This window comes from Chloroflexota bacterium, assembly GCA_013152435.1.
Taxonomy (GTDB): domain Bacteria; phylum Chloroflexota; class Anaerolineae; order DUEN01; family DUEN01; genus DUEN01.
Genome location: JAADGJ010000015.1, coordinates 1 through 51,700, shown reverse-complemented (window position 1 = coordinate 51,700; position 51,700 = coordinate 1). Strand labels below are relative to the sequence as shown.

Genomic DNA, 51,700 nt, shown 5'->3' with positions numbered 1-51,700 from the left:
GCTTCTCCGGTGTCGCTATTGGGGACAAGGGCTTTATCGATGCCTTCCGCCACGAACAACTGGCTCGTAAGCGGGGCGTAGAAGTGATCGCTCCTCCTCGCAAGAATATGAAAGCCACGCTTCCCCCTGCGATCTTACGTCCTGCTCAACGATGGCGCAAACGGATTGAGACCGTCATCTCCCAATTGACCGAACGTTTCGACATCGAGCACCCGAGCCCGTGACTTATGGCATTATCAGCATCGACTGATACGGAAGATCTTGGCGCATACCATTTGTGTGTTTATCAACTTACAACTTAGTCGTCCTCCCTTGGACTTGGCTGGCTTGGTCACCTTGTAGAAAGTTGCACATCGGGTGGAATTATTGAAATTCGTAAGGTACAAAGGAGATGTATCATGGGTACCTACCACCTCATGGGCCCGGGCCGTTCACCCGACGCCATCACCAGCCTCGTCTCCGGTTCACCGCTATCAGCGTTGGAACGACGACGTATCACCAAGAGCCCACAGAGATCTCGAGGGCCTATGAGGAACAGCAGATGAACGATGGCGGGTGGCCGAGGACAATGCCCTCGGCCACCCTACCCGCCCCCCAAAAAAGTGCAACGATGATATCGATGCATACGCGCTTGCCTAAATACAACATTGGCGCTCACTTCTTGACGGCGAAAACGTTCAAGAACTTCCCCTACTTGAGGTACGCTGCTTGCGCTCGCATCTTTTGCGAAGAACTGGAAGCCACCCGCGTCCGTTATGGTTTTCATATACTGGCCTTCGTAGTGATGCCCGACCATGCACATCTGCTCCTGTGGTGGGATGCCGAAGCTCTGCCGGAGTTGACCATCTCTAAAGTGGCTTGGGCAGTGAAAGGAAAGTCCGCACGGCGGATGGTGAATCATCTCAAAAGGGTGGACGAGGGCAATGCCCTCGCCCACCCCGAGAGTGCACCAAGCGGGCATCCGCTTCCAACCCTACGGCCTACACGGAAGCCTGAGAACAAACCTCGCCGTCGCAACTGGCGATATCAGATCTGGCAACCCGGAGCAGGATACGACTTCAACATCTATACCAAGTATAAACTGCTAGAGAAGATCGCTTATATCCACGCCAACCCAGTGCGAGCCGGTTTAGCAGCAACACCGGAAGATTATGCCTAGTCCAGTGCAGCCAACTATGCTGAAAGACCAGTACCTCACCCGGTGACGATCACTCTCCACGAGGAGTTGCTCTCATGATCCTTCTCAACTTCGCTCACCCATTGACTCCGGAGCATCTCGAACAGATCGAAGCCCTCACGGACCAGAAGATCGAGCGCGTTATCGCCATCAACAGCCAGATCGACCCCCAACAGCCGCTGGTCCCTCAGGTCGTCGCCATGGCCGACCAGGCCGGCCTCACCCCAACGGAATGGCAGACGACGCCTCTGCTCATCAACCCGCCATCGCTCAACTACATCGCCGTCGTCCTGCTCGCTGAGCTCCACGGCCGCATGGGCTACTTTCCACCGGCCATACGTCTGCGTCCCGTGGTGGACGCCCAGGGCAATCGCGTCGTCCCGCCCCGCTTCGAGATCGCCGAGATCCTGAACCTGCAGGAGGTGCGGGACACCGCGCGGCGTAGGCGCGGATAGCCATCAAATCGGAAAAACCTCTGACGCGGATCGGCATTTCCTCCGTCGTGACGCCCCTAGAGGCCTGGTAAAGTAAAGCTCGTGAGCCACAAAGCAGCAGGAGACAACAGATATGCTGGAATACACGGGCCATCCCCTGGTAGACGTGGGCATAGCGACCATCGCCGCCTTTGCCCACAAGCGAGACCCTACACAGCTCACCGAGGCGGACCTCGATGCGATCGCGGTGTACATGAGGGAGAACTACGTCGTCGATCCGCTGAAATCATTTCTGACGGTGGCGTTTCCCAACTCCGGCTTCACGCAGCCCGCCTACAACAAGGCCCCGGAAAAGCGAGAGATCTACGCCGAGCGAGTCTTGGGAGCCTACCGTCCCGATGCACCGAAACTGAACATACCCGGCATCTTCACGGGCAAACCGGCCGCGGGCATTCCCCTGGACGTCAAAGGCAAGCTCCCACCGGGTAGAACCTATCGTCAGCACATTCCCCTCATCACCGGCGAAGGCGTCATCAATTTCTTTCCCTACGGCGATGCAGGACTGCCCGTATCGGGCGAAGCACTCCTGGCGCTACAAGCTCTGCCCCTGGGATGCGCCAAGTCCCAGGGCAGGCTACTGGCCGTGCATTCCGATGATCCGGAGATCACTTACCGCTTCGCTTGGGAGTTCTTGCAACACAATTTACGAGCCATTCAACTCGCCCGCGACGCGGGCGAGAAGAAACTGCCCGAGGCGCCTCACCGCACCGCCACGCTCTTCATCGAGACCCTGATCAAGCTGGAAAGAGAACGAGCTCAAGCAGCGAGGGAAGATACCCCGGCATCCGTAACCGCTTATCATTTCTCCAACAGCGGCCAGGGCGTTGACCTCGACATCTACCATCTGCCCATGGAAACCCTGGACTTCATCCGGACGGCCACGGCTACCAACTACCGAGAAACATGGAACAGGCTCGTACATCGCGGGTGGGAGATCACTCAAGCCAGGCGTAGACGAAAAGGAGAGTCGCCCGTCACGCCGGAGCCACGCTACAACGTCTTCTACGAAGACCTTCTCCGTCTACCGGAGAACGCCCGATTCTTCATTCGAACTTACTTCCTCCGCATCCCGCAGCGAAACGTGCGCAAGGGAGATCCACGATCTGGGTACTCTCTGCGAGAAGAAGCCGACCTGGTATCTTGGAGCATGCTCGATCTCTTCCTGAGAAAGGTGATGCACATGGACAGAGAGCGGATTGAACGGATTCGAGAGCTCGGCGATACGCTGGCCGAGTACGTCGATCAGGAGAACGACCGACGGTTCTTCCGAGCCTTCCTCACTGTCGGGCGATACGAATACCTGCGAACGGCGCTTATCAAAGCGAGCGCCGCTCAGGTCAAGCAGGGCAAGCCGCCCCTCATCACCTTCGATCAATTCATCACGATCTTCGAAGAGGGGGAGGACCTGCCCTACAGCGACTGGAGCCTGGCCCGGGACCTGGTACTCATCCGCATGATCGAACAGCTGTACAATCGCGGATGGCTCAAGGCCCACGCGGATGTGCTGCCGGAAGAGACGTCGGAACCGGAAGCTGAATAGGACAAACACCTTCATCGTGGATTCACCAACGCACAACCCATTGACTCGCTGATTCACTCTTCGAGGAGGTCACCGATGGCTTTCCTGACCGGCATGTTTCTGATCGACGCGCCTGCGTCCGCATTGAACAACCTGGGACAGATCCCTGGAGCGCGCACGGACAATACCGTCGGCGTCAAGATGATTCGAACCCGGGAGGGCGCCTATCCCTATGTCTCCGCGCAAGCTTTCCGCTACTGGCTGCGCCGAACGCTGGAGAACGGCCCCTGGGGCTGGCGAGCGGCCCCCATCTTCCGGGAACAGAAGGTCGCCTATACCGATGGCAACCCTATCCTGTACTGGGACGACGACCTCTTCGGCTACATGCGCGCGCCCTCCAAGAAAGCGTCCGCTGTGGCAGCACGAGAGGCGGATGAGAGCCGAGCTATGGAGACTCCCACGGCGGAGACCATCACCCGTGTCTCTCCCTTTCGGGTGAGTACGCTGGTCTCCATCGCACCGGCTCCGGTGGTGGACGATTTCGGCGTCATGTCTCGACACGAAGGGGACCCCGTTCCCCACGAGCATCAGTTCTATCGGGCGACGCTAAAAGGGCTCTTCTCCCTGGACCTGCACGCCGCCGGGACTTTCACCTACCACAGCAAGACCGGCTTTCTGAATCTGGACGACGCGCGCAAGAAGATGGCCGAGGAAAAGGGTCTGGAGCACCTGAAGGACGAAAAGGCCTTCCGGCTTCCCGCCGAAGAGCGCGTTCAGCGCATCACCGCTCTGCTGGAGGGCTTAGCCCATCTGGAAGGCGGCGCTAAGCAGACGCTTCACTATACCGACGTGAGCCCGGTGCTCGCCTTTGCGGCCGTGACCCGGGGCGGCAACCACATCTTCGGGCACGTGATCGGCGCCGATGCCAAAAACCGCCCGATGGTGAAGATCGACGCCCTGAAACAGGCGTTGGGAGTCTTCCAGGACGATATCCTCTCCGACATCTACGTCGGCTGGGTGCGTGGATACCTGGACGAGGAGCGCGAGCGATTCGAGGAAGCCCTGGCAGAAGGTAGGGATCTTGCAGCCTGGGCCGATCGCATCCACATCATGCATCCGAGGGAGGCCTTCCTGGCCCTGGCGGAAAAGCTGAAAAGCGCCGAACACAAGTCGTGGCTAGCGTGACCTCCTCGCTACCTCAGACAGGAGGCTCACCATGCGGGTCTTGAAAATCACGGCGGAAGGGCTCATCACCTCCTTCCGCTATCCACACTTCATGCAAGAAGTTCAGCCGACCTTCGAGATGCCGCCGCCGGCCACCATCTACGGGCATATATGCAGCGTCCTGGGGAAATGGTTTGATCCGGACGGCGTCCAATTCGCCCTACACTTCACCTACCAGGCGAAGTTCGAGGACATCGAGCACACCCATGTCTTGACGCCCGCGGCTGGGAAGTTGCCCGGCACTAATCTGCCCAAAGTGAACGAGGGCAAAGTAGCCCCTTTCCGCCGGGGCCTGCTTTTCAAGCCCAAAATGATGCTTTATGTCAACAAACCCGAATGGGCTGAGGCCTTTCGTCACCCTCGTTACCCGGTGGCCCTGGGGCGATCCCAGGATCTGTTCACGTACACGGATGTCGAGATCGTGGAGCTGGAGCGGGCTGACCACGCTTACTTCGAGCATACACTGGCACCCTACTCCTTCGCCAGGCGGACGGCATCGGGTTTCGTGGTGTTGATGCCCCGATTCCTGGACTACTCCCGGAATCGGTTTCCCACATTCGGTCGCTACGTGGTCATCCACCGACGTGTCCACAGCCACGATTTCCTCCGCTTCGCCGGCGAGGACCCTCTTTCCTTCTGGGTCGATCCCACGTCGGAGGAAGTGAAAGGAGACAAGCTGGGACTGGCGTTTCACTCGTGGGTGGGAGAAGATGAGAGCATCGTCCGCATGGCCTGACTGGCTGGACTCCATCTGGGCCAAGAGCCCGAAGTCAGGGGAAACTTCGGGAGAAACACTGGCGGAGCACACGTGGGAGATCCTCTCCAGATTGGCGGAGCTTGCCCGCCTACGCCCCGGCCTACCGGACGAGATCTCCCGGCCCAACCTGTGGCACCTGCTCTTCTGGACGGCCTTCCTGCACGATTGGGGGAAGGCCACCCACAGCTTCCAGGCCGTGCTCCGTGGGAAAGCAAGGAGATGGCCCCACCGGCATGAGGTCCTCTCTCTGGCTTTTGTGGACTGGATCTCCGCCGACTGGGAAGAGGAGGAGGCCATCTGGCTGGCGGCCAGCATCGCCTCACACCACAAAGACCTGGCGGAGATCGAATCGCTCTACCCCACAGATCTAGACGAGGAAGATGATCCCTTCGTCGGATTGGTCCAGGAACTGGACGAGACGACGGTATATGGTCTGTGGCTCTGGCTGACAGAGATCGCCCCGGCGTGGGTGGCGGAGTTAGGCATGGATCGATTCGGCGTGAGCCTTCCACACCCCCCGCCCGGTGACGAGGCCACAGCCCACGTGCTGGAATATGGCGCATCCATCACTTCCCGCTGGCTCGATCGATGCCTCCGTCTGGTGGATGATCTGAGCTGGGATCCCGACATCCCACGGCGGCTGATGGGCATTCTCCTGCGAGGGTATCTGGTGCAGGCCGATCACACGGCCTCAGCTCACGCCGGAACGTTCAAACCTGCCCCCATCGTCCGACAGAGCGTTCTCGCCGCCGCCGACATCGGCATGGAACAACTCTACGAGCACCAACGGAGGGCGGCATCCACAGAGGGCTCCGCCCTATTGGTCGCTCCCACAGGCAGCGGCAAAACGGAGGCAGCGCTCCTCTGGGCGGCCCGTCAGGCGGAATCCCGAGGCGAAATCCCTCGACTCTTCTATACGCTACCCTACCAGGCCAGCATGAACGCCATGTATGATCGCCTGCACCGTTCCTTCGCTGGTCATGTTGGCCTGCTGCACGGTCGGGCAATGCTGGCGTTATACCGTCGGTACATGGACCAGGGATACACGCCGCAAGAATCGACCCGGCTGGCGCGCACGACCAGGGACCTGGTGCGGCTTTACGTACCACCGATCCAGGTGTTCAGCCCGTACCAGATGCTCAAAGCCGCCTACCAGCTCAAGGGATACGAGACGATGTGGGCAAACTACGCCCAGGCGGCCTTCATCTTCGACGAGATTCACGCTTACGAGCCGAAACGCCTGGCGCTGATCTTGGAGACGGTAGCCTACCTGCGTGAGCATCTGGGCGCCCGATTCCTCGTGATGTCCGCCACGCTGCCCGCTCCGGTGCGTCAGCGGGTGGCCCAGGCGTTGGGGGATCCTATCCGGATCTCGGCGGCGCCCTCGCTCTTCCAGATGTTCACCCGACACCAGGTGCGCATCCTACCTGGTGAATTGCTGGACGACCACGGGCTGGATGCCATCGTGGAGACATTTCAGGCGGGACGATCCGTGCTAGTCACGTGCAACACGGTAGCTCGCGCCCAGGCTGCCCACCAGGCCCTGATCGACCGCCTTCCGCAAACACGACCGGAGGACATTATCCTGATCCACGGTCGCTTCAACGCTCGCGACCGACTGGTCAAGGAGCAAGGGATCCTGGAGGCAACGGCTCTTCATCAACACCCAAAACGTCCGGTGCTGGTGGTATCCACCCAAGTAGTCGAGGTCAGCCTGAACATCGACCTAGACACCATCTTCACCGATCCAGCCCCCCTGGAGGCACTGGTGCAACGATTCGGGCGCGTCAACCGGGGCCGCCGCATGCCCCTAGCTCCGGTGCACATCTTCGAGCTACCAGACGATGGGCAGCATATCTATGATCCGGCGATGGTACAGGCCGCGCTGGACATCCTGACGCGCGAAGCGGCGGGACGATCGCTGAACGAAGGGCTGGTCCAGACGTGGTTGGACGAGACGTACACCGGAGACGTCCTGCTTCAATGGGAACAGCAGTACGTCCAAGCGGCCGGGGAGTTCAGGCGAATATCCTTGGACCAGTTACATCCCTTCCGAAGCGATCCGGCCTTAGAGGATGCTTTCTACAAGCTCTTCGATGGGCTGGAAGTCCTGCCTCAAGGGCTCGTGGACGCCTACGAGGCGCACTTGGAGGACGACGATCCCCTGGCTGCCAGCCAACTGCTGGTTCCCATCAGCTGGGGACGCTACCACGCCTTGGCCAACGAAGGACGCATCCGCCCGGCTGGCGATGGACTTCCCCCCATCGTAGAGGCCTACTACGACTCAGAGATCGGCCTGGACCCAGAACGAGAACCCGAGAATGAGGAAGAGTGGTTATAAACAGCATTACTGTCACGCCTCATAAGATCCAGGACATGGAACACATAGCACACCAGATGCTCCACGCGCTACGCTTCACGCCACACACAACCCGATCCGACAGGAGGATACCATGACGACCTGTGGGCTTCCCCAGCTCACCAGCCACCATCTGTGCATCGAGGTGCGAGCGCAAACGCACATCGCCTTCGGCCGCCAGCCGGGCGGGCAACTGCGCGGCGCCCTTTTCGGCGTCCTGCGCCACCACTACTGCCCGGCGCCGGACGATCCCGATCCCGGCCACTCCGCCATATGCCCCGTCTGCTGGCTCCTGGCCCGCGAGGACGCAGGCTGGTGGCGCGGCAACACCCCTGTGCGCCCCTACACCATTGAGCCGCCATTGCCCGATCCCCACAACGGCCGCCCGCCCTTCCACTATCGGCCGGGCGAGACGTTCACCTTCGGCATCACCCTCTTCGGCACGGCCGTGAACCTGCTCCCCTACCTGATCCTGGCCATCCCGGAGATGGGACGCGTCGGCGCGGGACGACGACTGCCACAAAACAAGGGCCACCGGGGACGCTTCACCCTGGTCAACATCCGGTGCATCCACCCGCTCACCGGGGAAGAGCAGCTTCTCATGGGCGAGGGGGGATCCACCGTGCAGATCCCGACCCTCCCCGTGGCCACAGCCGATATCCAGGAGGCGGCGGACCGCATGCTCGCCCGAATCAACGGCAGAGTGCGCTTGCACTTCCTGACCCCCACCCGCATCATCGCACGAGGTCGCCAACGGATCCGCCGTCCGCTGTTCCGCCCCCTCTTCGGCCGGTTGGTGGACCGAATCGAGGGGCTGGCCCGTGAGTATGGCGACATCGGCGAGATCGACGTGAAGCCAACCCTGGAGGCAGCGGAGCACGTGGAGCTGATCTGCGAGGACACCGTGTGGGTCGACCTGTCTAGCCACTCCTCCCGCACAGGGCGATCCACCCCCATCGGCGGATTTATGGGATATGCCACCTACATGACGAAAGACTGGGCCCCCCTCCTCCCGTGGCTCATCTGGGGCACCCTGACCCACGTGGGAAAGAACGCGGTGAAGGGGGACGGGTGGTACGAGGTTAGCGGTTAGCGGTTAGCAGTTAGCTGCCAGCAGGTAGCAAGGAGAGGGGGGATCAATGCGCAACAGGAGGATTAGAAGTTATCGTGATCTAGAAGTGTGGCAGCGGGCGAAAGCTCTAGCTGTAGAGATCTATCGCATCACGGAGTCCTTCCCTCGGCGTGAGCAATATGGCCTAACTGGTCAGGTTCGGCGCGCTGCGATCTCAATCCCCTCTAACATCGCGGAAGGGCATGTAAGACGGTCGGATAAAGTGCTCGCCAATCACATCAATATAGCCCTTGGCTCAGCCGCAGAACTCAGTACGCAGCTCGATATCGCTCTGGATGTGGGATATCTCCAACCCGAAGATTATCAGCCCCTTCAGGATGAGCTACAAGAGATTACGAAAATGCTTTTCGGCCTCCTGGCCACGATCACCGGCAAGCGCTAACCGCTACCTGCTGCCGGCTATCGGCTACCTGCTGTCCGGAGGACACCATGCCCATCATCCGACATCTGATCGTTGACGAGTTTGGCACTTTCATCCGCAAGCACTCCGGCCGCCTTCAGGTCGAGCGACTGAAGACGGGGGAGAAACTGACGCAGGCGCCGCTCATCCACCTGGAGCAGGTCCTCATCGGCTCCAACGGGGTGAGCATCAGCGCGGATGCCGTACGCGCCTGTGCCGAGGCCGGCATCCCCATCCACTTCATGAGCAGCCGGGGAACCCCCTACGCCTCCCTGGTCTCCGTCGGGCTGGTGGGAACCGTGCAAACTCGCCGCTCCCAGATGCTGGCCTACCACGACGCTCGCGGCCTGCACCTCGCCCGGGCGTTCGCCACCGGTAAGATCGAGAATCAAGCCCGCTTGATCCGCTACGCCGCCAAATATCGAAAGGAAAAGGATCCCGATCTCTACCAGGAGCTCCAACTGCTGGCCAGCGAAACGCTGGATCATCTGGCAGAGGTGGAGCAAGCCCAAGGCAGCCGTGTGGACGACGTGCGCTTCCAGTTGCTGTCGGCCGAGGGGCGGGCCGCGCAGAAATATTGGGCCGCCATCCGCCTACTCCTCCGAGATCAGATGGACTGGCCCGGACGTCGGGGGCGAGGCGCCAAAGATCCGATCAACATGGCGTTGAACTACGGATATGGCGTGCTCTACGGCCAGGTCGAGCGGGCGATCCTGCTGGCCGGTCTGGAGCCATACGCCGGGTTCCTCCATGTCGATCGGCCGGGCAAACCCAGCCTGGTGCTGGACCTGATCGAGGAATTCCGAGCACCGGTCGTAGACCGGACCATATTGAGCATCGTCAACCGGGGCATGGGCATTGAGACGGACGACCAAGGATTCCTCACACAAGAGACGCGCCGGATGATCGCCGAGCGGGTATTGGACCGCCTGGACCGCCCCGAGCGGTACGAAGGGAAACGCCACAAGCTGGGGGCCATTCTGCAAACCCAAGCCCGTCACCTGGCTACCTATCTGCGAGGTGAGCGGGAGACATACACGCCGTACCTGGCGAGCTGGTAAGCGGGGTGGTGAGTCAACGAATCGGCGAGTCAGCGAATCAGCGAGTCAGCGAGTCAGCGAAATCGACGAGGCGCCCCGCATCCGGCGCCCGTCCGTGACTCGCCATCTGCCCTTCTCGGAGGTCTCCATGCCCTGCCTGCTGGTATACGACATCCCTGACGATCGGATACGCACGAAGGTCTCCGATTTGTGTCTGGATTATGGCCTGGATCGCATCCAATATTCCGCCTTTGTCGGTCAGTTGAACAAGACATATCGGAAAGAGCTCATGGCCCGGATCCGGAGGCAGGTTGGCCGAAAGGCGGCGAAAGTACAATTGATCTACGTCTGCAACGAGGATTGGGCGCAGCGGATCATCATCGAGCAAGAGGAGAAGCGCAAATAGCAGGAGATCATTTCATGAACGAGTCCTGGATGTTGCAGGCAGTCGATTTGAAGCAGTGGACGTACTGCCCTCGAATCGTCTACTACGCCTACTTCATGCCCTCCATCCGCCCGGAGACTTATCTGATGATCGAAGGGAAGATCGCACACGAGGAGGAAGAGCTACGCGAGGTAAGGCGAAGCCTGCGTCGGTACAGGCTGGACAAAGCGCGGCGACATCTACGAGTAGAGGTACAAGATGCAGACCTGGGCGTAAGCGGCCGAATCGACCTGGTACTGCAGTTGACAGGTGAAATAATTCCTGTAGAATACAAATTGGATACGAACCGATTCCAACAGCATCATCGTGTTCAGCTCGCAGTATATGCGCTTCTATTGGAGGCCAATGGCTGGACTCCCATCCGGCGAGGCTTCCTATATTCCATCCGGACCAAGCGGGCGGAGGAGGTCCGGATGACCACGCGACTGAAGTCTCGGGCGCGGACGATGGTCTCGGAAGTGCGGGAAATGATCGCTTCCGAGCGTATGCCAGATCCACCCCGCTCGAGAGGGAAATGCGTGAACTGTGAGTTCCGGCGATTCTGCAACGATGTGATATAGGTTCGCAAATCCCCCGGGGGTTCGGGACAAAAAAGGATTTGCGAAGAATCAGGTTCGATTGGACTGCACCTTAACATACACGGAGTGATAAAAACGCTCGTAGAGGCTCTGAGAGCCGTTTTTCAGAGGGAAAGAGGCATTTTCATACCCAAGAGCGTTGCGAAGATGAGGGGTTTCAACCCCACCCGATCCGCACGAGGATACTGAAAGCGTTCAAGGCCTACGTTAGGGCGGAATGGCTGGACGTTTCAACCCCACCCGATCCGCACGAGGATACTGAAAGCGAAGCCCTACCCCCAGACCGCAGAGCCCGCATCTTGGTTTCAACCCCACCCGATCCGCACGAGGATACTGAAAGCGGACAGATCCGGAACTGTCCCCGATAACGTCAGCGCAGTTTCAACCCCACCCGATCCGCACGAGGATACTGAAAGGGAAACGTCCGGGACCTTGCCCCACTGATCCACGAGAGGTTTCAACCCCACCCGATCCGCACGAGGATACTGAAAGTTGTCAATGCAGGCAGGCTCCGAGCAGCTCGTGCGCTGTTTCAACCCCACCCGATCCGCACGAGGATACTGAAAGAGACTGGGGAGCCTACGCTTTGCTCCTAGTAAAGGAGTTTCAACCCCACCCGATCCGCACGAGGATACTGAAAGGTTGGCTTGGGTAGGGCAAAGGGCGACTAGCGCCGCAATGGTTTCAACCCCACCCGATCCGCACGAGGATACTGAAAGCGTCATCCGCCCAGACGCCCCAGGTATCCTTGTCCGTTTCAACCCCACCCGATCCGCACGAGGATACTGAAAGTCCGTAATGTTACTGCCCGGATCAGCGAAGGAGACGTTTCAACCCCACCCGATCCGCACGAGGATACTGAAAGTGGAGCGATCTACGTCGCAAAGGCCATAGCTCACGGCGCTGTTTCAACCCCACCCGATCCGCACGAGGATACTGAAAGAACGAGTAGGGCGAAATCCTCGTAGCACGCTTTACGTTTCAACCCCACCCGATACGAGGATACTGAAAGAGGGATTCAAGGGCAACACCAGGCCAACGGTTGAGGAGTTTCAACCCCACCCGATCCGCACGAGGATACTGAAAGATTCAACTCCTCGTAGTATGCATGTCGCCGCTCCTGGTTTCAACCCCACCCGATCCGCACGAGGATACTGAAAGAGATCGGTTCATGCTCCCGCTCACACCGTATGTGGACGTTTCAACCCCACCCGATCCGCACGAGGATACTGAAAGTGCAATCGCGGGCATTCTGGAGAGCCCACGCCCGCCGTTTCAACCCCACCACGAGGATACTGAAAGAGGGATTCAAGGGCAACACCAGGCCAACGGTTGAGGAGTTTCAACCCCACCCGATCCGCACGAGGATACTGAAAGGGCGAAGGTCCTTGGCAGGCCACCAGAGGAAGCGGAGGGTTTCAACCCCACCCGATCCGCACGAGGATACTGAAAGCCTTGGGAGAATACGTCCAGATGATGGGCGTATCGGCGTTTCAACCCCACCCGATCCGCACGAGGATACTGAAAGGGGATTCCAGGATGTCCCGAGCGTTGGCGATGATCCGGTTTCAACCCCACCCGATCCGCACGAGGATACTGAAAGGGATCGGCCGAGCTCTCGCTCCAGCTCTTCCTTCGGCGTTTCAACCCCACCCGATCCGCACGAGGATACTGAAAGTAGGCCCACGTCCAGCCGCTAATTGGGATAAGCTCATTGGTTTCAACCCCACCCGATCCGCACGAGGATACTGAAAGCCGGGCGGAATTGGCGCGTCGCGCGAAATCCTCACCTAGTTTCAACCCCACCCGATCCGCACGAGGATACTGAAAGCGTCCGGATGGTCAGGGGAAGAGAGACAGTGGCTGTAGTTTCAACCCCACCCGATCCGCACGAGGATACTGAAAGAATTCCTGGTCAGCCCACATGACGATACGGCCATTCGTTTCAACCCCACCCGATCCGCACGAGGATACTGAAAGCCGAACACGTCGACTAGCAACCTGATCAGGGTGTTCGTGTTTCAACCCCACCCGATCCGCACGAGGATACTGAAAGGCGCGTTGCGCCGACGTGGCCTTGAGGCGCAACGCTGGTTTCAACCCCACCCGATCCGCACGAGGATACTGAAAGCGGCTCCGCGGAATGCCTGGACGATGAGGCATGCCTGTTTCAACCCCACCCGATCCGCACGAGGATACTGAAAGCCGGAGATGATCGCCGAGATCCGTATGGCCGTGTGGGGTTTCAACCCCATCCGATCCGCACGAGGATACTGAAAGCACACACGGCACGTCATGACTGCAAGGTCCTTGCTGGTTTCAACCCCATCCGATCCGCACGAGGATACTGAAAGCTGGTATCCCGCCGACGAAGCGGAACACCGGAAGCACGGTTTCAACCCCATCCGATCCGCACGAGGATACTGAAAGGCGGGACGTGCTTCGGCAGGGCTTGCTCACGATCCCGGTTTCAACCCCATCCGATCCGCACGAGGATACTGAAAGTCCACAGGATGTAGAGGGCGATGAGCTCGATGTCCAGGGTTTCAACCCCATCCGATCCGCACGAGGATACTGAAAGGATTCCTGGAGCTGGCCGCCGATCTTCAAGAGCGATCCGTTTCAACCCCATCCGAGCACGAGGATACTGAAAGCGCTATCCGACATCCTGAATGCCAAGCATGAAAACGTTTCAACCCCATCCGATCCGCACGAGGATACTGAAAGTTCCAGACGCGTAGACGGCGCCGAAGGCATGGGGAAGGGTTTCAACCCCATCCGATCCGCACGAGGATACTGAAAGGCAAACGACGTCGTGCCTCATTGCGTGCCACGTCGAAGGTTTCAACCCCATCCGATCCGCACGAGGATACTGAAAGGCGGTATCATATTGACTGCGCGCTTCATCATCTGTCGTTTCAACCCCATCCGATCCGCACGAGGATACTGAAAGCTCACTCCCGTGGTTCTTAACGACATTCTTTCCTCTACGTTTCAACCCCATCCGATCCGCACGAGGATACTGAAAGGCCCACTGACGCCGACATGATCAGCGTCAATCGGCGTTTCAACCCCATCCGCACGAGGATACTGAAAGCGCTATCCGACATCCTGAATGCCAAGCATGAAAACGTTTCAACCCCATCCGATCCGCACGAGGATACTGAAAGCGATTTGTGTGGCCGCGCTGTTTTGCTGTGTTTCGCGGTTTCAACCCCATCCGATCCGCACGAGGATACTGAAAGAGTTGGGCTCAATCACGGCGAATAGTTTGACCTTCATGGTTTCAACCCCATCCGATCCGCACGAGGATACTGAAAGGTGGGTGGCGGCCGCGAACTCGATTTGGACGCGGCTTGCGTTTCAACCCCATCCGATCCGCACGAGGATACTGAAAGTTTTCAGCGAACCACCTACGCTAGATGAGTTGGAAGAGGGTTTCAACCCCATCCGATCCGCACGAGGATACTGAAAGTCTTGAACCGATGCTCCTTCGGCTGCGGCAGTGCATAGTTTCAACCCCATCCGATCCGCACGAGGATACTGAAAGGCCAATTAGGTGAGCTTACCCTATACCACTGCTTTACGGTTTCAACCCCATCCGATCCGCACGAGGATACTGAAAGGTCCATGTCGAACTGGGCGGGGATCATGACCTCTTCGTTTCAACCCCATCCGATCCGCACGAGGATGCTGAAAGACAAAACGATGGTAGAGATGAGTAGGGAACTCTATAGGGTTTCAACCCCATCCGATCCGCACGAGGATACTGAAAGGCGAGCTGGTGACTCGCGTGGGGCAAGATGATGATGTTTCAACCCCATCCGATCCGCACGAGGATACTGAAAGACGCCTGTGATGCCTTAACAAATGCCATACGTAATGCAGTTTCAACCCCATCCGATCCGCACGAGGATACTGAAAGCATGATAAGGAGCGTGAGATCCCTGGCATACGAGCTGCGTTTCAACCCCATCCGATCCGCACGAGGATACTGAAAGGGTAGACGGCGAAAGGGGTGGGTGCGATGATGATGCCAGGTTTCAACCCCATCCGATCCGCACGAGGATACTGAAAGCGCAAGCGCTTCGGCTCCCCCGTCTTCCGATTCCACTCGTTTCAACCCCATCCGATCCGCACGAGGATACTGAAAGGGCAATGTTCACGTCTAGTGTGTACGGCCGCGACGGGTGTTTCAACCCCATCCGATCCGCACGAGGATACTGAAAGCGATGATGAGACGATCATCGGCGCCGCTCTGCAAATGTTTCAACCCCATCCGATCCGCACGAGGATACTGAAAGGGCCGGGCCGGTCAGCACGGCCACCAGCGCCCCAAGCGGTTTCAACCCCATCCGATCCGCACGAGGATACTGAAAGTTTCATCGTGAGTAGATCAGGGAGCTTGAGCCCGACGAGTTTCAACCCCATCCGATCCGCACGAGGATACTGAAAGGTTTGATCTGTTTCCGGATAACCTCCGGGTCCTCGGTTTCAACCCCACCCGATCCGCACGAGGATACGGAGCGAGTGGGCGAGTGGGCGAATGGGCGAATGGCGAATCATTGGTTGTCCACAATCAGCGGTCTTCCAATGGTTGGGTTCAGGAAGTTCTATGCTGTCGGCGGTGGCTTGGCGGTTGTCCTCGTGTCTGTTCCCTTCCCTTCCGAGGGAGCAGGATTCACGTGCCCTCGCTGACTCGCAGATTCGCTGACTCGCTCCCTTCAATCCCACCCGATCCGCACGAGGATACGGAGCTGTTTAGCGGTTAGCTGGTAGCAGTGAGCAGTGAGCTCCTTCGTGCTCTCGAGGATCATGAACAAACGGGTGAGTGATGAGCCCACAAATGAATGGCTAACCGTTTGGTCCTGGAAAAGAGCGGGTTAACAGCCGCAGCGCGCTGTAAAAGCTATCGGCGAACCGCTACCCGCTGTCGGCTGTCTCGCCCGATCCGCACGAGGATACGGAGCGAATGGGCGAATGGGCGAATCTTCCCGAAGGACTCGGCCGAGGTCAGGCAGGTCGAAGGCAAAAGAAGTGCTTTTTCCGGAGGGGCCCCGCACAGCAGAAGCAACGGCATTTTTCAGACACACCCTTACACTCCGGAGTGGTCCCGCTGGGCCCCCAGGCCATTGAAGAGTTCCAGTCGTTCAAGCCACAGCCCGCCCGTTCACGAAGCAAGTGAGGGGGTGACCGGGGGTCAGTTCCACACGCACAGCCGTGCCCGGCAGGTAGTGTTCTGTGTGCAGCGTCAAACAGTGGACGATCTGCCCTGAGGGCAGGACTACCCGGTGCAGGTGGTGCATCCCCTGAAAGATGCGCCGCTCCACACGGGCCGATGCCTGAGGATCAGGGTGCAAAGTCAGATCGTCGGGCCTCACCAGGACGTCTACCTGGGTTCCGGGAGGCAAAGGTGGTCGCTGAGGTAGGAAGCCCAACTCGGTTTCCAGACCTTCGGCGGTGACTCGGGCTGATAGAAAGCCGGTGTGGCCCATAAACTCGGCGACAAAACGGGTAGCCGGATTGTGAAAGACCTCTTCCGGGATTCCCATCTGCTCCAGCCGCCCCGCGTTGAGGACCGCCACCCGATCGCCCATGAACAATGCCTCCTCCTGGTCGTGGGTGACGAAAAGCACGGTGGTGTGCACGGCTTTCAGGATATCTCGAATCTCCTCCCGCACCTGGGTGCGCAAGCCAGCATCCAGATTGGAGAAGGGTTCATCTAACAATAACACCTCGGGCTGAGGGGCCAGCGCCCGTGCCAAGGCAACCCGCTGCTGTTCACCGCCAGAGAGCTCGTGAGGATAGCGGTTGGCCAGGTGGGCCAACTGCACCATGTCCAACACCTCTCTTATCCGCAATGCGCGGGCTTCGCGGTTCCATCCTCGGAGTCCGAAGCCCGTGTTATCGGCTACCGTCATGTGAGGAAACAGCGCGTAATCTTGGAACACCAGACTAACCTTTCGCGCTTCAGGGGGGAGCCAGACTCCTGCCCCTGCCGCCAGTCGGCCTCGAATCGCGATGAGTCCCTGGTCTGGGACCTCCAACCCGGCGATGAGACGCAAGATGGTGGTCTTGCCACAACCGCTGGGCCCCACCAGGGCCAGCAGCTCACCGGGAGCCACATCCAAAGAGAAGTTGTCTACCGCCACTACATTTCCAAACCGTTTGGTAATGCCAGAAAGGGAGAGGGCGTGTTCCGTCGATGGGGCAAGGGTCTCCACAAAGGAAGGAACAGGGGCGTGCCTGTGATCATGCATGTTCCGTTCTCCTCGTATCGCGGATGTATTCTAGGGAACAACCATCCCCGCCCGGGAAAGTGGCAAGGTGAGCTTTCACACGAGTGGACATTCCATACCTCCCCCTCAGCCCTCGTGGAGAGGGTTGCTGGCTTCTCTGTTAGGATGATGCAGCAAGGGCCCGGAGCGGCTGCCCAGTGTAGCGGCACGTATCAACAACACTACGGGTAGAAGCCCAGCCACCACAATGGTGAGGGCGGGCAAGGCTGCGCTGTCCCACAACGACTCTGAGACGTCTTGCCAGACGCGGACAGCTAGCGTATCGTAGCCGAAGGGGCGCAGCAAAAGGGTCGCCGGCAACTCCTTCATGACGTCTACGAACACCAGCACCGCCCCGGTGAACATCCCGGCGCGGATCAGGGGCAGGTGGATGCGCCATAGCACTCTCCCTGGTGAGGCGCCTAGGGTACGGGCTGCTCCCTCCATGCTGGGGGTGACCTTCTCCAGGCTTGCCTCCACGCTGAAATAGGCCACTGCCATAAAGCGCACCACATATGCGTAGATCAGGCCGATGATAGACCCGGTGAGCAGTAGGCCAGGGGCCCCCTCCCACCATCGCCCGGCCAGATCGTTCAGCACATGATCCAGAGCTGACAGAGGAATCAGCACCCCTAAGGCGATGACCGCTCCCGGAACGACATACCCCATCGTCGCCCATCGAGCTGCGAGCCGGGTCAGACGCTGGCCGCTCAGACGCACCCCGTTGGCCAGCACAACGGCCAGGATTACAGCAATACCCGCCGCGGCCCCCGAAAGGACCAGACTGTTGCGGGTGAAATCCCAATAAAGGGCATCCAGCGCTCCCGGGGTCCGGCGAGTCACCTCACCTGCGGCCCACACCAGCAACTGTCCCACCGGCAACAGAAAAGCCACGCTCAGGACCAGCGTGCACATAATTGTTGCCGCCCATCCCCTCCAGCCGGAAAGGCGCATTGGGGTGATCCCCTGGCCGCGGCCGCCCGCCTGGTAGTAGCGGGCACGTCCCCGTAGACGGCGCTCCAACAAGATGGCCGCCAGAGCGAAGAGCAACAGCAAGCCTGCTAACTCCGTCGCTACCTCCCGCTCCATCATCCCATGCCAGATGCGGAAGATCCCATCGGTCAGTGTCGGGAAATTGAGGAAGCGGACGGTGCCTAGATCGGTCAACACCTCCATCAGGACCAGTGATAGGCCAGCGACGATGGAAGGACGGGCCATGGGGAGCGCCACCCGACAGAAGGCCTCCCAGCGGCCGTGGCCTAAGGTGCGGGCCACCTCGAAGGTAGCGGCCGCCTGCTCGTGAAAAGCGGCTCGCGCCAGCAGGTACACGTAGGGATAGAACACCAGGCTCATGACCACCACTACGCCACCGCCGGAGCGAATCTCGGGGAACCAGGCACTGCTGCCGAACCAGGCACGCAACGCGGTCTGCACCGGTCCCGCGAAGTCCAGAGTGGCCATGAAGACAAAGGCCAGCACATAGGACGGCATAGCCAGCGGCAGGATAAGCAGCCAGTCGAAAAGCGTCCGGCCAGGAAACCGATAGCTCACCACCAGCCATGCCAACCCCGTGCCCAGAACCAGAGTGCCCAAGCCCACTCCTACCAGAAGCACCCCCGTGTTGCTGAGCATCTCCGGCAGTCGAGTGGCCCAGAGATGGCGCCATACCTCAGGGGTGGGAGAAAGGAGCGCCAGCACAACCACAACAATAGGCAACACCACCAGCGAGGCGATGAGCAGGCTCAGAGCCGACCACACTCCCATGTGATCGCCGACTACTGAACGTCGATTGCCAGGAATGACCGCCGACCACCATGAGCGGACAGCGGACGCCAGACGTGGAACGCTGAGTGGACTTCGAAGTTCGACTTGCATCATCCGCTGTGAGTTATCGGCCCTCAGTCGCTGGTCACGAGTCGTCAGTCGTTGGTCGTTGGTCAGCACTGGCGCTCTTCCTCCTTGGTATCGATAACCGCTTACTTGTACCCCACCTCGTCCATCAGCTTGATGGCAGCCGCCTGCAGGCGACCGAACTCACCCACCGGGATGGTGTCCGTCTTGAAGGCGCCCCAGGCAGCGATCAAGGGATGAGGCTCTACCTGGGGGTTCACCGGGTACTCGAAGTTCCCATCGGCGAACATATTCTGGCCGGGACCGCTGAGCCACTCCAGTAGCCGGATGGCGTTCTCCACGTTTCGGGCGTAAGTGGTCACCCCACCCCCGCTAACATTCACGTGTACTCCTCGATCGTCCTGGTTGGCCCAGAAGGGTTTAACGGGGAAGTCCGGGTCCTTATTCACCAGCCGGGCCAGGTAATAGTGATTGACAATGGCCACATCGCATCCTCCGGCCGCGACCGTCTCCAGAATACGGGTGTCGCTGTCAATATAAGTGGGATTGTTGGCCACCCACCCCTCTACGACCTCTCGGGCCTTCTCTTCGCCATGCGTCGCGATCAGGCTGGCTACCAGGGCCTGGGTGTAGACCTTGGTCGAAGGACGGAAGCACATCCGATCCTTCCACTTGGGATCCGACAGCGCCTCGTAGGTGGAGAGCTCCTCAGGCTTAACCCGGTCCGGGTGGTACATGATGGTGCGCACCCGCAGAGACAAGGCAAACCAGCGGTTTTCCGGATCCCGGAAGTGGGCAGGAACGTTTTTCTCCAGCACCTCCGATTGAATCGATTGCAACAAGCCCTCTTCGGCCGCTAGCCATAGATTCCCCGCATCCACAGTGAACAGGACGTCTGCAGGTGTATACTGCCCCTCAGCCTTGAGGCGCTCGCGGAGTTCCGTGTCTTTGCCGAAAGTGAACCGCACCTCGATCCCCGTCTCCTTCGTGAATTGGGCAAAGGCAGGCTCCATCAATCCGTAGTGCCGAGCGGAATAGACGTAAACCACCGGCTCCTCGACCACTCTCTCCACAACTCGCGTGACCTCCACGGGAACGGTCTCGCGGACGATTTGCGGTGTCGGTGCGGCCGTTGGCACGCACGCTATCAATAGCAATCCCACGGCAGTGAGCAATGCAACGGTTACTTTAGCGTTCACAGGTAAATCCTCCTTTGGATGGTATGAGCTCCCAGATTGGCCCCCTTTACATCCAAGAGGGTCGAGAATAGACGATAGAAGAGAGTCGATCTGGCACCAGACGCTGCTCCAGGCATATTGCTATTGCAAATCATTCGCATCTATATCATACTTTAACCGAGTAACATGCTTGCGTCAAGGCCCCTGGGTTAAATCTGTTGTTTACAAGTGTAGAAATTCCTTTTTCAACCAGGATCAGAAATCATCTCAGCCAAATATCAAAAGTGGAGAAAAGCCATGAAGTTCCGCCCGGACATCGACGAGGTCCTGGACCGCCAGAGGCGGTTCTTTGCCGGGCCGGGGACGGGGAAGATCCTGATCCAGGTGGAGATCCCCACGCACGTTGAGGAGGCAAGCCGCCCTCTGGAGACATGGAGGTTCCCGGACGAGTGGAAAGACTACATCGACTCCTGCATCGATCGGGCAGAGAGGGCGTTCGAAAGGAGGCTCGGCATCCCGGACGATACGATCCCGGTGCTCCGCCCCTGGTTTGGAATCCAGGAGTTCAGCTCATTCCTGGGAGGCGAGGTCAAATTCAGCGGGAATACGAGCTGGTGTAGCCCGATCCTGGAAGAGGGCTACGCGGGCCTGGAAAACCTGCAGGTGCAGGAGGCTCCGTGGTTCCGCATGCTGCTCGACGCGATGGCGTATCTGGGGGAGAGATCCCAAGGGAGATGGAAACTGGCGCTCCGGGGCGCCTTTCTGCCCATGGATCTGGCGAACGCCCTCCGGGGCAATGACTTCTTCACCGACCTCATGCTGGACAGCGATAGGGCCCATCAGCTCCTGAGAAGATGCACCGAGCTCATCTTGGAGTTCTGTCGAAGGCAACTGGAGATCGTGCGACGTTACCAGGAGGATCTCTTCATCGCCTTCAACCTCTGGATCCCCCACGACGCCTTCGGCCACTTCTCGAACGACGCCTCCAGTATGTGCTCCCCGGAGACATACCGGGAGCTCGGGGCGCCGTATGACCAGGGGGTCCTGGATCGCTTCCCGGGCGGCGGAGCCATCCACCTGCATTCGGCGGGGCTCCACGCCCTGAAGGAGTTTCTCGCCCTCCGCAACCTGCTCCTCCTGGAGATCACCGACGACCCCAACGCCCCCAGGGCATACGACAGGCTGGAGGGGATCGTCGAAGCAGCCCGGGGGACGCCCCTCCTGATCTACCTCACCCCCGACGAGCTGCGGGAGAAGGCGAAAACCCTACGTAAGGGGAACGTCATCGTCAAAACGAGGGCGGCGAACGAAGGCCAGGCCAGGGAGATCATCGCGTTCGCACGTCGCATCTGGAGATAGGACGGACACCATGGGACGGAACAAACGGAGAGTACACGTGCTGTGCGATCTGGAAGGCGTCAGCGGGGTGGTGAATTTCGACGCCGATTGCGCCCCCGGCCAGCCCAACTACGCCCGATCCCTTCGCCTCGCCACCGAGGAGCTGAACGCCCTGATCCGTGGGCTCCGCAAAGGCGGGGCCGATGAGATCCTCGTCCTGGACGGGCACGGCGCAGGCGGGCTTGACATCGAGCTGATCCGGGAGGAGGCCGACATCTACCTGGGACGCCCGATGCGCCCCCCCTTCGTCCTGGACCGGGGATGGGACGCGGCCGTGCTGTTCGCCCACCACGCCATGGAGGGAACCCCCAACGCGAACCTGCGCCACAGTTGGTCGCACAGGACCATCGAGGAGTGCACCCTCAACGGCCAGCCCATCGGCGAGATCGGCTGGATCACGTACACGGCCGGATATTTCGGCGTCCCGGTCGTCCTGGTCACCGGGGGAGACAAAGCCTGCGCCGAGGCGAAGGGGTACGCGCCGTGGATCGAGACGGCCGTCGTGAAGGAGGAGCTCGACGTAGCCGTGGCGATCTGCAAGCCCCCGCCCGTCTCGCAGCGAATCATCGAGGAGGCCGCCGAGCGTGCCATGCACAGGATCGCGGAGGGCAGGCCGGCCCTCCCGCCGCCTCCCTACCGGGCGACGCGCAGGTATGTGGAAGCCCGAATGGCCGGCGCGTTCTGCAACGCCCGGCCGTGGGCGCAGCGGGTGGACGAGAAGACCATCGCCGTGGAAGCGGATGACTTCCTGGAGCTATCCAAGGCGTTCCTCTAGCTCGACAGAGGGGCTCGCATGCAGGCGAGAGCACCGCTGAAGTTATGAGGACACACGGCAGCGGCGCTCGAGATGAAGACACCGGCTGAGATCGAGATCTGACACCAAGGGGCGTGGCCGCCCGCACAGGGATGCCACGCCCCTTCGCTTTATCCGATCCATTCGCACACGCGGCTACAGGCCGTACAGAGCTCGGGCGTTGCCGTTCAGGATGCGTTGGGCGGCCTCCTCCGCCTCATCGAAACGAAGCCAACCCGCGTCGATCAACGACTGCAGCGCCCGGGCCAGCTCCCGTCTCCCCAGTTGCGCTGCCAGCCAGAACAGCTCCGGGATGCTGAACGCGTCCGAGGCATACAGCACCTTGCTGATGGGAGCCAATCCCAATAACTCGTCCAGGACGGCGGGGATGTCGCCGGCCGCAAAGGGGACCGCCAGGGACATATCGGCGAAGACGTGGGCGTACACGCTGGCCAGATACGCCGTCTCCCGCACGTAGGGGTACCCGGCGTGCAGGATCACGATCGGGACCCGCGAGTACCGGCCGGATTGCAACACCCACCGCAGGTGGAGCGGATTGGCCTGCAGGAGATCCACGTCCCGATCCCCGAAGCCCGCGTGGAACTGCACGGGCATCTCCTGACGTTGCGCAATGTCCAGCGCCAGGAGCACCAGGCGATCGCACAGGGGCTTATGCGCCAGCCGGATCCCTTCCCCCCGCTCGACCTGGGAGCGCAAGCGGCGGAACCCTTCGACCGCAGCGTCCTCCTCCGGGGGGGCGATCGCCAGGCCGGTGCGGTAGGCGACGATGCTCTTGAGCGCCACGTGGCCATCCGAGCGCGCCCGCTCGATCCTGTCCACGAAGGCATCGAGGAAGGCGGAGAAGCTCGCGTGCTCGCGAATCAACTCCTCCGCCAACGTCTCGAGTCGCAGGATCGGCTCGACCCGACATCCCGTCGCCGCGCCCAGTTCCTCCAGGCTCAGGTTCTCCTCGCCGCGGAACCCATAATCCACCAACAACGTCTCGATCCCGGCGTCCGCGAACAAACGACGCGCCAGATCATCCGGGGGCAGATCCCGCCGGGCGGCCAACACTGCCTCGGCGGTGGGCTCGCACCCCAGAAACTCGGAGAGGCGGCGCACCGCCCACCGGAAGAAGACCGTGTGAGGGACGTGGCGCGCCACCTGCTTGGGATCGTCGCTCTCGGTGAACAGACGCAGATAGGCCGGCAGCGTCCTCGGCTGCCGGCGTAACAGCGAGTGCACATGATGATCGACGATGGGGATCGCGGTGAGGTCCAACATCAGTACCGTGCCAGCAACAGGCGAACTTCCTCCTCGTGGGACATATCCTTCATCCCCTCCCACTCGGCACGGCGCACGGCCAGGAAGGAGCGGGCCAGGTCCGTCCCCAGGGCCTCCAACAACACCTGATCCGCCTCCAGCGCCTGAATCGCCTCACCCAACGTGGTGGGCAGCGGGTGGATCCCCCGGCGCTCCCGTTCCTCGTCGGAGAGATCGGCGGGATCCATCTGCACTGGGTCCCCCAGCGACATCTGGTTCTCCAGCCCGTCCAGGCCGGCGATGATGGTGGCGCCGAGGGCCAGATAGGGGTTGCAGGAGGGATCGACGGTCTTGAGCTCGATCTGGGTGAGGGGACGGTGAACGTCGGGTTGGGGCACCCGCACGGCGCCCTCCCGGTTGCCATACCCCCAGCAGGTAAACGCGCCACTCCAGAAGCGGGGGCGGATGCGCTTGAACGAGTTGGTGCTGGGTACCGTCAGCGCCATCAGGGCCGGCAGGTGATGCAGAATGCCGGCGATGAAGGAAGCCGTCTCCGGACTGATGACGGTGGGATCCTGCGGGTCGGCGATATAGTTCCGCCCCTCACGCCAGAGGCTGAGGTGCAGGTGGGCGCCACAGCCGGCCCGGTCGGGGAAGAGCTTGGGCACGAAGGAGGCCAGGAGCCCATTTTGCTGCGCCACGGCTCGGACCGTCTCCCGAAAGACGATCTGCTGATCGGCGGCGGTGAGCGCATCGGCGTAGCGGATGGGCATCTCGAACTGGCCGGGCCCCGACTCCGAATAGACCATCTCCACTTGGATACCCTGATCGGCCAGGGCGTCCGTGATGTCATCGATGACCGGCGCGGCGCCGTCCAGCGCGGCCGTCTGGGCGAAGACCGTCTGGTCCAGCGGCTGGGGCTCGCCCTCCGAGGGATGCAGCAGATAGAACTCGTTCTCGAACGCGGCCATGATCCGCCAGCCCAGGTCGCGAGCCCGGGCGATGGCCCGGCGCAGGAAGGAGCGAGGGCAGTGCCCCCATGGCTCCTCGCCATCATAGATATCGGTCAACACCCGGGCATGGCCGGGCGCATAGGGCAGCGGAGAGAAGGTGCTCCAATCCGCCCGCATGTAGACCTCCCCGGCGGGAGTGAGCCCGGAGCCGGCGGAGAGCGCATCGTACATCACGGGAAGCGCCTGCTGCGCCGCCGCAATGCCCACCCCCAGGCCGTCTAGGTGATCCTCCAGGAGGGCCACATGCACCGCCTTCGCCCGGATCACGCCGGCGTTATCGCACCAGATGAAGCGGACGAACCGGACATCCTGAGCTTGAATCGCAGCCAGAACGCGATTTCGCAGATCGGACATGAAGACTCACCTCGACTCTGACGAGAGACAGGAAGGGCCGAGGACCGGTCGACCCCGATCCTCGGCCCTGAATCACGCTTACGGCGTAATCTCCTTGACGAAGGAGTACTTGCCGTCCTGCACCTGGATGATGGAGACCGACTTGGTCGGCTTGCGCTGGCCCGGCGGATAGGTGATGACGCCGGTCACAGCGTCGAAGTCCTTCGTCGCGGCCAGGGCATCGCGAATGGCCGCGGGATCGGTCGAGCCCGCCCGACGGATGGCATCGGCGATGAGGTTCAGCGCGTCATACCCCAGCGCGGCGAAGGCGTTCTCCGGCGGCCGACCGTATTCCTCGGTGTAGGCCTTCACGAAGTTCTGCACCTTGGGGCTGGGGTTGTCCAACCCGGCGTGGGTAGAGTAGTAGACGTCATCGGCCAGATCGCCCGCCACCTCAGCGATCAGCGGCGTATCAAAGCCATCTCCGGACAGGATCGGCTGTGTCAGGCCCGCCTCCCGGATCTGCTTGGTGGTGATGCCCGCCTCGTTGGGGATGGCCGACACGAAGAGGACGTCCGGCTGCGGGTCCAGCTCCTTCAGACGAGCAATCTGGGCGGAGAAGTCGGTGTCGCCGGACTGGTAGATGTCCTCCAGAAGGATGGTACCGCCCCGCTCCGTGAAGCGCTCCTTGAAGAACTTCGCCAGAGCGGTGGTGAAGTCATAGGCCTGGTCGACCAGCATCCAGGCGGTCTTGGCCCCCAGGTCGTCGATGGCGAAGTCGGCGATGGCGTACGCCTGGGCGTCGTCCCCGAACGGGACCATGAAGAAGTAGTCGCCGATCTGCTCAGGCAGGGTGGGCAGGGTCGCGCCGGCCGTGACGAAGGGGATGCCCGCCTTCTGAGCGATGGGACCAGCCGCCAGGGCGAAGGTGGAGTCGTTGAGGCCGCCGATGGCGACGACCTTGTGGACGTTGATCATCTCGGAGACGGCGTTGGTCACCGTCGTCTGATCCGTCTTTCCGTCAATGGCGACGAGCTCGATGGGGCGACCCAGCACACCGCCGGCCTCATTGATCTGCTTGGCGGCCAGCTTCATGCCGTTCAACCCGGGCGCGTCGATGGAGGACATGCCGCCGGTGACGTTGTAGATGGCACCGATCTTGATGGGCTCAGCAGCCGCCTCTTCCTCCGCCGGAGCCTTCTCCTCGGGCTGCTCGGCAGCGGGGGCCTGAGCCGGCGCGGGTGTGACAGGAGCACACGCGGTCAGGACAAAGGACAGAACCAGCAGCCAAGCGAGAAACCGTGGGATTCGACGCAACATAACACCCTCCTCACTAGGATCATGCCACACGGACATACTGAAACCCGGAGCCCGTCGACCCCGGTGGGGGATCAAATTGAGCATCAAGAGCCGCTCTGCTGAGCGGGGACCGGCCCCTCCACCTCCTCACCGCCGAAAGCCCAGCGCCGGAGCCAGCGGGGCCACGTCAGCTCCCGGCCTCCCAACAACCCTTCACGCCGGAAGATCATCACCAGCATCACCGCGATGGAGATGGTGACCTGGCTAAGTCCGTACAGAGGATGTCCTCCCACGGAGACCGAGGTCTCGATCCGGCGCAGGAACTCCGGCGCCAGCGTCATGAGCACGGCCCCCACGACGGAGCCGGTGATGCTGCCCATGCCGCCCACCACCAACATCACCACCACGTTGAACGTGATCAGAAAGGAGAAGGAGTTCGGCGTGATGGCGGTGATCAGGTGGGCCCATAGAGCCCCGGCGATGCCAGCGAAGTAAGCGCCCACAGCGAACGCCAACTGCCGGATCCGAAACACGCGAACGCCGCGAGAGGCGGCGGCGAGCTCATCCTCCCGGATAGCGATCATCGCCCGGCCATAGGGGGAGTGGACCAGGCGCCAGATGACGTAGAGGGTGATGGCCATCCAGCCATAGGCCCACCACAGGTTCGTGAACGCCGGGAGGCCGTTGATCCCCTTGGCCCCCCGGGTGAAACGCACCCAATTGTTGGCAGCCACGCGCACGATCACCATGAGCCCCAGGGTGGCGACGGCCAGATAGTGCCCGCGCAGACGCAGGACGGGCACGCCGATGAGCAGCGCAACCGCCGCCGCCAGGATCCCGCCCAGGATCGTGGCCACAGGGAAGGGGACCTGCATCTGGCCAAGCCAGGTCGGCAGATCCGACATCAACATCTCCTTGGAGGCGACCGGAAGCGTCAGCACGGCCGAGACGTAAGCTCCGATGGCCATGAACGCCGCGTGCCCCAACGAGAAATCCCCGGTGAAGCCATTCGTCAGGTTCAGGCTCACGGTCAGGATGATATGGATGGCCACAACGGCCAACACCCGCTGATAGTAGTCGTTCAGGGTCCCCTGGGCGACGGCGATCAGAACCACGCCCAACAGAAGAGGGAAGAAGGCCAAAAGGCGGGCACGGTTCCACACGATCAGTCTCGCTCCTCAGATGTGGTACGTAGCAACCCCTGGGGGCGAACCAGCAACACCACCAGGAGGAGAATGAACACGAACGCATCCCGATAGCCGGAGAAGCTCGGCGGCAGGAAGCCCACGAAGAAGATCTCGGAGAACCCCAGCAGGTATCCCCCCAACACCGCCCCCGGTATGCTGCCGATCCCACCGATCACCGCGGCCACAAACGCCTTCAGCCCCGGCAGGAACCCCATGAAGGGATCCACGGTACCGAACTTGCCGGCCCAGAAGAACCCGGCGATGGCCGCCAGGGCCGAGCCGATGGCGAAGGCGGCGGCGACCACCTGCCCGATCGGGATGCCCATCAGCCGGGCGGCGTTCAGGTTCTCCGAGCACGCCCGCATGGCGATCCCCACCCGGGTGCGGGTGACGAAAAGGGTCAGCAGGAGCATGAGCAGCAGCGCCAGGCTCACCGTCAACACGTCCAGCGTGGAGAAGCTCACGCCGGCCACGGTGTGTCGCTGCACCCATTCCGTGGGAAGGCGAAACGAACGAGGCTGGGCGGTGATCGTCATGGTAACGCCGTTCTGGATGATGGAGCTCACAGCCAGGGACGTGATGAGCATGGCCACCTCGGGCGCCCCTCGCAGAGGGCGATAGGCCACGCGCTCGATCAGGATGCCCAGCGCGCCGATGACGATCATCGGGATCAGGATCACCAAGGCCAGCGGGACGAACTGGTGAAGGAGGAGCGCCAGGGCCAGATAGGCCCCCAGCATCATCACATCGCCGTGGGCGAAGTTGATCAGGCGCAGGATGCCGTAGACGATGGTAAGCCCGATGGCCACCAGGGCGTAGATGCTGCCCAGGTTCAGGCCGTTGATGACCTGCTGCAGGATGTAGCTAGACGAGTACAAAGGGCTATCCTCCCAGGTAGGCTTCCTTCACGGCCGGATCATCCGCCAACTCCCGCGCCGGCCCCTGAAGCCGGATCTGTCCCGTCTCCAGCACGTAAGCCCGGTCGGCGACGTGCAGGGCCTGATAAGCGTTCTGCTCCACCAACAGGATCGTGACGCCGCGCTCCCGCAACAGCCGGATGACCTCAAAGATGCGAGCGACCACCAGAGGGGCCAGGCCCAGGGAGGGCTCATCCAGCAGCAGGACCGTGGGACGGCTCATAAGCGCCCGGGCGATGGCCAGCATCTGCTGCTCTCCGCCGCTCAACGTGCCCGCCCGCTGATTCCGGCGCTCGGCCAGGATCGGGAACAGCTCCTCCACCCACGCCCGGTCCTGCAGGATCGCCTGCCGATCCTTTCGATGGTACGCCCCCAGGATCAGATTCTCCGTCACGGTCAACTGGGCGAAGATCTGACGCCCCTCCGGGCAGTGGGAGATGCCGGCCCGCACGATCTCATGGGGCGCCATCCGGGTCAGATCACGCCCCTTGTAACGCAGGGTCCCCTGCCGGGGACGCAACAACCCTGAGATGGTCATCAGCGTCGTGGTCTTCCCGGCGCCGTTGCTCCCCACGATGGTGACGATCTCCCCTTCCTCGACGGAGAGGGAGATCCCTCTGAGGGCATGAATGTGCCCATAATAGACGTGGACGTCTTCCAGCTCTAGCATCAGTGGTATTCCATCACCTCTCGCTGTCCCAGATATGCCTCGATCACCTCGGGATGGTTCTGGATCTCCTCTGGCGTGCCCTCGGCGATGACGGCGCCGTAGTTCAAGGCCTGGATGCGCTCGCAGACGTTCATCACGACCCGCATGTTGTGCTCGATGAGGATAATGGTGAGATCGAACTCATCGCGGATGCGCCGGATCAGCGCCATGAGCTCTTCCGTCTCGCTGGGGTTCATCCCGGCCGCGGGCTCGTCCAACAGGAGCAGACGGGGGCGCAGGGCCAGCGCGCTGGCCATCTCCAGCTTGCGCTGGAGCCCGTAGGGCAGGCTGCGGGCCGGGACGTCCTGATAGGCCTCCAGGCCGAAGAGGCGCAGCAGCTCGCCGGCCTCCTCGTGTAGCACGCGCTCACTCCGACGGAAGCTCGGGAGCCCCATCAGGGTCTCCCACAACCCCGCCGATTGGTGCATCTGCAGGCTGATCCGAACGTTCTCCAGCGCGGAGATAGATGGAAACAGGCGGACGTTCTGAAAGGTTCGGGCGATGCCCAGTCGGCAGATGGCCTCGGGAGCCAGGCCGGTGATATCCCGATCACCGAAGAGGATGCGGCCCTGCGTCGGCTTCAAAACACCGGTGATCAGGTTGAAGAGGGTGGTCTTCCCCGCGCCATTGGGCCCGATGATCCCCAGTAACTCACCGGTATAAAGCGTCAAATGATAATCGAGTAACGCTTGAAGGCCGTGAAAAGCTTTACCAAGACCGTGAATCTGCAAGAGGACAGGCGAGGATGCAGTCGTGTGCATAACGTTCTCATCATCGGCGTGCTGGAATGAGGCGACACATCCCATCACCGTTGATGAGACTCGCAATCGGCACCGGTGCCTTAGATGAAATGGAAGAGGGTTTCCCTTAGTGGGAGATTATAACATCAATACCTATGAAAAGCAATTGTGAAATCCTTACAAACCCCTTGACGCCAGGTTGGGGATTATAACCAAGGCAGCCGCTGAGAGCGGTCCCCCTCTCTCCCGGGCAACAGTTCACGACTATGCTAACGGGAAGAATCGTGAGCAATCTAGATGCCTGGACCAGCAGCGGCAGCTCCCACACTGCCACTGGCCGGGCATGGGAGCCCGGCCAGCTATGATCTTAGAGTGTGTCTGAAAGTTTACCGGCAAGATGTCTGAGGGGGCTCCCTCAACTGCCAGCTCCACAGGGGGAGGTGTGGAGGGGTCCTCCCCTCCACGGAAATCCCACTCTTCCGGCCTGCACCTGCCTCTCTCGGCTCTTTCCGCAGGACCCAGGCCGAGGCCAGGCAAGTCGAGGGCAAAAGAAGGGCTTTTTCCGGAGGGGCTCCCACAGCAGAAGCAACGGCATTCCTCAGACACACTCTAAGAAGCAAAGAACGCCTGGCCACGTGTCATCACGCGACCAGGCGTTCCCAGGTGGGCGAAGTAGGACTCGAACCTACGACCTCCTCGTTGTAAGCGAGGCGCTCATACCACCTGAGCTATTCGCCCATGCCCGCCTGCCATTATACGAGCGCCCCTCTGTCCTGTCAACTCGTTCTGCCACAGCTCAATCGAACAACGCCTCGTCCTCCTCCTCATCGTCTCCATCCCCATTCGAGGAGGACAGCAACACCCGACGTGAACGACCGCCCCCCTCATCCGGACCCACGACCCCCATCTCCTCCAACTGCTCGATCAGGCGAGCCGCACGCGGGTAACCGATGTGCAAACGGCGTTGCAACATGGAAGCGGAAACCCGCTCCCGTCCCTCGATCTCCCGCAAGGCCTGCTCCAGCAGATCATCCCGTGCCTCCATCTCGTCCAGCAGGCTGGCCCAGGGAAGCAGGGAATCCGCCACCACCGGCTCCTCCGGGTTGCGCTCCCGCCAGAAATCCACCACCGCCCGGATCTCATTGTCCGACACGAAGCACCCCTGAATGCGCTGCAGCTTGCTGGACTCCGGCGCCATGAACAGCATATCCCCGCGCCCCAGCAACTTCTCCGCCCCCGGCTGGTCCAGGATCACCCGGGAGTCGATCTGCGAGGTCACCGCGAAGGCGATCCGGGCCGGGAAGTTGGCCTTGATCAGACCCGTCACCACGTCCACGCTGGGCCGCTGCGTGGCGATCACCAGGTGGATCCCCGTCGCCCGGGCCATCTGCGCCAGACGGCAGATGTGCCGTTCCACCTCCTCCGGCGCCGTCATCATGAGATCCGCCAGCTCGTCGATGACCACGACGATATATGGCAGCGGCCCCTCGTCCCCCTTCCGGCGGGCCACCTTGCGATTGTACGCCTCCAGGTTTCGCACCCCCAGCGCGTTGAACTTCCGATACCGCTCGTCCATCTGGAGCGTCAGCCAGACCAACGCGCCCACCACCTGCTCCAGATCGGTCACGACCGGGGCCAGCAGGTGTGGAATCCCGTTGTACCCCACCAGCTCCACCATCTTGGGGTCCACCATCAGGAAGCGCAGCCGATCGGGGCCGTTGTTCATCAGCAGGCAGGTCACGATGGAGTTCACGCAGACCGACTTGCCCGATCCGGTCGCCCCGGCGATGAGGAGGTGAGGCATGTGCGTCAGATCGGCCACCGCGGGCGCGCCGGAGACGCCACGCCCCAGCGCTATGGCCAGGGGGGATCGCAATCGCTGGAACTCGGGCGACTCCATGATCCCCCGCAAATTGACCAGGGCCGTGTTCGAGTTGGGCACCTCGATCCCCACGTAGGGACGTCCGGGGACGGGCGCCTCGATCCGCACGGCGGGGGCAGCCAATGCCAGGGCCAGATCGTTGGCCAGCGCCTGGATCCGGCTGACCCGCACCTTGCGCCGACGGCCACCGCGCTCGATGTAGAGCGGCTCCACGCCGAACTGGGTCACGGCCGGCCCCACGTTGACCTCCACCACCCGAACGGGCACGCCGAAACTGGACAGGGTGCGCTCGATCAGGTTCGCTCGATCCCGAGCGGCCACATCGCCGGTGCTGGCGCCTTCGTCCGGCGCCAGCAGGTCCATGGGAGGCAGCGAGTCGGGACGTGATCGCGATTTCACCGGCCGTGGACGGGCGGAGCGCCGCTTTCCGACCTTGCGTCGAGCCCCGCGCGTCTTCACTCTGGACACGGGCTCCTCGGCTTCATCCTCGGCCTCTTCCTCCTCCGCCGGAGCGCCAGGCAAGCCCTCGATACGAATGCGCGGAGCAGCCACGCTCCACACCACGGACCAAACCTCCCGGACACGCTCGGCGGCGATCTCCGGGAGGAAGTACCACACCAGCCATCCCCCCGCCAGCGTCATGGCCAGCGCCAGGACCCACGCGCCCGGGCCGCCAAAAGCTCGATCGAAGAGGCTCGCCAGCACCCATCCCACCAGGCCGCCCCCGTGGAGCTCCTGCGGTCCCGCAGCGAGCGCTTCATCTCCCCCCACCAGCTGGGTGAGGGTCAACGCGCCCAACCAGGCCAGCTCGACGCCGACGAGGACCTCCCACCGCCAGAGCTGCCGAGCGCGCTCGCCCAGGAGCAGGAACACGCCCCCTCCGATCAGGCCAAGCGCCAGCGGGTACGCCCCCCATCCGCAAACCCGCAGCAGGAAGGCTCGCCCGGGCAGGCCGCCCAACAGGGCCACGATCCCCCAGGCTCCAAGCGCAAACAGGGCCAGCCCCACCACCGCGGACTGGCCCAATCTGTTCTTTTCCCATTCAATGATGCGCCGCCACCAGCGGGCACCCCAAGAGGATCGCGCCCGCTCGCGACTCACCAGGCGGCGCGAACCGCGTCGTTTGGTCATCCTAACCCCGATGTTGGGAATCTCGTCCGCTACCAGGCAGTGGCCGGCTCCCGAGTATCCGAGCTCACCGGCTCATTCGGCGGGGCCTCCTCCTCGGCAGAAGGGCCTGGCTCCTCCTGCCACACACGCCGCATGCTCAACCCCATCCGATGGTTCTCCGGATCGATGTTGAGGATGCGCACCCGCACCCGGTCCCCTTCTTTCACCACGTTGCGCGGGTGGAGGAACTGTCCCTCGGCCAGCTCGGAGATATGGATCAGGCCTTCCAATCCGTCCTCAATGCGCGCGAACGCGCCAAAGCCGACCACATTGGTGATCACGCCGGTGACGATCTGCCCCACCTGGTAGCGCTCTGCCACACCCTCCCATGGATTCGGCTTCAAACGCCTCAAGCTGAGAGCGATCTTGCGCTGCTCACAATCCACGCTGATCACGTACACATCCACCTCGTCCCCCGGGCGCACCACCTCGCTAGGATGTGCGATACGCCCCCAGGAGAGCTCGGAGATGTGGATCAATCCCTCAATGCCCCCCAGGTCCACGAACGCGCCGAAGGGGCGCAAATTGGTCACGCGGCCGCGACGGACCTCCCCCGGCTTCAAAGATTGCAACACCTCACGACCGCGATGCCCCTCCTGCACCGCGCGCTCCGACATCACCAGACGCCCTTCGGCCCGATCGATCTCGATGATGCATACGTCGATGGTCTTACCCACCCACTGGGCCAGCATCTGCAAACGCTCGCCGGGGCTCAACAACCTCGGCCAATCCGCCAAATGCGAGGCCGGCACGAAACCGCTCAATCGCTTGAACTGAACCAGCAGGCCTCCCCGGTTGTAGCCCGTCACGGGCAAGGAGAGCACCTGCATACATGCCTTGGCTCGCTCGGCCTCCCGCCAATCCTCCTCCCAGGAACGGCTTGCTCCGGTGCCCACCCCGCCGACACGGGCGAAAGATGCCTCCTCCATCTCCTCCGGCGGCGGCGACGACACGATCTCCCCATCGTTGAGCAGGGATTGCCAGTACCCTTCCTCCAGATCATCCTCCGAGCTGCTGTCACTGTGCCATGGCTCGCTCATACATCCTCCCCAACCCACACGAACTGTTGAAACCTCTCGTATCGAACCACCATCCCCCATCGATCGGGGAACCGATCATCTAACGGATCCTCCGCACACGACGCCGTGCATCACTGCGATGTGGAAAGCGCAAAGCCGACACAAAAAGTCCCGGCCACTTTCCATCAGGCAGCAGCCGAGACTTTCCCACCACCTGTTCCGTATTGCAACATCCAACGGGCCTTGCCACTGATCCAAGGGATCATCCGTTGCCCCTGTCCTCAATCACTCTCGCTTGCCTTCGGCGAACGTCCGCCCATTAAATCATAATCATTATAGGCAGGGGGGGTATCTTTGTCAAGCATTTGTAAGGAATCATACGAAATCCCTGCCTCCCGGGCCTCCATCTCCGCCAGCACCCGGGCCACCTCGGCGATGGCCACCCGCTGCTTGCGATACAGGTCCGACTCGCTCATCGCCAGCCGGCGGGCCACCTCCCGCACCCGCATGCCCTGAATGAACTTCAGATCCAGGATGTTGTACAGCAGCCACTCCGCCGCGGTCATGTGGCGCTCGCCCGGCGGCCGCAGCCGTTCGATGGCCTGCGTCAACACGGCACGCAACGCCCGCGCCGGATTCCCCCCCTCCTCCTCCAGCGCGTGGTTCACAACGCGCAGCCGCAGCAGGGGGCTACGCGTCAGCTTGGGCCCGCCCCAGTAATGGCTGAGCGCATCCTTCACCCAGCGCTGGAGCTCCTTCATGTCCACCGCCGGGACATCCTCCTCAGGCAACGCGATCCCACCCGCGTAAGGCACCGCGCCGCGCCACGCCTGGATACGCTCCAGCTCCGGCATGATGCGCTGCAACGCCAGGAACACCGTCTGCTGCAGCTGCCGATCCTCCAGGGCTGTCTCCGCGCGCCGCAGCAGCATGGCAACCGTTTGCCCCTCCTCCTCGGTCAACAGCGGCTCCTCCGTGCGCGCCTGCACGGCCAACAGGCCCAGCAACCGCCCGCCTTGACTGGAGCGCAGCGGCCAGATCCAATACCCCGCCCGGCTGACGCACTGCAAAGGCCCGTGATCGTTGGCCCGTCCCGCCCCCGGCTGGCCCAGGGATTGCAAGACGGCCACCCAATCCTCCGCCGCCAACACCTTCTGCGCCTCCTCGGCGATGCCACACGAGGCCTCCAGGTACAACTCCCGGTCCCGGATGACGGCCACGAAGCCGGAGGGGATCCGCAACCGCTCGCAGATCGCGATCAACACGTGCTCCAGGAACTGACGGAGGTCGCCGGACGTCAGCAACCGCCGATCCAGCTCCTGGATCAGCCCGATCTCCTCCTCGTCCTGCCAGTAGATCACGCGATCGATGAACGGCTTGGCCAGGTCCACCAGAAGCTGCCCCAAAACGACCACGATCATCACGGCGAAGACGATCACCGTGTCGCGCGGCAGCCCCAGGATCGCCTCGACCTTGGGGATCAGCAGCATGGCCACGATGACCGCAGATCCCACCACCGGCCCCCGCAGCAGGTAGTGGATCAGGCGATGCTTCACCACGCGATCGGGCGTGAGCACGCCATAATAGGCGACGCTGTACGACATCAGCACCAGCATCGCCCCCACCCCCATGTTGCCGATCAGGCTGAGGGAGAGCACCAGGCTGGAGGGGACCGGCTCCGGCGCGCTGACCAGGACCAGATACGGGAAGACGCCCAGCGCGGGGGCGACGAAGGCCGCAGCCAGGTAGGTCATGCGCCGCCGGGAGGCCGGCGTCAGACACCGGACGCGAGCCCGATGGATGTTATAGGCTCCGTACAGGACCGTGAGGACGAAATAGACGGTGAAACCCCGGAACAGTGGGCCGGGGGCCAGGTGGGTGATGGGCGGGGCGAAGACGCCATCCCGCACGATCCAATCGGTGAAGAACGCCAACCCACACAGGATGGCGCTCAGGAGATAGCTGAACCGCACGAGCCATCGACGGCGGTTGGACAGGGAGTTGGTCGTGCGCAATAGCGCATCGGAGAAGTGGAGATAGGCGGCCGGGACGAAGCTGATACCCAGCCACTGGAACCGCAGCCAGAGCGTGGCCGCACGTGGCGTCTCCACGCGGGGCAGGACGACATCACAGGCGTAGACCAGGGCCACGCCCGCGAGCAATGCCCCAAATCCTTGCGCCACCCCGTTGCGCCAGTTGTAGATCAGCAGGTAAACCAGAAGCGAGAAGGTAAAGACCAGGATGGCCGAAGCGAGAACGAGATCGGCAAAGGACAGGAGCCCCGTCCAATCGACACCAAAGGGTTGCGTCATAAGATCTTCTAAAGGACACGATTACGTCAAATTACGTCCAAAAAACAGGGCAATATCCCGATTGGCGAAGTAACGATCGTTGAAACCGCAGAACTCAAAGCCCAACTTCTGGCAGAAGCAGATCGCAGGGTAATTCTTGCTCTGCACGGGCACCATCAGGCGCTCCAGGCCTCTCGCCTGGGCCCACTGGATCGCGGCGGAGGTCAGCGAGGTGCCCAGCCCCTGACGACGGTGAGGTTTGTCCACGATCAGATTATACACCCACGCCAGGCCCTGATCCGGCTGGGCGACCACCTCCACATATCCCTTCACATCACGCCCCTCGGCCGCTACGTACACGCATTCCCCACGTTCCCAGTGGGCCAGCAGGCTCTCCCCGCGCGGCGGATAGGTCACCGCCATCGTCCGGGGCAGGCGCGTTGGGCGGAACTGGACCGCGATGCCGGATTCATCCTCCCGAAGCTCCAGCTGCCAGACGTAATCCGTCTCATAGGAGGCATCCAGGTTGAAACAAGGGCTCAGATCATGCAGGTCGGCGGGACGGATACGCATAAAACGTCACTTCCTGTCGTTGAGAATGCGATGACACCCCATCTCGAGGTGCGAATATCCCTCCATGCTCATGGGAAAATGCAGAGCCGCCTGGCCCGACCTGGCCTCATCCGCAACAAGGGTACCTCACGCCCCATGGATCCCAACGTCTCGGGAGAACGATACGTTCCCTCGAGAGCGCCAGCGGACGCCTCCCGCGCACAAGAACGCCGGGCAGTTCAGGAACGGGCCCACGCCCCACGAGCTCCCACCCGGCTTACACAGGCTCTTGCACACGCAAAGGGGACCCTCCCGACGTCGTGATCCGGGCAGTTCCCGCTCTGCAATGCCCCACGGCACGGAAATTGTAGCATCTGGGGATGGAAATGGCAAGGCGTCACAGCTTCCCCATCGAAAAGACGCACCCACCACGAGCGCAAAGGTTTGCCTCTCCCCAGGAAATATGGTAAAATTCGATCGCTAAAGATCGTAGCTTTCCGGAAAAGTGGGCAGCCCCCACTTTTCTTGCTGTAAGGAGCTTTTGCGAACGACAGGTCAGCGCAGTAGCATGAGGTGCGGAGTATAACATGAACAGCGAGCTGATCCGGGCTATTAACCAAATCGCTGCGGAGAAAGAACTCTCGAAGCAAGTGATCTTAGAGGCGATCGAGGCCGCCTTGATCTCAGCATACCGTCGAAACTTCGGGACGGCCGCCAACGTCGTCGCGCGCATCGATCCCGAGACGGGGGCGATCAGCATCTACGCCCAAAAAGAGGTCGTCGAAGAGGTCACGGATCCCAGGACCCAGATCACGCTGGAGGAGGCTCGCAAGATCGATCCGGACGCGCAACTGGGCGACCGGGTGGCGATCGAGAGCACACCCAGCAACTTCGGCCGTATCGCCGCGCAGACGGCCAAGCAGGTCATCCTGCAACGGATCAAAGAGGCCGAGCGTGAGACCGTCTACCAGTACTTCGAGGAGCGCGTTGGCGAGATCATCCAGGGCAAGGTGCAGAGCGTCGATTACAGCACCGGCACGGTCACGGTAAACCTGGACCGGGCCGAGGGGACCATGACCAAGGAGGACCAGATCCCCTCAGAGCGCTACCGCCCTGGACACACGGTGCGCGCCCTGCTGGTGGAGGTCCATCGCGGGAACCGGGGCCCCATCATCCGGCTCTCCCGCTCACACCGAAACCTGCTGCGCCGGCTCCTGGAGAAGGAGGTCCCCGAGATCTTCCAGGGGAGCGTGGAGATCAAGGCCATCGCTCGCGAGCCCGGACAACGCTCCAAGGTGGCCGTCGCCCCCCTACAGCCGGGGGTGGATCCCGTGGGGTCCTGCGTGGGCATGCGCGGCATGCGCATCCAGGCCATCGTCAACGAGCTGAACGGCGAGAAGATCGACGTGGTGGAGTGGAGCTCGGACACGGCCACGTTCATCGCGAACGCCCTCAGCCCCGCGAAGGTCTCGGACGTCATCCTGGAGGAGGCGCCGGAAGGCCGGACGGCCATCGTCATCGTCCCGGATAATCAGCTCTCGCTGGCCATCGGCAAGGAGGGCCAAAACGCCCGCCTGGCGGCCAAGCTGACCGGATGGCGCATCGATATCAAGAGCGAGACCGAGGCGGCGGAGGAGGGCCTGGACCGGCTGGCCATCGAGCGACGCCGCATGGAGGAGGCCATCCAGGCCAGCAGCGAACGCGATCTGTTGGCCGTCGCCGAGGAGATCCTGCGTCAGTCCAGCCAGAACGAATCCGCTCGCACGCACGCCTTCGATGAGGCGCTGGAGGCCGTGATGGTGGATGGGCAGGAACTGACGCCGCTGAAGCCGGTCGAAGCGGAGGCCGAACCGTCCGTCGTCGAGGAGGAAGGCGCCGAGGCGCCCTCCCAGGAGCCCACGGCGGAGCCTGAGGAGGCCAGCGCCGAGGAGCCCCCGGTGGCCGAGCCGGAGGTCGAGGCCCCCGAGGCGGCGGATCTGACGGAAGAAGAGGTAAGCATCCCAGAGGCCGCAGAGCCGACGGAGGAGGCCGCCGAGTCCCCGCTGGATATCCAGGAGCTGGATATCGTGCTGGACGACATCGAGGAGCTCGATGACGAGGAGGATATCGAGGAGAGCGGGGATGGGAAGCGCAAGAAGCGGAAGAAGAAGAGCAAGCGCCGTCGGCTGATCTACGACGAGGAGACGGGGCAGACGATCGCGCTGCGGCGCCATAAGCGCTCCCCCGAGGCCTGGGATGAGTTCGACGAAGACTACGATTTCTAACCATATCGAGTTGTGATCATGCGCCGCCGACACGTACCGCAACGGACATGCATCGCCTGTCGCAAGGTGCAAAGCAAGCGGGAGCTCGTCCGGATCGTGCGCACCCCGGAGGGAGAGGTAGTCATCGATCCCACGGGGAAACGATCCGGACGCGGCGCTTACCTGTGTCGATCACAGGAGTGTTGGCAAAAGATCCTGGCCTCCGGAGGGCGACGGTTGGAACATGCGCTGAAGACGCACATTGATGCCGAAGCACTGGCTATGTTGGAGGCATACGCCAGGGAGCTGGCGCCCGCGGAGACCCAGGAAGGACAAGGAGCTGGAGCAGATGCTCCAGCCTGAGGTGCGGCGCCACGTCATGGACGCCCAAGCCCAAAAACGCCGAGAGTGGAAGTCCGGAGACGGGCCGGGCGAAAGGGAACGGACCATGCACGAGTAGGATCCAGGATCCAGCTCCACACCCGGTTCCCCCCTTTCGCCCTCGCATAGGCCAATTGGGTTCTCACCCACCTCACGGCCGATTTTTCCCTTGGCCCCTCCGGCAAACTGGATAGCACGACGCGTCGGCCACACCATGTCGGCCTGTGCTTCCGCACGGGCCCGGACGGTAGGTTATGCTCGCCCGGCCGACGGAAAGGAGAAGAGAGTATGGCTCAAAACAGACCGCGCAGACGAGGAGGTGCCTCACGAAGGCCTCGCAGGCGCACGAACCATCGCGCCCGGCAGGATCGCCGAGACGCCAAGGCCCAGGAATCGGCTGTAGCGGTGGCCAACGCTGAGAAGCAACAATCCAAGACGCCGACGGAGATCGAGATACCGGAGACCATCACCGTTCGTGATCTGGCCGATATGATGGGCCGCAGCCCTATCGATGTGATCAAAGTGCTCATGAACTTTGGCGTGATGGCGGCCATCAACCAGACCATCGATTTCGACACCGCCGTCATCGTCGGAGAGGAGATGGGCGTCGAGGTCAAGCCGATCCAGCCCGAGGAGCCGGAGGCCGCCGAGGAGGAGGCGGAGCTGGCCGGCCCGAAGACCCTCTGGCAGAAGGTGCTCGAATCGGAAAGGCCCGAGGATCTGGAGCCGCGCCCGCCCGTGGTCACGGTGCTCGGCCACGTGGACCACGGCAAGACCACGCTGCTGGACGCGATCCGGCACACACATGTGGTGGAGGGCGAGGCCGGCGGCATCACGCAGCATATCGGCGCCTATCAGGTGGAGCTGGACGGTCGCAAGATCACGTTCCTGGACACGCCGGGCCATGAGGCCTTCACCGCCATGCGCGCCCGCGGCGCCCAGGTCACCGACCTGGTCGTCCTGGTGGTCGCCGCCGACGATGGCGTCATGCCGCAGACTCGAGAGGCGCTCGATCACGCCCGTGCCGCCGGCGTGCCGATCATCGTGGCCCTGACCAAGATCGACAAGCCCAACGCCAACATCGAGCGCGTCAAGCAGCAGCTCGCGGATCTGGGACTGGTGCCGGAGGACTGGGGCGGCGACACCATCATGGTGCCCGTGTGCGCCACCATGGGAGAGGGCGTGCAGGAGCTGCTGGAGAACATCCTGCTGGTCACCGAGCTGGAAGGGTTGAAGGCCAACCCGAACCGGCCGGCCATGGGCACCGTGATCGAGAGCGGGCTGGACCGCACACGCGGCCCCATGGCCACGTTGTTGGTGCAGAATGGAACCCTGCACGTCGGGGACAATCTCGTCGTCGGCGAGGTGTGGGGACGGGTGCGCGCCATGTTCGATGAGCACGGCAAGAACGTCAAGGAGGCAACACCCGCCACCCCCGTGCAGGTCACCGGGCTCTCCGGCGTCCCACCGGCGGGGGCGATCTTCGAGGTGGTCAGCGACGAGCGAACCGCCCGATCCATCGCCGCCCAGCGCGCGGAGGAGCGACAACAGCGGGAGCGCCAGCCCACCACCAAAGCCGTCAGCCTGGAGGACATCTTCAGCCAGGTCCAGGCGGGCGAGGTCAAGGATCTGAACCTGATCCTGAAGGCCGACGTCCAGGGCTCCCTGGAGCCCATCGTCAACTCGCTGCAACGGCTGAACGAGGATCGCGAGGAAGTGCAGCTGCGGATCCTGCATCAAGGTCTGGGCAACATCAGCGAGTCAGATGTCATGCTGGCCGTCGCCTCCAAGGCCATCGTCATCGGCTTCAACGTCAACGTGGACGCAGCCGCCCACCGGATGGCCGAGGCCGAGGGCGTGGAGATCCGTCTTTATAACGTCATCTATCATCTCATCGAGGATATCGAACGGGCTCTGAAGGGCATGATGGAGCCCGAGTTCGAGGAGATCGTCATCGGACATGCAGAGGTGCGCCAGGTCTTCCGCATTCCGAGGCGCGGCAAAGTCGCCGGCTGCTACGTCACGGATGGGGTGGTCACCCGGAACGCATTGGTGCGCGTCAAGCGCCAGGGCACGGTGATCCACGAGGGACGTGTCGCCTCCCTCAAGCGGTTCCAGGAGGATGTGACCGAGGTCCGACAGGACTTCGAGTGCGGCATCGCCCTGGAGGGCTTCGACGACTTTGAGGAAGGGGACATCCTGGAATTCTGCCGGGTGGAACAGCTGGTGGAGGCATGAAAAGCACGGGCAGGTGAGCTTTCCGGCCGATTGCGGCCGGGGAGGCTCACCCCCGAGACGTGCAAACGGATACGATGATGAGCACAACTCGTCGACAACGTAGAGTAGCGGATATGCTCATGGAAGAGCTCGGCGTGATGATCGCGCTGGAGCTTCATGACCCGCGCCTGGAATTCGTCACCGTGACTGCGGTGGAGGTCAGCCCGGATCTGCGCCACGCGCATGTGTACGTCAGCCACCTGGGCACCCCGGAGGATGAGCCCAACATCCTGGCGGCGCTGGGGCATGCCTCCGGTTATCTGCGCCGTGAACTGGCCCGCCGTGTGATCCTGCGGTACGTGCCCGCCCTCACCTTCCACATCGACGAGACGCTGGCGCGAGCACGGCGCATTGACGAGATCATCGAGAGCTTACATGAGCAGGAAGCAGAAGCAGGAGAAGAAACCTAGAGCCATGGATTCACGCATCCTCGCACTCATCGAAAAAGCGGATCGCATCCTGGTCATCACGCATATCTCACCGGACGGGGATGCTATCGGATCGCTACTGGGATTGGGGTGGGCACTGCGCGCCCTGGGCAAACGCCCGACTCTCGTCTGCGCAGATCCGGTCCCGCAGCCGTTCTATTTCCTGCCGGGCCACCAGGACATCGTCCGGGAGGCCAAGGACTCCTTCGACCTGGTGATCGGGCTGGACGCTTCGGACCCACAGCGGCTGGGGCCGCCGTGGCAACGCGTGCAAGAGATGGACGTGCCGACGATCGTGATCGACCATCACGTCACGAACCTGTACTTCGGCTCCGTGAACTGGGTGGACACGACGGCCGCAGCCACCGCCGAGATGATCTATGAGCTGATCGAGAAGCTGGGCGCTCCGCTGGACCTTAAGACCGCCCAGTGCCTTCTATGCGGCGTCGTCACGGACACGCGTGGCTTCCGCACGTCGAACACGACGCCCCGCAGCCTGGCCATCGCCACACGCCTCATGGAGGCGGGCGCCGACCTGAACCTGGTCACGGACCAGGCGCTCAATCGCAAGCCTTTGGCCGTCCTGCGCCTGTGGGGCATGGCGCTGCCACGGATGCAGCTGCGCGGGCGTATCCTCTGGAGCGTGGTCACCCGGAAGATGCGAGAGGAGACGGGCGTCAACGACAACGGGGACGGGGGATTGGTGAACGTGTTGGTCTCCGCCAATGAGGCCGACGTCGCCGTTGTCTTCACGGAGCGGGAGAACAACAAGATCGAGGTCGGCATGCGCGCCAAACCCGGGTTCGACGTCAGCCAAGTTGCCCTGGCATTGGGCGGCGGCGGGCACCCCCAGGCCGCAGGCTGCGTCATCCAGGCCCCCCTGGAGGAGGCGCAGGAGCGCGTATTGGCCGCACTGGAAGAATCGCTGAAGCACCAGGGTGGCGGGTGAGCACACATCGACGATCACCGATGGTCCACGGGCTGCTGATCATAGACAAAGAGGCCGGGTGGACATCGCATGACGTGGTCGCCAGGGTGCGTCGCCTGATCGGGCAACGCCGGATCGGGCATGCCGGCACTCTGGACCCCCTGGCGACCGGGGTCCTGGTCCTGTGCCTGGGCCGGGCCACCCGCCTCGCCGAGTATCTGCAGGGACATGACAAGCGCTACCGGGCCACCATCCGCCTGGGCGAGGTCACCGACACGTATGACGCCGAGGGGGAGGTCGTCGAGCGGAAGCCCGTCCCAACGTTGTCGGAGGAGGAGCTATCCGCCTATTTGCGCGCGTTCCAGGGCACGATCACGCAGCGTCCCCCCGCCTACTCGGCGGTGAAGGTTGCCGGAACGCCCGCACATCGCCGGGTGCGTCGGGGCGAGCAGATCGTTCTGCCCTCACGACAGGTGACCATCCACGAGATCCGCCTGCTCCGGTGGGCGCCCCCCGACCTGTCACTGGAGATCGCCTGCTCCGCGGGGACGTATATCCGCTCCCTGGCCCACGATCTGGGGCAGGCCATCGGATGCGGCGCCCACCTGGTCGACCTGCGACGTACCGCCTCCGGCCCGTTCACGGAGGATCAGGCCATCCCCCTGCCCGATCTGGAGCCGCTGATCGCGACCGGCGAATGGCGACAGCGGGTGCTCCCCCTCATCGAGGCGGTGAGGGATATGCCTCAGATCCCCTTATCCGCACAGGACGCGCAGGCCGTGCGCTTCGGTCGACCGGTACCCGGGCCCACAGGGGCCGATCAGGCGCTGGCAGCCGGGATCTCCCCAGAGGGGGATCTCATCGCCATCCTTCGCTTCGACGCCGAACGCGACGTCTGGCGACCACATAAAGTGCTGGGTTGAACATCGACATATGAACATCTACCGAGGATTACCAGACGGGATCGCGCCGAACGGATGTGAGCTTACGATCGGGAACTTTGATGGTGTTCACAAAGGCCACCAGGCTCTGATCGAGCAGCTGGTGGCCGCAGCACAAGAGACGGGCCGCACAGCGGGGGCCCTCACGTTTACCCCCCACCCTCTTCAAGTGCTGCGGCCCCACACCCCATTGGCCTACCTGACCACCCTGGACGAGCGGCTGACCCTGTTGGAGTCGCTCGGCCTGGACTTCGTGGTCATCTACTCCTTCACAAAGGATACGGCCCGCATGACGGCGGCCGCCTTCATGCAGGCGCTGGTGGATCATCTGGGCCTCCGTCGCCTGTGGGTGGGGCCCGACTTCGCCCTGGGGCGAAACCGAGAGGGCGATGTGGAGAGGCTGCGGCAACTGGGCGCTGAGATGGGATTCACCGTGGAGGTGATCCAGCCCATCCAGATCGCCGGACGAGAGGTGCGTAGCGGGCATATCCGTCGTATCCTGGCAAACGGCGACGTGGATCTGGCCAGGCAGATGCTCGGCCGTCCCTACTGGCTGGAGGGGAAGGTCATCCGGGGGGCCGGGCGGGGTCGATCCATCGGGCTGCCCACCGCCAATCTGGATGTGCCGCCGGAGCGCCTGATCCCCGCTCACGGCGTCTACGCCACCTGGTGCCATGTCGACGGCCGGCGTCTCCCGGCCGCCACGAACATCGGCGTGCGCCCCACCTTCGACAACGGGCATCCCACGGTGGAGGCACACATCCTGGACTTCAAAGGGGATCTTTACGACGCGACGGTGCGCCTGGAGTTCGTGCTTCGTCTGCGCCCGGAGCGGCGGTTCGCCCACGTGGATGACCTGATCGCTCAGGTCCAGCAGGACATCGCCAACACACGCCGGGCGCTGGCGCCGGAGCCGCCGCGCTTCGAGGAGATCGAACACACGGCCGACTGGAGCATCCGGATCTTCGGCCGGGACTTCGCCGACCTGCTGAGCCAGGCGGGGGCCGCCATGTATGCGATGGAGGAGGTGGACATGGCCGCGGATCCTCACGTCTGGCGCGAGATCGAGGTGGAGGCCCCAGATCGAGAGGGGCTCCTGGTCACCTGGCTAAGCGAGCTGCTCTACCAGTCGGAGACGACGGGAGAATCCTACACCCGCTTCGTCATCGATGAGGCGACGGAGACCCGCATCAGAGCCCGGATCGGCGGCGTCCCCGGCTACGGGGAACGGGCGCATATCAAAGCCGTGACCTACCACAACCTCAGCGTGCAAAAGACGCCCGACGGCTGGGAGGCCACGGTGGTGTTCGACACATAATACGCGATACGAAACACGGATTGCGCACTGCGTGTTGCGTGCTGCGTATTGCGTGTTGCGTGTTGCGTATTACGTGTCGCGTAAGAAGGTATTGTACAGATCCTGGAAGGCGGCCGGGACCAGCCCGTGGAGCTGGCGCAGGATCTCGAACGCCACCGCCCGGATCTCCCATTGGGACGCCTTGTCACAGCGCAGCCGGCAGAAGTGCCGCCAGGCGGCGAAGTTCATGGAGATGACCAACCGGGTCTCCGCCGCGTTGGGCAACAGGAACCGGGCATCCTCCTTGCGGATCCCCAACTTCCGCAGCCTCTCATATGCCTCGGTCAGGTCCTCCCAGGCCTGATCCAGGATCTCCCTAGCCTCCGGGTTCCCATCGACCTCGGGCGGCACGATGAACCCCCATCCCCCCTTGTCCAGGGAGACATAGCGCTGGCTCTCCTGGGAGATGCTGGCCAGACGATGGCGGACGATCTGGTGCGTGGCCGCCCGGCTGACCCCCTCGATCAGGAAGGTCGCCGTGTTATGATCCCGGGCCAGGTCCGGATCCGTGATCAACGGCTGAGTATACGCCAACAGAGTCACCTTCATGCGCTCTCCTCCGGCGTGGCCAACTCCGCATAGAACGAGGGGGCGAGGGGCTGCACCAGCGGCAACACGCTTAAGGCCAGCCCCCTACGGAACAGATCCAGCCAGACGCGAGCGTTCCCCGAGACGACCCAGCCGTCCCCCCGGGGCGTCACTTCCAGATGGCGATTGACCATCCGCCACCGCACCGGGCCGTCCACCTGGAGGACATCTCCCTCATCCACATCGGTCACGTGCACGACGAATGACACGTGCTCGATCACGTCCTCGTGTCCCTCGCGCACACGCGCCTGAATGAACGCGGGGTTGTGTCCCATCCGATCCGTCGACCGATAGCATACGCGAGCTGCGAACTCCGCCAAACGCTCCTGTTCCGTCCCCACGGAGGACTCCAGCATCGTGCTCACATCGCCCAGGTCCGACGCGGCGGAGAGCGCAGGGTTGAACCTCGTGTACCCCAACAACCTCACTTCCATGACGCGCGTTCTCCTCTATCCACCACACGAACGATCCTCGGCGCCACCGGAACCGGCGAGCGCCCCGTTGACAACGAACGCCCCCGCTCTGCGCAGGGGCGTCGACGCCCATCCATGAACCAGCTCCCGACTCACGTGGTCCGGATATCGATCACCTTTCCATCGATGTGCGAGATGGCCTCCAGCAGGGCCTGCTCGGAGACATCGGATACCTTCACCGTGATCAACGCCGTGCCCGGCTCATCGCCGGCAAACGTTCCCAGGCTGATGATGTTGCCGCCGATGCCCGCGATCGCGCTGGTCAAATCGGCCAGCAATCCCCGTCGATCGGGCACCTCCAGCGTCAGACGCACGCCCGAATCGCGCGCGCCCAGCAGCTCCAGGAAGATCTTGAACAGATCCGTCTCGGTGATGATCCCCACCAATTCATCGCCGTGAACCACCGGCAGCCCGCCGATCCGATTGTCCGCCATGATGCGAGCGGCTTCCTCCAACGGCGTCTGCTCATCCACCGTGACCACCGGCGAGGTCATCACCTTCTTGACCGTCAACTTCGACAGCAGGTAATGCAACTCGTATATGTCCAGCGAGGTCGCCGGCGATGGGGAAGCGTGCAACAGGTCCTTTTCGGAGACGATCCCCACCAGCTTGCCATGCCGGTCAAGCACCGGCAGGCGACGGATCTTGTTCTCACGCATGATACGCAGCGCCTCGCCGATCCCCACGTCCTCGGTCACCGTCACGGGATCTCGACGCATTCGCTCACCGACCAGCATGCTCACACCTCCCAAGTGGAGAACGGAAACCTATCCGGTCCAAACGTCAGGCAGCATCACAAAAACCTCAGATCGCCGGGGATTCTCCCTCGCACGGGCGCCCCGGCGGGTCATCTGCCCCCTGCCTCCTGCCTGCTCAACGAAAGATCAAGGGACATGCTGGAGAACAGGGAAAAGCATCCCATGGGCTAATAGGCAACCTCTGCCCGCACCTGGCGCAGGAGGTCTGGGCGATCGGTGATGATCCCATCGACGCCCATCTGCAACAGCCGCCGCATGCGATCGGGCGTGTTCACCGTCCACACGATCACCTTCATCCCCCTGGCGTGGGCGGCCTCCACGAACCTGGGCGTCACCAACACCACATCCCCCGACCGCTCCGGCACCTGCAACGCGCTGGCCGTGGGGCGGTAGAAGGCGTCCAGCCGGAGCCGCTGCATCCAGTAGAACCACGTGACCTCGCCCCTCGCCGCCGCCGTCGCCACATCCGGCGCCAGGTGGCGGAACCGCTCGATCACGTCGCCATCCGCGGCCACCACCATCACCCGCTCCTGCGCGCCCATCTCCAGGATCAGATCCGCCAGCGCCTTCTCGATAGGCGGATCCACCTGCTTGATCTCGATGTTGACCCGCGCATCCGGGAAAGCCGACAACACCTCCCGCAATGTCGGGATCTTCACCCCCTGCCCTCGATAGGGAAAGGTCTGGCCGTTATCGACGGAGTATCGGTAGCCCGCATCCAGCGCCTGCAGCTCGGCCAACGTCATGTCAGACACCCGGCCGGTGCCGTCGGTTGTGCGATCCACGGTCTCGTCATGGATGACCACCAGCTCCCCATCCCGGGACGCGCGCACATCCAGATCCAGGCCATCCGCTCCCAACGCCAATGCCCGCTCAAAGGCCACCATCGTGTTCTCCGGCGCCAGGGCCGCGCCGCCCCGATGGGCCAGATTGAGAGGATAGGGCGACTCCAGGAAGGGGGTCAACGGTGGAGGCCCAATGGTCAACCGGCGATACAAGGCGAACACGACCACCACGACGACGAGCATGATGATCAGGCGCCACAGGTATCGTTTCATCTTCCACACCTATCCCATGGAGAAACTACAACGGTGGCGGCCCCTCATAGAGGAGGAATAAGGGGCCGAGGTGAGCATTCGATCCACGGGGATCCGCAGGATCCCGATCAGCCGTGAGCCGCACCCCGTCAGGCGCAGGTGAGCCCATTATAGCAGACCCTACGGGTCGGTGCAATGCGGGAGATAGAGAGTGCATCCTTTATTGGTGCAGGATCTGGGGGATGGATGACCACCCGGCGACACCCAGGAGGAAGCCGGATACGCCGCCGGGGACGCTACTTCCGCTTGCGTGTACGCGGCAGGGGGTAACCCAAATAGCGCAACGCCTTCTCATCGCGCCGCCAGCGTGGCCGCACCTTGACCCACAAATCCAGGTAGACCCGGGTCCCTAAGAGCTGCTCGATCTCCTGTCGCGCCGCCTGGCCGATACGCTTCAACATGCTGCCCTCACGCCCCAGGACGATCCCCTTGTGGCTGTCTCGCTCCACATAGATAGTGGCGCTGATATAGGTCATCTCGGCCGAGCGCTCTTTGAACTCGTCGACCACGACGGCGACCCCGTGCGGGACCTCTTGACGGAGATGGTGCAGCGCCTGCTCGCGAATCAGCTCGGCCACGATGAAGCGCTCCTGCTGATCGGTGATCTGATCGGGCGGGTAGTAGCGCGGCCCCAGCGGCAACAGCGAAATCAACAGGTCCAACAGCTCATCACGGCCATCGCCGCGCACGGCCGAGATCAGCATCCAGGGCGGATCGAGCTGCTCCGGGGCCGCCCGGGCCAGCAACTCCCGGTAGACCGCCGTCCGATCCGGCACATCCTCGGGCGCCAGCAGATCCACCTTGTTCATGCCCATGACCAGCGGCGCCGAGTGCCTGCGCCTCGCCAGCAGATCAGCGATCTCCTCGTCCTCCTCCGTGGGGAGCACGGAGACGTCCACCAGCCACAGCACCACATCCGCATCCGGGATCGCGATGAGGGCCTGCTCCCGCATGTACTCGCCCAGCTTGTGCTTGGGCCTGTGAATCCCCGGCGTATCGACGAAGATGATCTGCGCATCCGGCCGGGTGAGGATCCCCAGCAGGCGGTTGCGCGTCGTCTGGGGCTTCGGCGAGACGATGGCGACCTTCTGCCCCAGGTAGGCGTTCATCAGCGTGGACTTGCCCACATTGGGGCGCCCGATGACGGCCACGAAGCCGGATCGATGATCCTCCGGCAGCTCCTCCGGCCCCGGCAACAGATCCTGTATATCATTCACGGCTGCAGCCCTTCGAGATGGAACGGGTTGAAGTTCGTGTCATAGTCAAAGTAATCCTCGCGCTCCACCCGCTTCAGCGTGTTCACCACGCGATAGGTCAGCGGGGTGAACAACGCCTCGATCCCCACCTTGAAAATGTAGTTGGAGACGATGATGCTCAGCGCCACGGACCAGGGGAAGACGCCGAAGGCGGACGCGATCACGACGAAGAGCACGGTATCCACCCCTTCCCCCACCAGCGTGGAGCCGATGGTGCGCGTCCACAGCCACCGCCCGCCGGTCCAGATCTTCATCTTCGCCAACGTGTAGGAGTTGGAGAACTCGCCGGCGAAATACGCCACCAGGCTGGCCAGGATGATGCCACCATTGCTCACCCCGCCCAGGATGGCATCATAGGCCTCCTGCCCCGCATACGCCTCCCAGGAGGCCTCGCCGGGCAGCCGGGCGACCACCCAGAAGGTCAACCCCATCAACGCGGCGCACGCGAAGCCGGTCCAGATCACCCGCCGCGAGCGCCGATACCCGTACACCTCCGTGAGCACATCTCCGAAAATGTAGGAGACGGGAAACAGCAGGGTTCCCGCGTCAAAGGCCAGGGGCAGGCCGAACAACGAGACGCCCCAATCGATGATCTTGGCCGAGGAGGCGATGTTGCTCACCAACAGGACGGTCACGAACAGCGCCATCACCAGATCGAAGTATTTGTAGGGACGGTCCATGTCAGCTCTCAACCCTCCATCCGCTGCGGTATGCGTTGGTTCCCACCCAGATCACGAGTCCCCCACAGAAGCGGGCTGGACGGGGACCGGCCGATCCTCCCACAAACGACAGAAAGCGCACAGCCCCGGCGCCGTCGTCGGCTGTCCACACCGTTCGCACGGGTGCAAATCGATATCCCCCCTGCCGCCGCCGAAGGTGATCTGTCCCCGCCGGCGCGCCTCCAGGAACTGGAGATAAAATTGGTGCTTGGCGCCGGGCGATCTATGCTCCAGCTGGTTTAGCAGCTCCTTGTAATAGATCGTCTTAGCCCCCACCGAATAGGGACACTCCTCATAAATGTAGTCGATGCCACGGATCAGCGCGTAGGCCGCCACCTCTCGCTCGTAGAAGCGGCACAACGGCTTCACCTTCCGAGCCAATCCCTCCCCTTCCTCCAGCACGGGGGCCTGCCGCGCCAGGTAGCCGGTCTGCCAGTGCAACACGTTCTGGAAGAGCACGGCTGCCTCGTCATCCAGGTTATGCCCGGTCGCCAACGCGAAGTATTCCCCCTCCAACGCCACCCGGTTCATGATGTGGCGCTTGGCCAGCCCGCACACCGCGCACGGCTTGCCACGCCCGCGCCGCGTGCGCCGGGCCAGGTCCGGGATGGATTCGCCGTACGTCTCCCGCATATCCACAATGTGCAACTGGCGATCCGGGTACCGGGCATGGAACGCCCGTACCTTCTCCAGGGATACATCCGAGTAGCCCAGCTCGTCATCGATTCCCAGCCCGATATACAACCCGTCCGCCTCATACCCCAAACGCAACAACACATCCCAGAGACTGAGGCTGTCCTTGCCTCCCGACACGGCCACCAACACCCGATGCTCCCGCCGGAACATCCGATATTTCTCGATGGCCCGCTGAGTCTGGTTGACGAACCACTCCAGATAATGGTCCTCACACAGCGCCAGCTTGTGGTGCCGCATATTGATCACGGCACGGGCGCCACACTTCCGACACCGCATCCCTCTCATACCCTCTTCTCCTTACGCCTACCCGACAGGCGTACCCCAGATGAAAGACGATGACAAGTCAACGAGATCCACCCAAGGGGAAATCGCTTCCCCCCGAGATGACGGCGACCAGCTTGATCTCATCGTCGTCCCGGGTGATCTCCTCCTCGTTGATCACCTTCCCATCACGCGTCGCCAATACGCTCTCCGGATTCAAGCCGACCTTCAAGATGGCATCCCGTACGGTCATGCCCCCCTTCAACTCCCACACCTTATCCCGATAGATCAACTTCATA

43 protein-coding genes, 1 tRNA gene and 2 CRISPR repeat arrays are annotated in these 51,700 nt (G+C 62.4%); of the genes, 21 read left to right on the top strand and 23 right to left on the bottom strand.

Translation table 11 applies throughout. The annotated features are described in order from the left end of the window. The 12 genes from GXP39_02320 to cas4 all read left to right on the top strand — a co-directional run. The coding region (locus GXP39_02320; protein ID NOZ26871.1) for a hypothetical protein at nucleotides 1-224 on the top strand (224 nt) is incomplete at its 5' end. 395 nt (nucleotides 225-619) lie between these two features. After that, nucleotides 620-1,159 carry a hypothetical protein gene (locus tag GXP39_02315; protein NOZ26870.1) on the top strand — a complete coding sequence of 180 codons (540 nt, stop codon included), beginning with the start codon at nucleotides 620-622 and terminating at the stop codon, nucleotides 1,157-1,159. Nucleotides 1,160-1,233: 74 nt separating this feature from the next. Next, nucleotides 1,234-1,632, top strand: a complete 399-nt coding sequence (locus GXP39_02310; protein ID NOZ26869.1) for a hypothetical protein — start codon at nucleotides 1,234-1,236, stop codon at nucleotides 1,630-1,632. A gap of 112 nt (nucleotides 1,633-1,744) precedes the next feature. Continuing rightward, nucleotides 1,745-3,211, top strand: coding sequence for a type I-B CRISPR-associated protein Cas8b1/Cst1 (cas8a1, locus tag GXP39_02305; protein NOZ26868.1), 1,467 nt, complete (start codon nucleotides 1,745-1,747; stop codon nucleotides 3,209-3,211). A 75-nt stretch (nucleotides 3,212-3,286) separates the two neighbouring features. After that, the gene (cas7i, locus tag GXP39_02300; GenBank protein ID NOZ26867.1) at nucleotides 3,287-4,375 is read left to right on the top strand and encodes a type I-B CRISPR-associated protein Cas7/Cst2/DevR; all 1,089 of its coding nucleotides are present in this window, start codon (nucleotides 3,287-3,289) and stop codon (nucleotides 4,373-4,375) included. Between the two features lie 31 nt (nucleotides 4,376-4,406). Beyond that, entirely contained in the window at nucleotides 4,407-5,150 is a 744-nt protein-coding gene (gene cas5, locus GXP39_02295) for a CRISPR-associated protein Cas5 (GenBank protein ID NOZ26866.1), read from the top strand. Further along, nucleotides 5,125-7,512 carry a CRISPR-associated helicase Cas3' gene (gene cas3, locus GXP39_02290; protein ID NOZ26865.1) on the top strand — a complete coding sequence of 796 codons (2,388 nt, stop codon included), beginning with the start codon at nucleotides 5,125-5,127 and terminating at the stop codon, nucleotides 7,510-7,512. Before cas5 ends, cas3 begins: the two co-directional genes overlap by 26 nt. 112 nt (nucleotides 7,513-7,624) lie before the next feature. Next, nucleotides 7,625-8,623, top strand: coding sequence for a CRISPR system precrRNA processing endoribonuclease RAMP protein Cas6 (locus tag GXP39_02285; GenBank protein ID NOZ26864.1), 999 nt, complete (start codon nucleotides 7,625-7,627; stop codon nucleotides 8,621-8,623). A 61-nt stretch (nucleotides 8,624-8,684) separates the two neighbouring features. Continuing rightward, on the top strand, nucleotides 8,685-9,044 hold the full coding sequence (locus GXP39_02280) for a four helix bundle protein (GenBank protein NOZ26863.1): 360 nt from the start codon (nucleotides 8,685-8,687) through the stop codon (nucleotides 9,042-9,044). A gap of 47 nt (nucleotides 9,045-9,091) precedes the next feature. After that, nucleotides 9,092-10,123 carry a CRISPR-associated endonuclease Cas1 gene (gene cas1, locus GXP39_02275; protein ID NOZ26862.1) on the top strand — a complete coding sequence of 344 codons (1,032 nt, stop codon included), beginning with the start codon at nucleotides 9,092-9,094 and terminating at the stop codon, nucleotides 10,121-10,123. A gap of 127 nt (nucleotides 10,124-10,250) precedes the next feature. Further along, nucleotides 10,251-10,508 (top strand): CRISPR-associated endonuclease Cas2, encoded by a 258-nt coding sequence (gene cas2 / locus GXP39_02270; protein NOZ26861.1) that lies wholly within the window; start codon nucleotides 10,251-10,253, stop codon nucleotides 10,506-10,508. A gap of 14 nt (nucleotides 10,509-10,522) precedes the next feature. Beyond that, nucleotides 10,523-11,107 (top strand): CRISPR-associated protein Cas4, encoded by a 585-nt coding sequence (gene cas4 / locus GXP39_02265; GenBank protein NOZ26860.1) that lies wholly within the window; start codon nucleotides 10,523-10,525, stop codon nucleotides 11,105-11,107. A 172-nt stretch (nucleotides 11,108-11,279) separates the two neighbouring features. Then, a CRISPR array of direct repeats spans nucleotides 11,280-12,427; the repeat unit is 38 nt; unit sequence GTTTCAACCCCACCCGATCCGCACGAGGATACTGAAAG. 37 nt (nucleotides 12,428-12,464) lie between these two features. Next, nucleotides 12,465-15,654: a CRISPR direct-repeat array (repeat unit 38 nt; unit sequence GTTTCAACCCCATCCGATCCGCACGAGGATACTGAAAG). A 621-nt stretch (nucleotides 15,655-16,275) separates the two neighbouring features. Here the strand turns inward: cas4 and GXP39_02260 are convergent. The 3 genes from GXP39_02260 to GXP39_02250 all read right to left on the bottom strand — a co-directional run bounded on the left by GXP39_02260 (nucleotide 16,276) and on the right by GXP39_02250 (nucleotide 20,267). Beyond that, on the bottom strand, nucleotides 16,276-17,385 hold the full coding sequence (locus GXP39_02260) for an ABC transporter ATP-binding protein (protein NOZ26859.1): 1,110 nt from the start codon (nucleotides 17,383-17,385) through the stop codon (nucleotides 16,276-16,278). A gap of 105 nt (nucleotides 17,386-17,490) precedes the next feature. After that, the gene (locus tag GXP39_02255; protein NOZ26858.1) at nucleotides 17,491-19,167 is read right to left on the bottom strand and encodes an iron ABC transporter permease; all 1,677 of its coding nucleotides are present in this window, start codon (nucleotides 19,165-19,167) and stop codon (nucleotides 17,491-17,493) included. 212 nt (nucleotides 19,168-19,379) lie between these two features. Beyond that, entirely contained in the window at nucleotides 19,380-20,267 is an 888-nt protein-coding gene (locus tag GXP39_02250) for a Fe(3+) ABC transporter substrate-binding protein (GenBank protein NOZ26857.1), read from the bottom strand. Between the two features lie 462 nt (nucleotides 20,268-20,729). Between GXP39_02250 and GXP39_02245 the strand changes: the two genes are divergently transcribed. Beyond that, nucleotides 20,730-21,791 carry a hypothetical protein gene (locus tag GXP39_02245; protein NOZ26856.1) on the top strand — a complete coding sequence of 354 codons (1,062 nt, stop codon included), beginning with the start codon at nucleotides 20,730-20,732 and terminating at the stop codon, nucleotides 21,789-21,791. Nucleotides 21,792-21,801: 10 nt separating this feature from the next. Beyond that, nucleotides 21,802-22,605, top strand: a complete 804-nt coding sequence (locus tag GXP39_02240; protein ID NOZ26855.1) for a M55 family metallopeptidase — start codon at nucleotides 21,802-21,804, stop codon at nucleotides 22,603-22,605. Between the two features lie 174 nt (nucleotides 22,606-22,779). Here the strand turns inward: GXP39_02240 and GXP39_02235 are convergent, their stop codons facing one another. The 12 genes from GXP39_02235 to GXP39_02180 all read right to left on the bottom strand — a co-directional run bounded on the left by GXP39_02235 (nucleotide 22,780) and on the right by GXP39_02180 (nucleotide 37,019). Next, on the bottom strand, nucleotides 22,780-23,907 hold the full coding sequence (locus GXP39_02235; protein NOZ26854.1) for an amidohydrolase family protein: 1,128 nt from the start codon (nucleotides 23,905-23,907) through the stop codon (nucleotides 22,780-22,782). After that, complete coding sequence (locus tag GXP39_02230) at nucleotides 23,907-25,253, bottom strand: glutamine synthetase (protein NOZ26853.1); 1,347 nt, start codon at nucleotides 25,251-25,253, stop codon at nucleotides 23,907-23,909. Before GXP39_02230 ends, GXP39_02235 begins: the two co-directional genes overlap by 1 nt. Before the next feature lie 78 nt (nucleotides 25,254-25,331). Then, nucleotides 25,332-26,552 carry an ABC transporter substrate-binding protein gene (locus GXP39_02225; protein NOZ26852.1) on the bottom strand — a complete coding sequence of 407 codons (1,221 nt, stop codon included), beginning with the start codon at nucleotides 26,550-26,552 and terminating at the stop codon, nucleotides 25,332-25,334. An 83-nt stretch (nucleotides 26,553-26,635) separates the two neighbouring features. Next, nucleotides 26,636-27,694 carry a branched-chain amino acid ABC transporter permease gene (locus GXP39_02220; protein NOZ26851.1) on the bottom strand — a complete coding sequence of 353 codons (1,059 nt, stop codon included), beginning with the start codon at nucleotides 27,692-27,694 and terminating at the stop codon, nucleotides 26,636-26,638. A gap of 2 nt (nucleotides 27,695-27,696) precedes the next feature. Then, the gene (locus GXP39_02215) at nucleotides 27,697-28,596 is read right to left on the bottom strand and encodes a branched-chain amino acid ABC transporter permease (GenBank protein NOZ26850.1); all 900 of its coding nucleotides are present in this window, start codon (nucleotides 28,594-28,596) and stop codon (nucleotides 27,697-27,699) included. 4 nt (nucleotides 28,597-28,600) lie between these two features. Next, nucleotides 28,601-29,305, bottom strand: a complete 705-nt coding sequence (locus tag GXP39_02210; GenBank protein ID NOZ26849.1) for an ABC transporter ATP-binding protein — start codon at nucleotides 29,303-29,305, stop codon at nucleotides 28,601-28,603. Then, nucleotides 29,305-30,105 carry an ABC transporter ATP-binding protein gene (locus GXP39_02205; GenBank protein ID NOZ26848.1) on the bottom strand — a complete coding sequence of 267 codons (801 nt, stop codon included), beginning with the start codon at nucleotides 30,103-30,105 and terminating at the stop codon, nucleotides 29,305-29,307. Before GXP39_02205 ends, GXP39_02210 begins: the two co-directional genes overlap by 1 nt. A 643-nt stretch (nucleotides 30,106-30,748) precedes the next feature. After that, nucleotides 30,749-30,822, bottom strand: a tRNA-Val gene (locus GXP39_02200). 58 nt (nucleotides 30,823-30,880) lie between these two features. Continuing rightward, nucleotides 30,881-33,097, bottom strand: a complete 2,217-nt coding sequence (locus GXP39_02195; GenBank protein ID NOZ26847.1) for a DNA translocase FtsK — start codon at nucleotides 33,095-33,097, stop codon at nucleotides 30,881-30,883. 29 nt (nucleotides 33,098-33,126) lie between these two features. Further along, a complete protein-coding gene (locus tag GXP39_02190; GenBank protein NOZ26846.1) occupies nucleotides 33,127-34,176 on the bottom strand; it encodes a S1 RNA-binding domain-containing protein in 1,050 nt (349 codons plus the stop codon). Nucleotides 34,177-34,436: 260 nt separating this feature from the next. After that, on the bottom strand, nucleotides 34,437-36,467 hold the full coding sequence (locus GXP39_02185; GenBank protein ID NOZ26845.1) for a hypothetical protein: 2,031 nt from the start codon (nucleotides 36,465-36,467) through the stop codon (nucleotides 34,437-34,439). 21 nt (nucleotides 36,468-36,488) lie between these two features. Further along, on the bottom strand, nucleotides 36,489-37,019 hold the full coding sequence (locus GXP39_02180) for a GNAT family N-acetyltransferase (GenBank protein ID NOZ26844.1): 531 nt from the start codon (nucleotides 37,017-37,019) through the stop codon (nucleotides 36,489-36,491). Nucleotides 37,020-37,585: 566 nt separating this feature from the next. Here GXP39_02180 and nusA point away from each other — a divergent pair. The 7 genes from nusA (at nucleotide 37,586) to GXP39_02145 (ending at nucleotide 45,514) form a co-directional block, all read left to right on the top strand. Next, entirely contained in the window at nucleotides 37,586-39,262 is a 1,677-nt protein-coding gene (gene nusA, locus GXP39_02175; protein ID NOZ26843.1) for a transcription termination/antitermination protein NusA, read from the top strand. Between the two features lie 18 nt (nucleotides 39,263-39,280). Then, entirely contained in the window at nucleotides 39,281-39,604 is a 324-nt protein-coding gene (locus tag GXP39_02170; GenBank protein ID NOZ26842.1) for a YlxR family protein, read from the top strand. A gap of 306 nt (nucleotides 39,605-39,910) precedes the next feature. Then, nucleotides 39,911-41,860: a translation initiation factor IF-2 gene (gene infB, locus GXP39_02165; protein NOZ26841.1), complete on the top strand. Its 1,950-nt coding sequence runs from the start codon at nucleotides 39,911-39,913 to the stop codon at nucleotides 41,858-41,860. A gap of 119 nt (nucleotides 41,861-41,979) precedes the next feature. Continuing rightward, on the top strand, nucleotides 41,980-42,309 hold the full coding sequence (rbfA, locus tag GXP39_02160; GenBank protein NOZ26840.1) for a 30S ribosome-binding factor RbfA: 330 nt from the start codon (nucleotides 41,980-41,982) through the stop codon (nucleotides 42,307-42,309). 4 nt (nucleotides 42,310-42,313) lie between these two features. After that, the gene (locus GXP39_02155; GenBank protein ID NOZ26839.1) at nucleotides 42,314-43,276 is read left to right on the top strand and encodes a bifunctional oligoribonuclease/PAP phosphatase NrnA; all 963 of its coding nucleotides are present in this window, start codon (nucleotides 42,314-42,316) and stop codon (nucleotides 43,274-43,276) included. 20 nt (nucleotides 43,277-43,296) lie between these two features. Beyond that, on the top strand, nucleotides 43,297-44,178 hold the full coding sequence (gene truB, locus GXP39_02150) for a tRNA pseudouridine(55) synthase TruB (protein NOZ26838.1): 882 nt from the start codon (nucleotides 43,297-43,299) through the stop codon (nucleotides 44,176-44,178). Nucleotides 44,179-44,188: 10 nt separating this feature from the next. Further along, complete coding sequence (locus GXP39_02145; protein NOZ26837.1) at nucleotides 44,189-45,514, top strand: bifunctional riboflavin kinase/FAD synthetase; 1,326 nt, start codon at nucleotides 44,189-44,191, stop codon at nucleotides 45,512-45,514. A gap of 69 nt (nucleotides 45,515-45,583) precedes the next feature. Here the strand turns inward: GXP39_02145 and thyX are convergent, their stop codons facing one another. The 8 genes from thyX to GXP39_02105 form a co-directional block, all read right to left on the bottom strand. Further along, nucleotides 45,584-46,102: an FAD-dependent thymidylate synthase gene (thyX, locus tag GXP39_02140; protein ID NOZ26836.1), complete on the bottom strand. Its 519-nt coding sequence runs from the start codon at nucleotides 46,100-46,102 to the stop codon at nucleotides 45,584-45,586. After that, nucleotides 46,099-46,497 (bottom strand): FAD-dependent thymidylate synthase, encoded by a 399-nt coding sequence (locus GXP39_02135; protein ID NOZ26835.1) that lies wholly within the window; start codon nucleotides 46,495-46,497, stop codon nucleotides 46,099-46,101. The genes thyX and GXP39_02135 overlap by 4 nt, the downstream gene beginning before the upstream one ends. Before the next feature lie 209 nt (nucleotides 46,498-46,706). Next, on the bottom strand, nucleotides 46,707-47,351 hold the full coding sequence (locus GXP39_02130) for a CBS domain-containing protein (GenBank protein ID NOZ26834.1): 645 nt from the start codon (nucleotides 47,349-47,351) through the stop codon (nucleotides 46,707-46,709). A 188-nt stretch (nucleotides 47,352-47,539) separates the two neighbouring features. Continuing rightward, complete coding sequence (locus tag GXP39_02125) at nucleotides 47,540-48,430, bottom strand: glycerophosphodiester phosphodiesterase (protein ID NOZ26833.1); 891 nt, start codon at nucleotides 48,428-48,430, stop codon at nucleotides 47,540-47,542. 275 nt (nucleotides 48,431-48,705) lie between these two features. Then, entirely contained in the window at nucleotides 48,706-49,647 is a 942-nt protein-coding gene (locus tag GXP39_02120) for a GTPase Era (protein ID NOZ26832.1), read from the bottom strand. 35 nt (nucleotides 49,648-49,682) lie between these two features. Beyond that, nucleotides 49,683-50,405 (bottom strand): queuosine precursor transporter, encoded by a 723-nt coding sequence (locus tag GXP39_02115; GenBank protein ID NOZ26831.1) that lies wholly within the window; start codon nucleotides 50,403-50,405, stop codon nucleotides 49,683-49,685. Between the two features lie 51 nt (nucleotides 50,406-50,456). Beyond that, nucleotides 50,457-51,416, bottom strand: a complete 960-nt coding sequence (locus GXP39_02110; GenBank protein NOZ26830.1) for an adenine nucleotide alpha hydrolase family protein — start codon at nucleotides 51,414-51,416, stop codon at nucleotides 50,457-50,459. A 67-nt stretch (nucleotides 51,417-51,483) separates the two neighbouring features. Further along, nucleotides 51,484-51,700, bottom strand: a 217-nt coding sequence (locus GXP39_02105; GenBank protein ID NOZ26829.1) for a MoaD/ThiS family protein, incomplete at its 5' end; no start/stop codon positions are given.

Coding starts and splice junctions, on each gene's coding strand:
- infB (NOZ26841.1), top strand. CDS start 39,911: ATGGCTCAAAACAGACCGCGCAGACGAGGAGGTGCCTCACGAAGGCCT.
- GXP39_02195 (NOZ26847.1), bottom strand. CDS start 33,097: ATGACCAAACGACGCGGTTCGCGCCGCCTGGTGAGTCGCGAGCGGGCG.
- GXP39_02180 (NOZ26844.1), bottom strand. CDS start 37,019: ATGCGTATCCGTCCCGCCGACCTGCATGATCTGAGCCCTTGTTTCAAC.
- cas2 (NOZ26861.1), top strand. CDS start 10,251: ATGCCCTGCCTGCTGGTATACGACATCCCTGACGATCGGATACGCACG.
- GXP39_02310 (NOZ26869.1), top strand. CDS start 1,234: ATGATCCTTCTCAACTTCGCTCACCCATTGACTCCGGAGCATCTCGAA.
- GXP39_02260 (NOZ26859.1), bottom strand. CDS start 17,385: ATGCATGATCACAGGCACGCCCCTGTTCCTTCCTTTGTGGAGACCCTT.
- GXP39_02155 (NOZ26839.1), top strand. CDS start 42,314: ATGGATTCACGCATCCTCGCACTCATCGAAAAAGCGGATCGCATCCTG.
- GXP39_02250 (NOZ26857.1), bottom strand. CDS start 20,267: ATGGAGCCTGCCTTTGCCCAATTCACGAAGGAGACGGGGATCGAGGTG.
- GXP39_02210 (NOZ26849.1), bottom strand. CDS start 29,305: ATGCTAGAGCTGGAAGACGTCCACGTCTATTATGGGCACATTCATGCC.
- cas8a1 (NOZ26868.1), top strand. CDS start 1,745: ATGCTGGAATACACGGGCCATCCCCTGGTAGACGTGGGCATAGCGACC.
- truB (NOZ26838.1), top strand. CDS start 43,297: ATGGTCCACGGGCTGCTGATCATAGACAAAGAGGCCGGGTGGACATCG.
- GXP39_02240 (NOZ26855.1), top strand. CDS start 21,802: ATGGGACGGAACAAACGGAGAGTACACGTGCTGTGCGATCTGGAAGGC.
- thyX (NOZ26836.1), bottom strand. CDS start 46,102: ATGAAGGTGACTCTGTTGGCGTATACTCAGCCGTTGATCACGGATCCG.
- GXP39_02190 (NOZ26846.1), bottom strand. CDS start 34,176: ATGAGCGAGCCATGGCACAGTGACAGCAGCTCGGAGGATGATCTGGAG.
- cas5 (NOZ26866.1), top strand. CDS start 4,407: ATGCGGGTCTTGAAAATCACGGCGGAAGGGCTCATCACCTCCTTCCGC.
- GXP39_02225 (NOZ26852.1), bottom strand. CDS start 26,552: ATGTTGCGTCGAATCCCACGGTTTCTCGCTTGGCTGCTGGTTCTGTCC.
- GXP39_02130 (NOZ26834.1), bottom strand. CDS start 47,351: ATGCTGGTCGGTGAGCGAATGCGTCGAGATCCCGTGACGGTGACCGAG.
- GXP39_02255 (NOZ26858.1), bottom strand. CDS start 19,167: ATGGGAGTGTGGTCGGCTCTGAGCCTGCTCATCGCCTCGCTGGTGGTG.
- GXP39_02135 (NOZ26835.1), bottom strand. CDS start 46,497: ATGCTGGAGTCCTCCGTGGGGACGGAACAGGAGCGTTTGGCGGAGTTC.
- cas1 (NOZ26862.1), top strand. CDS start 9,092: ATGCCCATCATCCGACATCTGATCGTTGACGAGTTTGGCACTTTCATC.
- GXP39_02125 (NOZ26833.1), bottom strand. CDS start 48,430: ATGAAACGATACCTGTGGCGCCTGATCATCATGCTCGTCGTCGTGGTG.
- GXP39_02235 (NOZ26854.1), bottom strand. CDS start 23,907: ATGTTGGACCTCACCGCGATCCCCATCGTCGATCATCATGTGCACTCG.
- cas7i (NOZ26867.1), top strand. CDS start 3,287: ATGGCTTTCCTGACCGGCATGTTTCTGATCGACGCGCCTGCGTCCGCA.
- GXP39_02245 (NOZ26856.1), top strand. CDS start 20,730: ATGAAGTTCCGCCCGGACATCGACGAGGTCCTGGACCGCCAGAGGCGG.
- GXP39_02230 (NOZ26853.1), bottom strand. CDS start 25,253: ATGTCCGATCTGCGAAATCGCGTTCTGGCTGCGATTCAAGCTCAGGAT.
- GXP39_02170 (NOZ26842.1), top strand. CDS start 39,281: ATGCGCCGCCGACACGTACCGCAACGGACATGCATCGCCTGTCGCAAG.
- GXP39_02185 (NOZ26845.1), bottom strand. CDS start 36,467: ATGACGCAACCCTTTGGTGTCGATTGGACGGGGCTCCTGTCCTTTGCC.
- cas3 (NOZ26865.1), top strand. CDS start 5,125: ATGAGAGCATCGTCCGCATGGCCTGACTGGCTGGACTCCATCTGGGCC.
- GXP39_02205 (NOZ26848.1), bottom strand. CDS start 30,105: ATGCACACGACTGCATCCTCGCCTGTCCTCTTGCAGATTCACGGTCTT.
- nusA (NOZ26843.1), top strand. CDS start 37,586: ATGAACAGCGAGCTGATCCGGGCTATTAACCAAATCGCTGCGGAGAAA.
- GXP39_02145 (NOZ26837.1), top strand. CDS start 44,189: ATGAACATCTACCGAGGATTACCAGACGGGATCGCGCCGAACGGATGT.
- GXP39_02115 (NOZ26831.1), bottom strand. CDS start 50,405: ATGGACCGTCCCTACAAATACTTCGATCTGGTGATGGCGCTGTTCGTG.
- cas4 (NOZ26860.1), top strand. CDS start 10,523: ATGAACGAGTCCTGGATGTTGCAGGCAGTCGATTTGAAGCAGTGGACG.
- GXP39_02285 (NOZ26864.1), top strand. CDS start 7,625: ATGACGACCTGTGGGCTTCCCCAGCTCACCAGCCACCATCTGTGCATC.
- GXP39_02315 (NOZ26870.1), top strand. CDS start 620: ATGCATACGCGCTTGCCTAAATACAACATTGGCGCTCACTTCTTGACG.
- rbfA (NOZ26840.1), top strand. CDS start 41,980: ATGGAAGAGCTCGGCGTGATGATCGCGCTGGAGCTTCATGACCCGCGC.
- GXP39_02110 (NOZ26830.1), bottom strand. CDS start 51,416: ATGCGGTGTCGGAAGTGTGGCGCCCGTGCCGTGATCAATATGCGGCAC.